This window comes from bacterium, assembly GCA_035380285.1.
Lineage (GTDB): Bacteria > Auribacterota > Erginobacteria > Erginobacterales > DAOSXE01 > DAOSXE01.
The window spans coordinates 57,672-109,092 of sequence record DAOSXE010000007.1 but is presented as its reverse complement, the minus strand read 5'-3'; the positions used below and the strand labels follow the sequence as shown (position 1 = coordinate 109,092).

The window sequence follows — 51,421 nt, the reverse complement described above, 5'->3', positions numbered from 1 at the left end:
GATCCTTTACAGGGGGGGGGGGTGAAGGAGGTCGCCGCCCTGTTTTGGAGGAATACCCGAGAATACGTGGCCTCGGGTCAGACCGTTGCCTGGTCGGCCCTGATTGAGGCGCTTCAGGTACTGCTGGGGCCGGGGGTCTGGAAGGTCCGTGTCCTGGCCGCGCTGGGGGGAGCCTTCGGCACGGGCACCGTATTCCTGGTGGCCCGCCGCCGTCTGCAGAGCACGGTAGCGGCCACGTCGGCCGCCCTGATGAGCGCCTTCAGCGTGGTCGGGATTATCTTCGGCCAGTTCGCGGACGTGTATGCGTCGGCTGTGTTCGCCACGTCGGTGCAACTTCTGGCCTGGGTGCGGCTCGATGATCACCGGGAATCACGAACGGCTTGGAGCGGCTTCGCCGCCGCCGCCCTGGTTGCCCAACTCCTGATGTATACCCAGGTCTGGATAACGGCGGCCTGTTTCCTGACCACGGTCTTCGGGAGCCGCCGCCGCTGGAAATATATGCTGCGTTCGATGGCCGTCCCCGCCGGCGCCTATTTCGTATTTTCCCTGGCTCATTTCTACGGGATGCTGAGGATCATTCCCTGGAGCGAATCCTATCGCTGGTATATGTCCTCATATTATCCGGCACCCGCCGCCGGCCCGGCGCCGGGACTAGGTGCTCTCCTGTCGTATTTTCCCCTGAGGGTTTACGATCTGCTGGCCTACCACTGGGCGGCGGTCTTTAATCCGGGGATGTATCAGCCCCTGGGCCTCAATCCCGTCGTTTTCCCGTTTCTGGCGGTGCTGGTGACGGCGGGGTTGCTGTTTCTGTTCGGGAAAAAACGCGCCGACGGGGCCCTCGCCTTTTTAAGCCTGGCCGCCGTGGGCGCCGCCCTGGCAGCCAACGCCGTACGCTTGCTGCCTTTCGGGGGAATCAGACAGACTCTTTTCCTGCACCCGGTCCTCGTCCTTTTCTACGGGTGGGCGACGGCGCAGGTCCTCGTTGCCCTTCCGTCGCGGCGGTGGTACCGCCGGTGGGCGGGGGGAATCTGCTGTTTGCTGCCGCTGGTGCCATTTTCCCTCTCGCTGCCCGGAATTTACCGCGATCGCCTGCCCCGTCTCGATCTGGATATTCTGGCCGGGCTGATGCGGGAAAACGGGGTCAGGGACCTCTGCGCCTCCGAGCAGAACATCCAGATCCTCGAGCTGGCGATGCGGGAAAACCCGAGTTTTTCCGAAGTTACGTGGCCCGGGTATCCTCATCCCGCCGACGCCCTCGACGCCGATTTCCGGAGCGCCCGCCCCATCCTCCGGTTCAAGTTGGAGGGAACCACCGGGCGGGTTCATTGGGTGACTCGGGATTATTTCCCCTCCGTCGCCGTTCCCCTGATCTGGATCGACATGCATATTTCCCGGGGAAGCCGTTTCGAGGGGGAGGGGATGAAAAATTTCTACCCCGAGCCCGGGGAAACGGTCGGGGACAAGGGGGAAATCAGGGTTCTCCTGGAAAGGCCGGGCAATTCCCCGGCTTCGATTCATCAGTCCCTGTACTGGCCCCCGAACTCGTATTACCTGTATCTCATCGAGCCGCGCCCGGGACGGGGGCGGGAACCCGGCAGAACGCTCCGTCCTTGACCCGGGCCTCTCCCGCGCATATTATTTCCCAATCGCCGTCGGGGCCGCTCCGGGAAGGGGAGCTTTGGTTGGAGGCAGCCACGGATTCGGGAAAAACGGACGGAGCATGAAGCCAGCTCAATATATGCGATTCGGCGCCAGCGCCTTGAGGATGAAATTTTCACCATCCTACCGGGTGCCCCTGACCATCAATATCCTGCTTCTCAACCGCTGCTCGTTTTCGTGCCTGTACTGCCAGCAGGACCACCAGGATCCGACGATGGTCCCCCTGGATAAACTGTTGTCCGTCCTGAGGGAAGCCAAAACGCTGGGGACCCAGAGAATCCACCTGACCGGCGGCGAACCGTTGCTGCACCCCGATATCGGGGAAATCATCCGGGTCGGCAAGGAGATGGGATTTTTCGTCAGCCTGACTTCCAACGGCCTCCTGGTCGATGCCTTCATCGAGGACGTCAAACGGTTGGATCAGCTTCAGATCTCGCTGGACGGCCCTCCTCAGGTCCGGGAATACCTGTGCGGCCCCCTGGCCGTGCCGGCCATCGATCGTGCGTTCGCCGCCCTGAAACAAGAGGGAATAAGGTTCTGGACCAATACCGTCCTGACCAAGGCCACCATTCCCCATATCGAATGGATCGTCGAGCAGGCCCGGGAGAATAAGGCGCAAGCCAATTTCGTGGTGATGGAAGCCCACCCCGAGGCCTGGACTCCGGACCGCCCGATGCCCGAGGCCATGAAGAACCTCTTTCCCACGGAAGAAGAGAACCGGGAGGCCTTGCGCACCCTGATCCGGCTGAAAAAACAGGGTCGGCCGATCGGCTCGTCCCTGTCGTACCTCCGGGAACTGCTGGAATGGGAGGACTACGCGAAGAACTACAGTTCCAAGAAATCCCGGCGCTATCGCTGCATGGCCTGGCAGAGCCAGTGCGAGCTGTTCCCGGACGGGAACATCCATCTCTGCCCCCACACCTGGGAGACCGACCGGGGCATTTCCATCTATACCCACAGTTTCCGCGAGGCCTGGGAACGACTCCCCCGGCCCGAAAACTGCAACAGCTGCTATCTCTCCTGTTACCTTGAATCCAACCTCATCTTCAGCCTCAATATCCCCACCCTCTGGAACTGGGTGAAAAAACTGATCTGACCCGCCGGCACCGCACGGGCTCCGAACCGGAGCCGGGCGCTGCTCCCGGTCTCCGAGCTTTATCTTTTATTTTCGATGTCGTTCCATTAATGTTGCTCGATACAAGCGGTGCGCCCGCGGGGGCGGATACGATGTCGGCAGATGAAAAAGAAAATCTGGCAGTTCCACGTCCGGACGGTCTCGAACTGAGCCTGGTAATTCCGGTCTACAACGGGGAGGCCGGGATCGAGGCGACCCTGCGCCAGTGGGGAGAAGTACTGTCCGGACTCCGTAGAGAGATAATCGTTCTCGACGACGGTTCCACCGACGGCACCGGGGAAGTCCTGGACCGCTTGGCCGCCTCCGGTGCCCTTCCCGGTCTGAGCGTCGTACACAAACCCAATTCCGGCCACGGCCCTACGATATACCGGGGATACGCGACGGCCCGTGGGGACTGGGTGTTTCAGGCCGACAGCGACAACGAAGTCGATCCCGCATATTTTCCCCGCCTGTGGGGAATCCGGGAGCGCGCCGACCTGGTGCTCGGGCGGCGTCGATCGAGGCAGGAGAATTGGGTCCGCCGCGCCGCCACGGGCCTTATCCCCTTCGCCACCTGGCCCTGGTCGCGGCGCCTCCTGCGGGACATCAACGTACCCTTCCGGCTTTATCGGAGAGATAAGCTGGTTACGGGGCTGAAGAAGGTTCGTCCGGACGCTTTCGCCCCCAACGCCCTGCTCAGCATCGTCTTCGCTCGGGGGGGGGAACGGATCGTTTCGGTGCCGGTTCCGCACCGGCATGACGGGGCGAGCGGGAAATCCCTGGCCGGCGCGCGTTTTTTCCGGGCCCTCCGCCGCGCCTGGAAGGACCTACGGCACACGCCCGCGGAAGGGTGAAGGCTGGGATATGCCCGGTCTGACGAAAGAGGGCTTCAACCCCGCGGCCGTTGTCCGGGCGTCCCGGCTGTTGCTCCTGGCGGCCATGGTCAATGCGGTTCTTTTCATCGTTTTCCATCCCCTGGACTGGCAACAGCCGGAAACGATCCGGCTCCGCTTTTACGGTCTCCAGGAAGGCTTGACCGAAGGCCCTCTGGCTTCCCGCGTCTCCGGCGTGGATTTTCTCAAGCCCTTTGCCAACCGCGCGCAGGGAGGGGGGTACGAATCGAGGTACCCTACGGTCCTGCTCGACGGCCTGCTGGCCAAGTTCTATCAACCTCTCTATCGAAGTTGTGGACCGTTCCTCAAAGAACCGGTCAACATCCTGATCGTGGCAGTGACGGGTCTGGCGGTATTCGCGGCCGTCAAAGCTTTTTTCGACTCCGTTTCGGCGGCCTGCCTGGGGACGGCTTTCTGGCTGACCTCGTCGCAGGTCCTGCTGGATCTGTGTTATCCGGTCAGGATGAACATGGTCCTGGCTGCGCTGATGACGGCTTTCATATTCTGGCGCCTGGCCCTTTTACCTCGGCGCCAGCCGGCGTGGCGCCCGCTCATCCCGATGGTTCTGGCTTTTCTCCTCGGGTTTCATTCCCACGAGTCCATCCTTTGCCTGCTTCCGGGTTGTTTTCTCGTCGTGGCGACGCGCCGTCATCGCTATAAGGGTTGGGGGGGCAAATTGGCGGTTGGGGGCCTCGCCGTTGTCGGTATCGCCTTCTTCAATATGTTCGTCCTTGTCCCCCGTCTGGTCGCGGAAGTGACGGGTGCCCCCCCGCCCTGGGCGTGGGTGGAAGAGTCTTTGGCCGGATCTGTCTTGAATCCGGGCGTTCTGGAACGACGGGTGTCGGACTTTCTTCTCGCCGGCTTGGAGCACCTGGCCAGGCAGGAAGGGGGGATGAGCGCGCTCCTCCCCCTCCCCGTGCAGCTCCTGGGTGCCGGCGCCTCCGCCGGGCTGCTGCTCATGGCCGGCCGCCGGGGTTGGCGGGCCGCCTGGCCGTTTTGCCTGGGGGCGTTTCTCTTTTTCGCGCTCACCGCTCTTTTCCTTTTCCCCACCGTGCCGGCGTCGGTCGAGACCGAGGCCTACTACTATGCGCCCATCGTGGTCGTTCTCTCCATAGCCGCCGGCGGGCTCTTCAGCGGTTTTGCCCGGGCCGCCGTCCCGCTCCGCGGATTCCTCCCTGCGCTCCTGATCGCCGTGACGGGTACGCTCAACACTCTTAACGCCGGCGCGGTGATGCAAGCCTTCCCCTACTGGTTCGGTTTCCGGGGGCCGGCGCAGGAGTACGTCCGAGACGTTTTGCACCTGGAAGAAAGGTTTGCAGAAAACGGGGTCCGTCCCCCCGTCTATCTTTCGTATCCTCGCCCCCGACGGTTCGATATCTCCACCAAGTGGGACATCATGCTCCGGATCTGGAACGTGGATCCTTCCCTTATTTTCGCGATGATGGTGCCCACCCTGCACCTCGGCTCGTTCGAGGCAGGGGATTTTTTGGGCGATCCCGGAGGTTTTTCCCGGTTCTCCGCACTGCCGGAAGCCCGGTACGAATCCGCGGCCCTTTCCCTGGCCGACTTGCCCCGGCGGGGCTGGTACGATCTGGCCAGAATCCGGGCTGATTTCCTGAAACCGGTTCCGGAAGCGGAATGGTTCGATGCGGGCAACGGTGAGCGGGTAACCGCGCTCCCGGAGCCGGGACTGCTGGGGACGGTTCCCCGCGCGCGGCTTGATCCCGGGCGTTGGGTATTGGAACTTCCCCCGCGCAGCGAGGGGGGTGTCTGCCTCTTCGCCCTGCGCGCCGATCTCCAGGCCTCCGGCGAAGAAGAGGTTTATTACCGGGAACGGCCGTTGGCGGAGAAAGGGTTCCGCCTCTCGGCCTTCTCCGGCGCCCGCGAATTCAGCTTGGGCCCGCAGTACGGCTGGAGTTTCCGTATCTACGAGTTCCGACTTGCGCCCGATGCGCCCGCGCGGTTGGAGATAGAGACGGAAGGGGTTTGCGAGGTGCTGGGACCGGTAGTCCTCCCGGTTTCCGGGGGCTATTTCCAGGCATGGGGACGACCGGCCCGGTGAAGGTGGCCATGGTCATCAATAAGCTTGAACTGTCCATCCCCCTGGGACCGGCCTATTGTCTCTCCTCCCTGAAGAAAGCCGGTTTCGAGTGCGAAATATTCGAGATATCGACTTCCTCTTTGGGAGAATTGGTCCGTTACCGGCCCTCCGCGGTTCTCTTCAGCGTCTATTCCGGCGCTCAAGGGCCAGCCTTGGCTTTCAACCGCGCGATCCGCAACCGCGTAAAAACAATCAGCGTTTTCGGAGGTCCGCATCCCACCTTTTTCCCGGAACTGATCCGGGAGGAGGGAGTCGACGCCGTTTGCCGCGGCGAAGGCGAACTGGCCTTGACCGAGTTCCTCGAGCGTTTCCGCGGCGAAGGCGTTGTTCCCGAGGGGGTGGCCAACTTCGTCGTTCGACACGGGGAGAGGCTCGACGAGACTCCGCCCCGCCCGCTGGTGGAAGATCTCGACTCCCTTCCCTGGCCCGACCGGAGCGCCTTTATTCGTCGTTTCCCCCTGCTCGGCGTCCATAAGGTAAAGAGCTTCGTGGCTCACCGCGGATGCCCCTATCGTTGCTCGTATTGCTTCAATGCCTCCTTCAATCGCTTGTATGCCCCCCATGAAGGAAGCATCTACCGAAGCCGCGACCCCGAGAATATCTGCGACGAGATCGATTACGAGCGTCGATCCATGTCGATCCGGATGGTCTGCTTCATCGACGATGTCTTCACTCTCGATTCCGCCTGGACCCTGAAGTTCTGTGAACTGTACGGACGGAGGATCGGCCTCCCTTTCCAGGCCAATGTCCGTCTCGACAACCTGGACGACGCCAGGATTGAGGCACTGGTCTCGGCGGGCTGTCATCTGCTCCATGTCGGTGTCGAGAGCGGCGACGAAGATCTGAGGAGGGACCTCCTGGGAAGGAAGATGCCCGACAATTTTATCGTCGATGCCATACGCAAGTTGCGTCGCCGGGGGATCAAGGTCCTGACCGAGAACATCGTCGGTTATCCCGGGGAAAGATTCGACCAGGCCTGGAAAACTCTCGAGCTTAACCTGCGCGCTGGACCTGATTACGGAAACGCGTCCGTGTTCATACCCTACCCCCGTTTGGAGTTGACCGAGCGAGCCCGGAGGGAGGGATACTACGACGGGGATGCGCGCACCCTACCCGTTGGCTATCATCACCGGTCGCCGCTCAAGTTCGGGAGCAGGACCGAGCGGAATATGATCCACAACCTCTCCTGCTTTTTTTCCCTTCTGGTCCGCCACCCCGGCCTGATACCCTTTTCCAAAGCCGTGCTGCGCCTGCCCCCCAACCGGCTCTTCTACTTTCTCGGGGGGGCACTGGATGGCTATTACCTGCGAAAGCTCTTGCCTTACCGGTTGACGCTGGGAGAATATGCAAAATTAGTCGCCGTATTTTTCCGCGGATACCGGAAGCTCTTCAGGGGCAAACTGAACATTCATGAATGAAGTGAACCGGGAATTCATCTATCGCGAAATGGTTGCCCTGGCGGATCGGCACTGGTGGTTCCGCACGCACTACCGGTCTCTTTTTCATTTTGTTCGTGGTTTCGTAGGTCGGAGCGGTAAGCTCCTGGACGTGGGTTGCGGCCCCGGGGGCGCGAGTCGTCTCTATGGACCCGGCTGGGGAAAGGTTCTGTTGGATTACGAATTCAGCGCTCTTTCCCATTACCTGATGGAACGGGGTGAAAAGGTTCAGGCTCGGGCCGGGGAAATCCCGTTGGGCGCCGGGATATTCGATCTTGTCATCTGCTCGGATACCCTGCACCAGGCATCGGTCGAAGACCCCCGCGACGCGGTGGACGAGATGGCCAGGGTCTGCCGTCCCGGGGGGAAAATCCTGCTGGCGGAGCCGGCGTTCGAGTGTCTGTTCGGAGCCCACGACGACGTGGAAGGGGGCTGCCGCCGGTTTACCTGCGCTTCCCTGGCCGCCCTAAGCCGCGGGCTGCCGGTCAGGGTTGTCCGTTCAACCTACATCCACCTCACGGCTTTTTTTCCCGCGCTCCTGGTCCGCAGTTTCCAGAGATTGCCCGGTATGAGGAAAAAATTCCAAAGATCGGGCCGTACCGATCTGACGAGGTCCAACCCCATCGTCAACGCCACCTGGACCCTGCTGGGACGGTTGGAGGGAAGGTGCCTGCAGCATGTGGTTTTTCCCCTGGGCACGACCGCGGCGGTGTTGCTGGAGAAGGAGCGTTGAGAAGGCCTCGTCCGGCGCAACCGCTTCGTGGGGGCCGCCAATGACGTCGCCGCCGCGGAGGTTTTCCTGGTTCTGGGCGTGGTTATGCCTGGGCCTGGCGGCATCGGTCCCGGCCCTCGTTCTCAACGGTTTGGCCGGGGACATGGTTCTTTTCGGTGTGACCTCCGCCGCGCCCGCCCTGGCGCTGCCCGCCGGCGCGCTCGGCGAACTCGCGGTCTGCTGCGCGGTTTTTCTGGGGGCAGGCCTGCTGGTGGAAATAATTCGCAAAGTTTTCGGGATCCCCCCATCTCTTCACCCCGGAATACAACTGGCGGCGGTTCTGATCCTGGAAATATTCATCGTTTATAATTGTGCCGCCGTCGGGATGCGGCAGCATGGCCTTGCCCGGAATTACGGCCTTCCGGAGATGAAGGATGCCTTCGCCATCCGGCTGTTGGTGTCGGTCTCCATCCTCACCGGTCTCCTCTGGGCCTGGCGCCTGCGCCGTGCTCCGGCATCCGAACTGGCCGGGGCCGTGCGCGATGTTGCCTTTTTCCTCTGCTTTCTCGTCGGCGGTTTCGCCGTGGTCTACCAGCGCTGGATCCGCGCCGACAGCTACCCGCTCCCGGGAATCGTGCTTCCCCTTCTGCTCTGGGGGGGGATCTGCGCTCTCCTCTGCTGGCCTTTGCGAAAGCCCTCCTTTTCCCCGGCCCGTATTTCGCTCTGGCTGCTGGGCGCTTGCGGATTATCCATAGTCGCCCAAACCGCGTACTATGCCTGGCCGGTATCGGGCGATCTCCCCAACATAGTGGTCGATGTCTGGGATGCCGCCCGTGCGGACCGCCTCTCGGTTTACGGGGGGCAGCCCGGAACCACCCCCCACCTGCGGAAGCTGGCCGAAGACGGAATCGTCTTCGACAACGCTTTTTCCGTGACCAACTACACCTATCCCAGCCACGTGACTTACCTGACCGGTAAGGACTACCGGGAACACGGTTACCACATCGGCGACGGGAAGGACTGGAAGAGGTATAAGAAAGAAAGGACCCTGCCCGAATACCTGAGGGGAAAAGGGTATTACTCGGTGCTGGTCACGGAGAACACCTGGGTTCTGGCCGCGGACAAGGGATTCGACCAGGTCCGGTGGTTCGCCCGTCCGACCACATACTTCGGCCCTCAGCCCCATCAGTGCGAATTTTCAGTCACCACCGAGTACTGGAATTACCGCCTGCCTTACCTGGGACGTTGGCTCGTCAACCGCCTGGGCAGTTTTCTGGATCGCTATTACCCGGAGACACTCGATGAAATCCAGTACCGGTACTTTCAGAAAGTTCTTATCCAAAGCCGCCGCGCCGGCCCCCTCTTTCTTTTTATCAACTGGATGAACGTGCATGACCGCCTGCACCCCTTTTCGGATTGGAAACCGGAGGAAGAGGTCTTTAATTACGATTTCCCCGCCGAGTACGACCTCTCCCTCCGCCAGATCGACCTGCGCCTGGCCGAGCTGGTTTCGCTCCTGCGGACCTCGCCCCGCGGCTATTACCTGATCGTGACCTCCGACCACGGAGAACTGCTGGGGGAATACGGACTCTACGGCCATAATATGACCCTCTTTGAGGAAGTCCTGCACGTGCCCCTGATCGTGACGGGCCGGGAGTTGGGAAGGTCCCGGTGGCATCCTCTGGTCTCGATGAACGGCCTCTTCCGCCTGGTCGGACTGTTGGCGGCCGGCGGTGAAATCGATTCCGAAACGGTGGCCGCGGCTATGGCCTCGAAGGGCCCGGTGATCGCGGAGTACGGGTACCCGCCCGAGAAATACACACAACGGTTCGAGTGGTGCTACACGCTCCTCACTCCCGAATTCCGGTACATAAACTATCCTTTCGAAGACGGGAAGCATGGTTCCTGGCCGTCCGGCCCCCTGGAGATACTTTTCCGGGAGGGTGGGGACCGATCCCCGGCGGGCAACCTGATCGGTGATTTTCCCCAAGCCGCCGCCGCCCTGCGGGACTCCTACCTCGGGCGTTGCCGGGATTTGGAAAAAGCGCAGTCGTCTCCCGACATTACGCCCGATGCCCGGGACCGGCGGTAGCGGCAGCTGCGCGCCCTGGGGTACCTGAACTGAGAAGGGATCGGCTCGGAACTTTGGCCGCGTTCGGACAAGAACAATTCCAGTCCCGACCACGGGTTCGGTTCATGGCGGTTTTTTTTGCCGCGGCCTGTATCGCCTTGTTCATAGCCACGGTTCTCGCCGTGCCCGTGCGCTTACGTACCCCGGAGCCGCTGCGCCTGCGCTATTGTTCCCTTCAGACCGGCGTCCGCTACGGGGCCCTTTCTTCTTCGTGGGCGGATTTCAACTGGCGCAAGGTCTTCGACTGGGAAGCGGGCGACACCGAGTACCGTCCCCGGCCGGTGGCCCAGTTGTTCGAGGTGCTGACCCCGCGGATCCATGTCCGGCTTTGGGAATGGTTCGGGCCTTTTCTCTGGTATCCCTTCGATCTGCTTCTCACGGTTTTGATCGGCGCCGCGATCGCGGCGTCCGTACGGGCCTGGACCGGCAACGCCTGGGCCGGCTTGATCGCGGGGGCCTTCTGGATGACGACCGTGGAAGCCATAGTCGGATTTTATTCTCCGGTCCGCCCGACCAAGAGCCTGGCTACGCTCGAATTTCTGTTGGGCGTGCTGGCCCTGCTCCGGCTCCGGGACTGCTCGCCCCGTACCCGGCCCGGCCGGGTCGCCTGGTTCGGGTTTGTCGTGTTGCTGGGGTTGTTCACCGACGAATACGGCTATCTGGCGGTGGGAATGTATCTTTTCCTCCTGGCCTTCTATCCGCGGCTGCGGCGCTCCCGCCTGCCGCTGGGGGCCCTGAGCCTGATTCTCCTCCTCCTGGCCGTCACCGTGATTCTTTATGTACTTCCCGGCCTGGGCTACAACCAGGACCACCCTCCTTTTGCCCTTACCAAGACCAGGGAGACGGTTGCCGGCCTGATTTCCCGCAATCTCGATTACGGTCTGAAGAACAGTCTTCATGTGCTGAAATGCTTCACGGGGTGGATCGGAGCCTTCGAACCGTGGGCCAAAGGCGTGCTGCTTGCCGGTATGGCGGTCTTGGTCTGGATGTCGGCGCGAGCCCGAGTTTGGCGGGGATTGCTCTGGCCGGCCCTGACCACCCTGGTCATGGGGTTTTTCGCCGGGTGTGTCCTCCTCCCCGCGGGAACCGACATCCTCTACCAGTTTACTTACTACAACCGGCCCCTGACCGCGCTCCTATGCGTGCTCACCGGCTGCGCCGCCGCCCGGGTTCTTGTCTCCGCCCCCCGTCGGAGCGAGGTCTGGCTTGCGGTCTTGTTGATTCCGGCGCTGTTTTCGGTCCGCTACAGCAGGTTCGAGGTCACCCAGGTCGAGGAAAACGACCTGGCTCCCTACGGCATGGACAATATCCTCGAACTGTCGCGTCGACTTCGTGCCGGCGACCTGCGGACCCCGGTCTACCTGGCGTATCCCCGGCCCCGCGACCCTTCGAGGGGAGCCTGGGACGAGCTGCGCTTCCGGGGCTGGTGGACCAAGGAAGAGAGCCCGTCGTGGCTTCTCTGCCGTTATCTGACGCCGATGCTCTACCTCAAAGACTTCGAGAAAGGAACACTCCTGGGCGATCCCCGGGAATTCCAGGTTTGGGCGTCGACTCCGGAGGAAGTTTACCTGGATCGGGCCCGTTCCTACTTCGACCTGCTTCGGGATGAGGCCCGGGACCTCGCCCCCCTTCGCGCCGCCGGCGCATCCCCGTCGGGGGTTTGGCCGGAGGGAGTGACAGGCCGCCGGCCCGGTTTCTGGGGTTTCCCGGAGAAAGTCGTCCTGGCCCCCGGAAGACGGCGGGCCACCGTCTCCGCAGCCGAAGACGGAGTCGCGGTTCTGGCCGCGGTTGTGCGGGGGAACGGACGGTACCGGGTCATCCGCAAAGACCAGGTTGTCGTTTCGTGGCGGCCGCTCGTCTACGAGCATGCTTTCGAGCTGATCGCCGAAGACATCGGAACAACCGCTCCCGGCGAGGAAATCTCGTTCGAGATCGAGTCCCCATCACCCGTAGAGGTGTTGGGACCGATCCTGCTCTCGGGAGGCCCGGTTCCCTAGAATTTTTTCCGGTATTGGCGGATGGCCTTCACCCCCTGGACGATCAGGCGGGTCGAAGGCTTGCTCCCGAAAAGACCGATGCTGTTCCAGTAGCCGTACCAGGCGAAGTGCAGAAACTGGTAAAGAGGCGTCAGCGGCAGCCGGATCAGGAGTTTTACCAGGGGCAGGAGGATCGGGAATTTAACGGTGATGCTGGCCAGCTTGTGCAGGTTGTTGACTCTTCTGGTTATGTTCGGGTTGTGATAGTCGAGCACGGTGTTGGTGAACACCGAAGGCAGTTTCTCCGGATTGTCGAAGGCATCGGCGGCCAGATATCCGTTCCTCACGGCATAGTCGTGAATCTCGGTTTTGGGCAGGGGCAGGAGCATGGTGAAGCTGGCCCACGTCGGCCGGCAGCGGATATTCAGCTTGATGGTCTCCAGATCGTTCTTGAGGGGATCCCGGACCGGGAAGGCGGCCATGTTCTGGGAGAAGTTGAGTATCTTGTGCCGATTGAAGATGTCGAAAGCCGCTTTGACCGCCGTATTGGTGACGTTCCCCCGTTTGAGCAGGTTCCATGCTTCGCCCTCGTCGCTGCATTCGACCCCGATGGCGGCCACCTTCATCCCGGCTTTCTTGAGCTCCAGGACCAAGTCCTCGGTGACCATCTCCGCCCGGAACTGGGCCAGGAAGGGGATCCCGATCTCCTCCCGGTAGCGTCGGCAGAATTCATCCAAGACGGATCGGGGGATGAGCGCCATATTATCGTCGTGGAAATAGATGAAATCCGGGTTATACCGCTCTTTGAGCTGGCGGAGTTCCCGAAGCACGTTGTCCGCCGAGCGCCAGCGGCAGATTCGATGTCCCGAGTGCAGTTTGTTCCAGCGGGCGTTGAAGCAGTAGGTGCATCGGTTCGGGCATCCCCTCCCGAAGAGAACGGCCAGGCAGTTTCCGAAGATCCGGCTCCCCGGCTCTTCCGGGATCAGCTCCCGGTCGGGGAAGGGTAGCCGATCCAGGTCGGGAACCGGGGCCCCCACCGGGTTTCGGAAGATCTCGCCGCCGAGCCGCACCCAGCATTTGGGGAGGCTTCGGTAGTCGGAGCCTTCCTCGATCGCCTGCAGCAGGATCGGGAAAGGTATTTCGCCTTCTCCCCGACAGACGATATCGATAGCCTCGTCGTGTTCCATCTCCTCCGGGTTGAAGGTATAGTGCGGCCCCCCGAAAATGGAAATCGCGTCCGGCAGAACCTTTTTCAAATTCCGGTTGAAAGCCTGTAGATCGTATTGCTCGAAGGTCATGGCGCTGTAGGCGATCAGATCCGGGTTCCAGGCCGCTGCCGCCTCGATTTGCCGGGGCAGGGGAAGCGAGGAAACGGAAATCAGCTTCCGTTCCCACCCCCGTTCCCCGGCGATGGCGGAGAGGATCTGAATTCCCAGGCGCTCGGTTTTGAAGGTATCAAAGACGACAAAAAGAACCCGGGGCTTTTTCTGCATATCGTTGGTTGTTTCCTGCACGATTTCCCCTCAGTGTTGCTTGTGCGGCAGTCTCAAGCATTGCTACCTGCAAGGTCCGTAAAACCAATAATACCGTTTCTTCCGTCTCTCCGCAGGTTTTGTTCTTGCCGGTGCCGCTTTATCGTATCCGGGGGATAAGGTATCATAGCAACGATAAAGCGAGGTCATCGGAGTTGGGGTTAAGGAATATCAGGCCGATCGTGTTGGTGGTGCTGTTGGTCGGGGGTTTTTGCCTCCCTCTTCTGGCGGGGTGGGAGAAACTTTTTTATGACGACATCGCCTGTTTCTTCTACCCCCAGCAGGCATTCGTCTCCCGATCCCTCCAGCAGGGAACGATCCCCTGGTGGGATCCGCATACCTTCTGCGGAGCCAAGCCGTATTACGCCGGGTTTTATCAATGCTCGCTGTATCCCCTCCAGTGGCCGTTTTTGCTGGCGGCCCCTTCCGGAGCCGGGGGGTTGTATCTGTGGACGGTTAAAATCCCCCTGGCCCTCCATTTTCTGATGGCCGCCCTGGGCGGGTATTTGTTGGGCCGGATCGCATTCGGATTCAGCCGTTGGGGAGCGACGGTGTTCACGTCGGCGTATTCGTTCAGCCCGACCATGACGTATATGGCCGCCACCCCCACCGATCTGTTCACCCAGAGTTGGCTTCCTTTAATCGGTCTGGGGTGGCTCGGCTACGCCCGGTCGGGTAAACCCGTTTGGTTGGTGGCCGGTAGTTGTTTCTTCGCGCTGGCCTCCCCCTCGGGAGACATGCCTTTCATCGTGCAGAACCTGATCAATCTGGGCTTGATCGCCGCCGGATGGACGGTGGTGGCAGTCAGGGGGCGACGATGGAGTATCGTTAAGCGCCTTCTGGGAGGCGGAATCTGCATATTCGTGACCGGGGGATTGCTTTCCGCCGTTTACTGGTTGAACATGGCCGACGGTTTCGCCCTGCTTTCGCAGGGCCCGGAGATGATCAGCGGCTTCACCGGAATCGATCAGAGCCTGCCGCCGGCTTATCTGGCCACCATCCTCTTCCCCGATCTTTTCGGTGGACTCACCAGTCTCCACTCCTGGGGAGCTGCTTACGGCATATCCTGCAGCCTCAACGACGCCAATCTCTCGGGCGGTCTGGCGGTAGCTTTTCTGGCCTTGCTGAGTTTTCGAGTATTGAGGAGCAACCGTGCGGTTTCGATTGCCCGGAAGTTCCCCAGCCCCCAGGCGCACCTGGCGGTTTTTGGAGGAATGTTCGTGCTTTCTCTCCTGATAGTGCTCGGGCGGTATACACCGGCTTACGGGTTGTTGGCCCGGGTGCCGATTTTCGGCATGCCGTACCCTGTCCGCTACCGGTTCATCCAATGCTTGGCGCTGGCCGGCCTGCTGGGGACGTCCGTCTCCTTCTTCGACGAGATTTTTCGATCGGGGATCCGCAGGCTCACCGCCGGTTATCTCCTGGCTGCCTCCGGTGTTTTCGGATTGGCGTTGATGCTTTCCTACGCCCGCTGGACGGGAGTAGCGGGGCCCGGGTTCCGTCACTTGACCTCTCTCGACGATTGGTCCTGGTTCGTGACGTCGCCTTTTCTGAGCGCGTTGGCGGTCGGGACAATCCTGGGCATCGGAAGCCGGCTGCGGCCGCGGAATTTCGGGAGGCTGGTCGTAGTGTTGGTCCTGGTCGAAATTTTTTCCTTCGGTTACTTGGCCTTCTACCGGAACTGCATACTGAACTTCAGGAACCGGGACCTTTCCGGGCAGAGGTACTCGGGCCCGTCGACGCACCCGTTTTACCGGGAGATCGCCCGCTGGAGCCGGTCGCAAGCGTGGGACGGGGAGTTGTATCGTCGGGGTTGTTACCGGTCCATTCTTTCCAATATTTCGTGGTTCGACGGCAGTTTAAGCGCTCTGGGGTTCGACAGTAAGCCCCTGATTCCTCGCTATGAGGCGGTGGTGGCTTCCCTGGTCGAAGGTTTTCCCTACGAACTGCGCATCAAGGACGAAAAATCCCGATTTTGGCCCAACCAAAGCGTCAAGGAACTGCTTCTGCCCCCCCCACCCGGAGGCGAGGAAACGTTACGGTCCTGGTCGCCGGAAGGTGTGCTGCCCCGGGTATATTTCCAGAACCGTTGGCGTCCGGCTTCCGCCGGCGACCAGGCCTGCGCCTTGCGCGAAAACGACCTCCGCCTCCTCGGCTTCCGGGAAGAGGAGGGGGGCGTTCCCCGTTCCTGGGTTTCGGAGCCGGGCAGCGTGGAAGACTTCAATCGCCTGCAGGAGATCGACCGACTGCTGGCCCACGATTTTTCCTCCCCCAACCGGATTTGGCTGGAAACCGAATGCGCGGTCCCGGCCATGCTTGTAATCACGGATGTATGGCACCCCGCCTGGCGGGCTTTCCTTGACGGGAAGGAAACGCCCGTTCGCCGGGTAAACTATTGCCAGCGGGGTATCGCAATGGAAACCGGGGACCATACGGTGGAATTTGTCTTCCGACCTCCCCGGGCGGATCTCGGTCTGGTTCTGGGAGCCGTGGGCTTGGCGGGACTGTTCTTGATATCCTTCTATGCTTACAAAAAACGCGCCGGACGCGGGCGGCATCAAGTATGATTTCGGAAAACTTGAAACTTCAACCGCCCGTTCCGGTTCGGTGCCCCCTTGCCGTCGTCTCCGCGCGGCCCGGCGAAGGCTCACGAGGCGGTTTTGCAGAGAGCGGGCAGGGATCATGCAGCTTTTTCTAGGAAGTATTGCCGTTGCGGGCGTAGTAGCGTCGTCTTGGATGTGGGGCGCGGTATTCCGTCCCGTCCGCTTCGTCACCCGGATCGCCTGGATGTTCCTGGTCGGCTGCATCGAAATCGTCATCGTCGCCCAGGTTCTTTCCTGGCGGGACCTGCTGGCCGACTCGTGGTGCTGGGCGGTCGCGCTGCTGCTGGCGGCGGCGGTTCCCGCCGCGATCGCTTGGACGAAGCATATTCCCCTGGGATGGGGCTTGCCGTCGAACCGCGGGCTCGGGAAAAATCCGGCCGGGCAGCCGCTCCCGGACCGGGCGATCCTATCATTTCTGGGTGTGACGGTTATCGGTACGAGTCTTCTGACCTTGATCGTCATCGTCGGGGTCGCTCCCTATATATGGGACAATCTGGTCACGCGCTTACCGCGGGTCGCCTACTGGCTCCAGCGCGGGAACATGGGCTATTACGACGCCAACATGTACACCCAGGTGCTGGCCCAGAAAAATTTCGAAATCCTGCTGCTGTTCACCTTTCTGGCCTCCGGTCTACGCGAAAACCTGGTCGGCCTGGTCCAATTCGTGTCCTACTGGACCGCGTTGGTCATGGTTTACGGGATCACCTGGGAACTGGGCCGAACCCGGGCCTCAGCGCTCTTCTCCGCCCTGGTCTTCGGTCTGCTTCCCCAGGTCCTGCTCCAGTCCGGCACCGCCAACAGCGATCTGTTTCTGGCCGCGCTCCTGGCCATCCTGGTTTACTCGCTGCTGGTTTACGGGCGGACAGGCCGGTCGGCCCACCTGGTCGCGGCGGCCGCGGCCGTGGGCTTGGGAGCGGGGACGAAAGCCTCGATCGTACTGGCCGCGCCCTCCCTGGCGGTGGTCGCGGCGTATGCCCTCCTGGTCCGTCCGGCGGTGCAGTCGCACCGCCGCCGGGCGGGTTTGCTCAGATTCGGAGCGTTGACGCTCGTGGCGCTGGCCGTGTTGGCGCTGCCCTCGGGGTACCTGGAGAACTGGGAAATGTTCGGGCACCCGATGGGGGACGAGGCCTTCCGCAAGATCAACAGCGTCGAGGGTAAGACCGCGCCCGCGGCGCTCGAACAGGGTCTGAGCCACCTGGCGGCGACCGGCCTCGACTTTCTTTCCCTCGACGGATTTCTTCCCGTCTTCCCGGTGCCGGCGGCGCAGCGAGCCATCCGCTATATCCCCCGGCTCCTGATCGAACGGACCGGCCTTCCGCTGGAATCCCGCGAAGGCGACAACTGGTACTACGACAAGGCCTGGTATTTCGATAAACCCCCCGTCAGCCACCCCGACTATTCCTACTGGGGGATACTGGGTTTCGCCCTGGTCTGGCCGGCCGTGTTTTTATCTCTGTTCGGCGTCGTCGGGGGCCCCGGGGCCCGGGTGCTGGCGGCGGCGGCCCTGATCGACGTCGCCGTGTTCGCCTTCAGCGGAGCTTCCTGGGGCCATTACGTCATCTACGCGGCGGTTTTCGCGGTACCGACCGTCGGATGTCTCTTCCCTCCGCGTCGGTGGGCCGGGAAAGCTTACGTCGGCGGCGCGGCGCTGCTCGGCTGTCTCGCCGCGTTCATGGCGGTGCTTTTTCAATACCGCAATCCGATCTGGTTCGATCAGGCCCGCTACCTGAAACCGCTCCTGGATCGCAACTGGGCGGAACTGATGCCCCTCCCGACCCGGACGGATTCCGTTTTCCGTCGGGATCGTCTGGGCCAGATGCTCCGGGATGCCCCGCTCTTCGAACCGCCGGTACGCAAGTTCGAGGAACTGGTGCCGCCCGGGGCGACCGTGGCGGTCTGTCTCAATCCCCACAGCTTCGAATATCCGTTGTTCGGGGAAAAACTCTCCCGTCGGCTGATTCCCATCAACTCGTTTCGCCGCGGCTTGCAGCCGATTCCCGGTCAGGCCGACTATCTGCTCTGGGCCGACGATTTCGACGAGATCTTCCACCGAACCGGCGCCGATATCCACCTGGGCAAGGACTGGTGGTTGAGAAAACTGAAATGAAGGTTCCGAACGCCAGGAAGCCGCTCTCCTACCTGGCGCTGGCCCGCGCGGCAGCGCTCTCCAACGTTCGGCGCCCGAAGCTGCCCTATAAGCTGACGTTCTCCCTGACCTCCCGCTGCAACCTCCGTTGCCGGTTCTGCCGGACCTGGCGGAGCGTTCGCGAAGACGAGCTGAGCCCGGAGGAGATCCGGGAATTTTTCCGGCGTCAGCCCGGGTTTAACTGGATCGATTTCACCGGCGGCGAGATCAGCCTGCGCCCGGATCTGGAGGAGATCCTGGCCGATACCTGCCGGCTGCCCCGCCTGGCCCTCTTGCATTTCCCCACCAACGGTTTCCTGGTCGAGCGCATCGTCGACGTCTGCGTTTTCGCGAAAGCCCGCGCTCCCGGAAGATTCATCGTCAGCGTCAGTCTCGACGGTCCCCCGGAACTGCACGACCGGCTTCGGGGCAGGGAAGGGAGCTGGGAAAACGCGGTGGCCACCTACGCGGCCTTGCGGCGCCGGGGGGTCGAGGTGTTTTTCGGTATGACCCTCCACGGGGAAAATTTTTTCTTGCCGGGCGCCACCCGCGCCGCCGTGGAGTCTCGGCTGGGAAAGCTCCCGGAGGGTTGTTTTCATTTCAACCTGGCCCACGAGTCCTTTTTCTACAATAACCGGGGAGCGGAGATTCCCTTGCCGGCCGGTTTGAACGATATCTTCGCCGATCTGGCCCGGCCCACGCGAAGCCATGTAAACCCGCGCCGCTATCTCGAATACCGGTATCTTTCCCTGGTGCCCCGCTATCTCGCCGACCGGCGCAGCCCATTGCCCTGTCTCTCGTTTTCCGGTTCCTGCTATATCGGGCCGACCGGGACGGTCTACCCCTGTTCGATGTACGATCGGCCCCTGGGAGAATTGAGGGAAACGGGGTTCGATCTGTCGGCGATATGGGACTCTCCCGCCGGTGTCTCCGCCCGCGAAGCCGTGGCCGCCGGCGCTTGCCCCCACTGTTGGACTCCCTGCGAAGCCTATCAGACGATTTTGGGCAATTTCCTCCGTCGGCCGCGGATCGGGAGACGGTTGTGATCGTGGCGGCGACAGCCGGTCGGGGTCGATGGTTGGCGGTGCTGGCGGTTTCGCTGCTGGTATTTTTAAATTTCTACGGTCCGGCTTATTTTTCGGAGGGGTTCGCGGGGATGCTGGGGCATGAGATCAAGGACACCTTCGCCCAGCTCGCCGGATATTCCCGGGCTCTCGAGGAGGGCGGCACGGTTTACTGGGATCCCGATTACTTCCAATACACCCCCCGCCTGCCCCAGGCCCCCATCCAGTCCCCGGTGACGTGGCTCCTGCTGGGGGTTCGGAGCTGGTTCGGCCTCTCCTTCGATCGGGCGTTTCTCGGGGTGCTCCTGGCGGTGCTGGCGTTGCTGCAGCTCGGCGTCGTCTGGGCGATGTACGGCTTCCTTCGGGTCGTGACGCCGGGGTTGCTGCCGGCTTTGGCCGGGAGCCTGGCGTATGCCTTCAACCATCAGACCCTGGCCTTCGGCATCCGCCACGGGTACGAACGCGTCTGCGGGTTCGCCCTGTTCCCCCTGGCCGCCGGGGCGTTTCTGCGCTTTCTGGACGCGAAGGAAAAATACCGCCGTCTCCGCCTGGGAGCGCTTACGGCCCTGCTGCTGGGCCTCGGTTTCCTGACGAACGCCGACGTCAAGCCCGGCGTCTATTTCTGCGTTTTCCTTTTTTTCGCCGCGCTCTTCAGCGGGCGCTGCAGGTTCAGGAACCTGCTGGCCCTGGCCGTGATCGCGCTGGTGGCGGTCGGCATCTTCATGGCTCAGGCGCTTCCCACATATTACGCCTACCAGGCCATGGCCAGGGGCGAAGAAGACGCGTCGGCCCGGCTGGAATTCTCGCTGGCCCCGGCGGCTTTCGTCTCGACTCACGTCTCCACCGAATTCTCCCCCCGGCCCGATTATCCCTGGGAGAACACCGCGGAATTTTCGATGGCGCTTTTCCCGCTTGTTCTCCTGGGGCTTGTCCATCTCCGCGGGTTCCGCTACCGCGGTCCGGTTCTGGCGACCCTGGTTTTCGCGGTGCTCTGGATGTTCGGCCGGTTTACGCCGCTGGGCGCCGCGATCGGTTCCGTGATGGAATTGACCGGCCTTCGCCACCCGGTTCGGGCCGGCGTTGTTTTATATTTCATATATGCCGTTCTCATCGCCCGGGCGCTGGAGTCGGTGGGGACATCGAAAAAAGACCGAACCGCGGTAACGCTGCTGGCCCTGATCCCGGTCGTCCTTTTTTGTCTGAGAACCTGGGGTCCGGTGCCTTTCCCCTGGCGGACGGTGGCGGGGGCCGCGGCGGCATGGGCGGTCCTGGCCCTGGTGGCGTTCCGGGGCGTTTCCAGAACCTGGCTCTGGCTGGTCATCCCCGTTTTCTGTTTCGAAAAAACCGCCTGGTGGGGAGCCTTGGAGGAAAACAATCCCATCGACCCCACCGCCTACTACGGTTTCGAGGAGATTTACCGCCCCCACATCCGGGAAGAAAGTCTTATCCGCCGGCCCGATGCCGCCGAGTACAGGACGTTTTTCGGGTCGCGCGACATCGCGGGATATTTTTCCCACAACTACTGCCTCCCCGGGGTGGTCGACGCCCGCATCCGGCCGATCTGGCCGTATTTCTGTCTGGACGAAGAGTTCATCCGGGCCAACGACATCAAGGCCGTCGCGCTCGAAGATTGGTCGAACCCGATATGGGACCTCCTGCGGGTAAAATATTTCGTCGACCTGGACCGGTATTTTTCGGATTGGGACGAGGAGGACACCAGCAGGAGAGGGCTCGATCACCTGGTGGGCTCCGAACCGCGTTTGCGGATCAATCCCGGCTGCGAACCCGCGGAGATCATGCTGAGGGAGAGGGCCGAGGAACTGCCCCCGGAAGCGTTTCTGGCCCGTTTAAAGGAGAAAAGTCTCGATCTGGCCGGGGCGGCCTATCTGGAGCCGGGGTTTGCCGTTTCCGGGTTGGAAGCCCCCCCGGGCCCCCCCCGGGGCCGGGTCGACGTCGTGGCCCGGACCAACTCCTCCATCGCCGCGGAAATAGAGACCCCGGCGCCGGCGGTGGCGGTGTTTTCGGAGTACTGGTTTTTCCCCTGGGAAGCCAGGGTCGACGGGTCCGCGGCGGCGACGTTTCCCGTCGACCGGATATTCGTCGGCGCCCTGGTCCCCCCGGGGTCGCACCGGCTCGAATTCTTCTTCAACAGCCGCCGGGCGGAGTTTCTGCTCCCGGTGCTCTTTTCCTGGGGAATCGTCGCCGTTCTCCTGGGTCTGATCGCATATGCGTTCTTCAGAGCCCGCGGTCCCGGGTCGGGACGTTCGCCCCCCGCCCGATGAGGCTGGCGTTTCTGCAAAAGTACCCCTTCGCCTACTTCGGCGTCATGAGCCTGAGCGCGGCGCTGCCTCGCCGCCACCCGCGCGAGGTTTTTATCGGCGACCTGGAGAAGGACGTGATCGAGAGCGTAGTCGGGTACGCTCCCGACGTTCTCGCCCTTCCCGTCATGACTCTGGAATACCGATGGTTTTCCCGGACCGCCGCCGAAATCCGCCGCCGGCTCCCGAAAGTGAGGGTTATCGCCGGTTCCATTCACCCGACGTCCTCTCCGGAGATGCTGGCCGATGACTGGGTCGACGCCGTCTGTATCGGGGAAGGGGACTATTCCCTCCCGTCGTACCTGGAAAATCTGGAGAGCGGCAGGGGGGGGGTGCCCGTGCCCGGTTTCCGGATCAAAACGGCGAAGGGGGCGGTCGCTTCTCCCGAACCGAACCTGGTCCCGGACCTGGATGCCCTGGCGGAGGAAGACCGGGAGCTGTATTACGGAAAATACCGCTCCCTGGCCACGGAAAAGCTCAAGCATTTCATGGCTTCGCGGGGCTGTCCTTTCTCCTGCAGTTTTTGCTGTCATCAGGTTTATAGAAACATTTACGCGGGGCGATCGCCGTACGTGCGCCGGAAATCTCCGGCCCGCACGGTTCGGGAGATCAAGAACGTCCGCGACCGGTGGGGTTTGGCCAGCGTCTGCTTCCTCGACGATGTTTTCGTCATGGATACGGCCTGGCTGAAGGAGTTCGCTTCCCTCTACCGGCGCGAGGTCGGGCTCCCCTATTTCTGCGCCGTGACTCCCCAGTCGGCGAACGAGGAGATTATCCGGCTGCTGGCCGAATCGGGCTGCCATACGGTCAACTTCGGGGTGGAGACGGCCGGCGAGAAAAAACGGTTCGAAATCCTGAACAAACGGGTGACGGACGAACAGATGTCGGCATGCGCCCGGTTGGTGAAGAGATACGGGATGGAGCTGCAAACCACGGTTCTGTTCGGGCTGCCGGGAGAGACCGTGGAAGAAGCTTTCACAAACATAATCTTCAACCAGGAATTGGGGGCCGATTATATGGGCTCCAACCTGCTGTTGCCTTTTCCCAATACCGGCATCGAGAAGATCGCCCTGGGAATGGGAGTACTTGATCCAAGCTACCTGAAGGCTCGGGACTATCTCGGAATCCATCTGAAAAGCGTCTTCAAGTTCAAGGACATCGAAATTATCGAACGGGTTCAGAAGATATCCCACTTGGCTCTGAAGTTTCCCCGCCTTCTTCCCTTCTTCCGGTGGTTGGTCAAAATCCCCAGCCCCCGGTTGTTTTTCTTTCTTTACGTGATTTCCTCGATGTGGCGCTATAAGAAGGAGAAACCTATTTCCTGGCCGGAGGTGGTCAGGGTATTCTGGCGGGCGCGAAAAAACTACCTGAACTACGTGTCCGGATAGGGGCAATTGAAAGATATCCGACCGATCAAATGGCTCATCGTCGGCGCCGGCCCGGCCGGGTTGAGCGCCGCCGCGAGCTTGGAAGCACGAGGGGAACGGGATCTGTTGATCCTGGAGGCCTCCGACCGCCCCGGGGGGCTCTCCGCCTCGTTCGTCGACGACCGCGGTTTCACCTGGGACGTGGGGGGGCACGTGATGTTTTCGCATTACCGCGAGTACGACCGGCTCCTGGATTCGCTGCTTTCCCCGGAGGAGTGGGTCCCGCACCGCCAGGAAGCCTGGATCAGGTTCTCCGACGCCCTGGTCCCGTATCCCTTCCAGCTCCACCTCAACTGGCTCCCCCCGGGCCCGCGCGAAGAGTGCCTGCGGGGGCTGGCGGCCGCGCGGGAGGTTTCTCCGCCGACGGCCTCCGATTTCCGGGAATGGATCCGTTCCCGGTTCGGGACCGGCATCGCCCGCCTTTTCATGGAACCCTACAACCGGAACCTCTGGAGCTGCCCCCTGGAGGAGATGGGGATTTACTGGCTCGGCGATCGGGTGGCCCTCCCTTCCGCGGAGATGCTTCAGGCCGGAACCCGCCGGCAGTGGGGCCCCAACGCCGCCTTCCGGTTCCCGGTCCGGGGCGGCACCGGCGCCGTCTGGAAAGCTCTGGCCGACCGCATCGGTCCCGAGCGGATCGCCTACGGCGCGGAGGCGGAGCGGATCGATCTTTCCAACCGCTGTCTGACCCTGGCCGACGGACGCCGTTTCCGCTGGGAGAAACTTTTTTCGTCCATGCCCCTCGACGAATTTATTCTCCGCGCCGCCCCGGGAGTTCGAGCGCCGGATTCGTGGAGCGCGGATTTGCGCAGCGCTCCCATCGCCGTGGTGGGGCTCGGCTTCGAAGGCCCACGGCAGGACCTCCTGGGCGACTTCACCTGGATGTATTTCCCGGAAGCGAAAACCAGGATTTACCGGGTGACCAACTTCAGCCGTTATTCTCCGGCCAACGTGCCCGATCCGGACCGCAACTGGTCCTTGATGGCGGAAGTCGCCAGTATCGGCGCGGCTCCCGATCCGGCCGGGATCGTCAAGGAAGTCGAAACCGATCTGGCCGGTTACGGTCTTATTCCCGGCAAAGCCAGGGTCGTTTCCCGCTGGAGCCGGATCGTGACCCGGGGGTATCCGGTGCCGACCGTAACCCGGGAACGCACCCGGCTGCGCCTTCTGGAACAACTTGAATCTCGCGGCGTTTACTCCCGGGGTAGATTCGGAGCCTGGAGGTACGAAGTGGGGAATATGGACCACTGCGCCATGCAGGGGGTGGAATGGGCGGAGCGCATGATCTCCGGCTTCCCGGAAGTCACCGCCGTCGATCCCGATTCGGTCAATTCGGGGAAGTTCAAGCAATGAGCCGGCTCATGACGATCTCCACGGCGGCGGTGGCGCTCGCCGCGGTTTGTTCAGCCCCGCTTCGGGGGGGAGATGGGCCCGATCCCTCCGGGTGGTCCCCCCTGATGACGGCCGTGGAGCGGGGGGACGCCGCCCGGGTCCGGGAACTGCTGGCCGCCGGCGCGGACGTCGATTATTCCACTCCCACGTATGGATTCACCGCCTTGATGGAGGCGGTATACCGCGGCGACGCCGGAATCGCCGCGCTCCTGATCGAGGCTGGAGCCGACCCGGACGCCCGTACCCGAAGAGGTTACGCCGTCAGCGAGGATTCCCCGCTGCTGCTGGCGGTTAAAACCGGTTCGCCCGGTCTTGCCCGGATGCTGTTGTCCGCCGGCGCGGCGGTCAATCGGCGCTATCAGGGAGGCAGGACCGCGCTTCTGTATGCGGTAAGTTACGGCAACCCGGAAGTGGTGGAAGTCCTGTTGGCGCATGGAGCCGATCCCTCGGCGCGCGACGACGAGGGGTTGGGGGTGGAAGAGTGGAACGCCCTGGGCCCGGGCTCCCGCGAAGGCGGGGTATCGACCGGGCTGCCGGCCGGGCACCGGCCGCCGACGGCGGAAAAGCGGGAGGCGCGGGAATGAAGATTCTGCTGCTCTACCCCCAGTGGACCATAAACTACGGCATCCCCGGGCATTTCGCCCGCAAGGCCTCGACCTGGCCCCCGCTTAATCTGGCCTACCTGGCCGCGATCGCGGAAAAGGCCGGACACGCGGTCAGGATCATCGACGGCCAGGTGGAGGGCAAGACTCCCGAAGACATCATCCGGGAGACCGAAGAATTCTCGCCCGACCTGATCGGCATGACGGCCACCACTACCTTCTTTCACATCGTGGCCGATCTGGCTTCCCAACTGAAAAAACGTTTTCCGGAGATCCCCCTGGTCGTGGGGGGGCCCCACATCACCATGCTCAAGGATGAGGCGTTTCTTCCCTGTTTCGATTATGGATTCGTGGGGGAAGCGGACGCGTCCTGGCCCGAGTTTCTCCGGAGCTACCAGGAGGGGGGCGACCTTTCCCGGGTGAAGGGAATCCTTTGCCGGACTCCGGAGGGGATCGCCTACACCGGCCCGGCGTCTCCGGTCGAGGACGTCGACAGCATTCCTTTTCCGGCCCGCCATCTCCTGCGTTCGGATCTTTACCGGATCGGAACCCTGCAGGGGACGAAGCCGTTCGCGACCGTCATGACCACCAGGGGTTGCCCGTTCAAGTGTATTTTCTGCAGCACCGAGGTCTTCGGGGCGCGGGTCAGGAAACGCTCCCCGGCCGCGGTCGTGGCGGAAATGCGCGCGATCATGGAAGAGTTCGGAATCACCCACTTCATCTTTCTCGACGACACCCTCACCCTCGACCGGGAGCACATCTTGGAGATATGCCGGCTCATCACCGAGCAGGGCCTGAAGGTAACCCTGGACGGAAGTACCCGCGCCAACCTGGTGGACGAGGAACTGGTAGCCGCCCTGGCCCGGGCCGGAATGATCAGGATTTCTTTCGGCCTGGAATCGGTGAACCCCCGCATACGACGGATCATGAGGAAAGAAGTGCCCCTGGAGAGCTATACCGTCGCCAATCGATTGACCAACAAGTATGGAATCGAAACCCTCAACTCCTGCATGATCGGACTGCCCGGGGAAACCGTGGAAACCATTCGGGAGACCATGAGATTTCTGCGCGAATCCCGCGAGATCAAACAGGCCAACCTCAGTATCGCCGTCCCCTATCCGGGAACCGAACTCTATCGGATGGCAAAAGAGGGAGAGCATGGGCTCAAGCTCGTCACCGGGGATTTCTCGAAGTTCAAGCGCTACGGTTCCGCGGTGATGCAGGTCGGAGATCTTTCCCCCGAAGATCTGATCAGCCTCCAGAACGACGCCTTCGTCAGCATCTACCTGGCCCCCTGGAGGATCGTTCCCATGATCAGGAAATCGGGGTGGTTCGGGTTGGTGCTGATGTTCCTGAGGTTGTACCGGAGCGCGAAAAGACGTATATTTCAACGATCGGCCCCGTCATTGTTCAGGGGAAATGCCGTTACGGCGCCCGGGGGCGATTAGGGAGCCGGCAACCGACAGGAATCCGCCAGTGGGTCAAGGACCGGAAATTTCGATCGTACTTTCCTTCCGCAACGAAGAAGCCGTTATCCCGGAACTGGTGCGCCGGCTGACCGGAACCCTGGAAGGCATTCCGGCGAAATTCGAGCTGATCTTCGTCAACGACGCTTCGAGCGACGGCTCTCTGAAGCTGCTCGAGGAATACCGCGGGACCGACCCCAGGGTCAAGATCGTCACCATGTCGCGGGTTTACGGCGTGGCCGAGGGCATTCTCGCCGGCATCGCCCGCGCTTCCGGGGACGCGGTCGTCTACATGGATTCCGACCTGCAGGACCCCCCCGAGGTCATCCCCGAAATGGTGGCGCGCTGGCGGGAAGGAGCGGATGTGGTGTATACCGTGCGCACCCGCCGCCAGGGCGAAAATCCTCTGCGCCGCGCGGCCACGAAAGTCGCCTATAAAATCATCAGAGGGTTCACGACCGAGATCGACCTGACCGTCGAAGCCGGGGATTTCAAACTCCTCTCCCGGCGGGTGGCCGACAAGCTGCTCGAACTGAGGGAATCGGACCCGTATATCCGCGGGCTCGTGCCCTGGCTGGGATTTCGGCAGGTCCCGGTCTATTACGAGCGGCAGCCCCGCCTGGCCGGGCGGTCCCACTTCCCGGTATTTCGGAACTTTTTCCGGGACATGCTCACGTTCCGGGGCGGGGTGGGTACGTTTATCGCCGGGGTGACCTCGTTTTCTATTTTGCCCTTGGCTCTTTTCTTTCTGGCCGGGGCCGCGATCCTCGCGCTCTCGATCCTGGCGGGGATACTCCTGGTTATTCTCGGGTGTTTCGGCCGCGCCCCCTCGTCTCCCGCGGTCATCGTCACGGCGGCGGCGTTTTTTTCGGGGATTCAGCTGCTGGGCCTGGGGACCGTCGGGTTTTACCTGGCCCGGGTCTACCGGGACGTCCGCGGCCGCCCCCGGTACGTGGTGCGCGAGGAGCGGGGTTTCGAGGATCCCCCGTCCGGGGGGGGCGGCAGCGGTTCCGGGCGCGGCGCCGGATAACTCCGGCCGCGTCTCCGAAGCGCGCTCCGCGGAGGAGGGTCCTTATGTCGATAGATGTTCTGTTTATCCATCCCGGCGCGCAGGGGAAAACCTACCAGGGCCTGGCGGTCGAATTCACCGCCGTCGCCCCCCCCATCTGGACGGGGATGCTGGCCGCCCACGCGCAGGCGGCAGGCCGCTCCGCGGCAGTCTTCGACGCCAACCTCCTGGGGTGGGGGGAGAACAGCGCCGAGGAGCTTCTTCGGCGCTACGGGCCGGCCCTGGTGGCGATCCCGGTCTACGGGCACCACCCCTCGGCCTCGACCCAGACGATGCCCGCCGCGTCCCGGATCGCCCGGGACCTTAAAAACGCCGACCCCGGTTTGCCGGTGGCGATGGGAGGTCTGCATCCCACCGCCCTCCCGGAGCGGACCCTGCGGGAAGAGGCGATCGACTACGTCATCCGGGGCGAAGGCTGCCTGACGATTCCCGCCCTCCTGGAAGCGCTCCGGAGCCGGACGGGGAAGAGCCGCGTGCCCGGCCTGGCCTGGCTGGAGGGGGGGCGCGCGGTCTTGACTCCTCCCGCGCCTACGGTCGCCGACCTGGACGCGGAACTGGGGAGGGATTACTGGGATTTTCTTCCCCCTCCCTCCTCGTATCGGTCCCACAACATGCATTGTTTTCAGGATTTTTCCCGCAGTCGGCAACCCGATTTTTCCGATGTCCGCTCTCCCTACGCCACGCTCCAGACCTCGCTGGGTTGCCCCTTCGACTGCTCGTATTGCTGCACCAACTCCCTCTTCGGGGGGCCCGGGATCCGTTATTGGTCGCTGGAGACCGTCATGGCCTGGATCGATCGGCTGGCGGGGGAGTTCGGGGTCCGCAACATCAGGCTCGACGACGAGCTGTTTCTGCTCGACGAACGCCGCGTCGAGCGGTTCTGCGATCTGCTCCTCGATCGCGGCCTCGACCTCAACCTGTGGGCGTACGGACGGGTGGACACGGTCAGGCCGCGTCTTTTGGAAAAAATGAAGCGGGCCGGGTTCAACTGGCTCTGCCTGGGGATCGAGTCGGCGGTGGAACGCGTGCGGGCCGGGGCGGGGAAACGCTATGGCGGCAGTGTAAGGGAGGTGGTCGGGCAGGTACAGGCGGCGGGGATCAACGTGTTGGGCAATTTCATGTTCGGCCTTCCCGACGACGATCTCGACACCATGAACCGGACCCTGGAACTGGCTCTGGAGCTCAACTGCGAGTTCGTCAATTTTTACTCGGTGATGGCGTATCCCGGATCGCGCCTTTACCGAGAACCGCGCGGAGGAGACGGGGGACGGCCCCCCGCGGATTGGGAAGAATTTTCCCAGCACGGTCCGCGCTCCCGGCCCCTCGGGACCAGGCATCTGGACGGCCGGGAGGTGCTCTCCTTTCGCGACCGCGCCTTCGAGACCTATTTCCGCGCCCCCCGATATTTAGCCTTGATCGAGCGGAAGTTTGGAAATAAAGTTACCGAACATATCCGGCGTATGCTCGATATCAAGCTGGCGCGCGACCCCTGGGAACCGGGGAAGGAGCGGAAGGAGAAGCTATCGTGACCGTTTCGATCAGGGAACTCGAGGATAAAGCCCTCCATATCAGGAATCTGGTTCTGGACATGTGTTCCCGGGGGGGGACCGGCCATGTCACTTCGTCGTTTTCCTGCACGGAGATACTGGTTACGCTTTTTTACGGCGGGTTGGTCCGGTTCGATCCGAACGATCCCCACTGGGCCGGCCGCGACCGGTTCATTCTGAGCAAGGGCCAGGCCAGCGTTATTCTTTACCCGATTCTGGCCGATCTGGGGTTCATCCCCAAGGATTACCTGGACAGTTTCATTCAGGCTGACGGCAAGTTCGGGGTTCACCTCCAGCACGATATTCCCGGCGCCGAGATTACGGCCGGGTCCCTGGGCGACGGTTTCGGCATAGCCGCGGGGATGGCCCTGGCGGCCAAGCACGACCGGCGCCGGAATCTGGTGTTTACCCTTCTGGGCGACGGCGAGAACTACGAAGGATCGATCTGGGAAACGGCCATGTTCGCCGCCCACAACCGGCTCAACAACCTAATCGCGATCATCGACCGCAACTACATCTGCGCCACCGATTTCACCGAGGACATGGTCGCGCTCGAACCGTTGGACGAAAAATGGCGCGCCTTCGGCTGGACGGTTAAGCGGGTCGACGGCCACTCCTTCCGGGAGCTGCTCGAGGCTCTGGACGGGGTGCGGTCCCGGCGCACCAGCAAGCCGCTCATGATCGTGGCCGACACCGTCAAGGGCAAGGGCGTTTCCTTCATATCCGACGATCCCATGTGGCATTCCTGCGCTCCCAAACCCGAGGAGGCCGAAATCGCCCGCAGGGAATTGAACCAGGAGCGCGGACAATGACGACGCCGACTCAGAGAGACGCTTTTTGGGACGGGATTTACGAAGAAGCCCTGAAAGACGGGGACGTGGTCATTGTTTCCGCCGATATGGCGGCTCCGGCCCTGGACAAGTTCCGCCGCCGCCTCCCCCATCAGTTCGTCAACGTCGGCATCGCCGAACAGAACGCGATTCTGGTGGCCGCCGGAATGGCGCTGGAAGGGAAAAAGCCCTACGCCTACGCCATCGCGCCCTTCATCACCTACCGCTGTTACGAACAGATCCGGCTCTACTGTGCGGGGATGAATCTGCCGATCACGGTGGTCGGCGTGGGCGCCGGTTTCAGTTACGACGATTCCGGGCCGACCCACCACACCCTGGAAGATATCTCTTTCATGAGGGTCCTGCCGAACCTGCGCGTCTATAACATGACCGACAGCGTCATGGCCCGCGCCTTCGCCGCCATCACCCGCGGGCAGGATCATTCATCCTATATCCGTCTCGACCGCCAAGTGCTGCCCACGCTCTACGCCCCCGGCGACGATTTTTCTTCCGGGATGCGGCGTTTTCGCTCCGGATCCGATCTGCTCCTCGTCGCCACCGGCAACATGGTCCACTGCGCCCTGAAGCTGGCGGAGGAGCTGGAAAGCAAAGGCGTCGCCGCCGGAGTCCTCGATGTTTACCGTTTCCCCATCGACCCCGATCTCCTGGGCCGCGAAGTCGGGGAGGCCCCCCGGGTGGCGACCCTGGCGGAACATACGCTTCCGGGAGGGTTGGGCTCGGCGGTGCTGGAAACCCTGGAGACGGCCGGCATCGTCATGCCCGTAAAACGGCTGGGGCTGGACCTTTCCCAGGGGTACTGCTACCAATACGGCGGCCGGGAAAATATCCAGCGCCTGCACGATCTGGACCACCCCACCAACCTGGAGACGATACTTTCCTGGGTCGGGGAGTAAGACCATGGCCGGGATGGAAGTGAGGGATACGAGCCTCCCCGGGGTCAAGCTCATCCGCCCCCCGACGGTCTCCGAGGATTTCCGCGGAGGTTACACCGAAACCTATAACCGGGAACTCTACCACCGGGCGGGAATTGCGGTGGAATTCGTTCAGGACGATTATTCGTTCTCCTACCGTCACGTCCTGCGGGGGATCCACGCCGACGACGTAACCTGGAAACTGGTGTACTGCCCTTTCGGAAGGTTCTATCTGGTCATCGTCGATTGCTGTGAGGGGTCGGCATCTTTCGGGCGGTGGGAGAGTTTCACCCTTTCCTCCGAGAACCGTCTTCAGGTGCTCTCTCCTCCGGGCCACGGGGTGGCGCATCTGGTGACCAGCCCGGAAGCGGTGTTCGGGTATAAGCAGTCGACGTATTACGACCGCAAATCCCAGCGAACGTACCGCTGGGACGATCCCGCTTTCGGCATCTATTGGCCGGTGGACAAGCCCATTCTATCTCCCCGCGACGCCCTGGCCCGCGATTAGCGATGGGACGGGCGCCGAGAAATCCTCGGGGGAGGGGCCCCGGCGGAGTCCGGTTCGGGGGCATCCTGGTGCTGGCGGCCGCGGCGGTCCTTGGTGCCGCCGGTTGCGGGCGCCGGGGGGAACGTCCCGATATCGTCCTGATCAGCATCGACACGCTCCGCCCCGATCACCTTTCCGCCTACGGTTACGGGCGCCCGACTTCCCCCTTTCTCTCTTCCCTGGCCGCTTCCGGGGTGCGGTTCGACAACTGTTATTCCGTAACTTCATGGACACGGCCGTCGATGGCGTCGCTCTTCACCGGTCTCTATCCCCGCAGCCACGGGGTTTACACCACCGACCTGATCGATCCCGACGGCACCCGCTGGCCCATGAAGATAGACCCTTCCTTCACCACCCTGGCCGAATCTTTGAAGGCGGCGGGCTACCATACCTTCGGAGTAACCGCCAATCCCCAGGCCGGAGTCTGGGCGGGGGGGGATCAGGGTTTCGATACGTTCGTCGAAACCGGAGACAGCGTCACCGCGGATCGGGTCCATGAGCTGGCCCTTTCCCTGCGGGAGAAGCTCGCCGCCGGCCGGCCCTATTTTCTCTGGGTTTTCTACTACGATCCCCACGCCCCGTACCATGCCCGCCGGCCCTGGGCGGAGGAGTACGAGAAGGACGAAGCTCTGTTGAACGACCCCCTCCTGGCCGAGAATCACATGGACGAAGACTGGACCGGGGCCAAATCAGTCCACGGCGACCCCCGCCGCCTGGAGGCCCTGCAGGCCCTCTACGACAGCGAGATCAACTATGTCGACGACTACATCCGGCGCCTGTTCGATGAAGTCGTCCCCGCGGGCAGCGACCCCCTGGTGATCGTTCACGCTGACCACGGCGAGGAATTTCTCGAACACGGCCTGCTCGGACACGGCCGCTCGCTCTTCGCTCCGTCGGTGCGCATCCCCCTGATTATGAAGGACCCCGGAGGCCGGTGGGGGGGTAAGGCGGTGCCGCAACCGGCCTGCATCATCGATATCTATCCGACCATCCTCGATTACCTGGGATTGGAGATACCCGACTCTCTCCAGGGGGCCAGCCTGCTGCCCTGGCTGGAAGGCGAGGAGGCCGATCGCCCCCGGGAATTGATCTCCGAATTGGAAGAGGAGGAGAGCCCCCATCTTCAGGGGATGATGGTCTGGCCCTGGAGGTTCATCCGCCGGGTCGGGGAGAAGCAACGCCCGGAGTTGTATAATCTTAAAGATGACCCGCGGGAGAGCGAGAATCAGGCCCTTTCCCAGGGGCCGCGAGCGGCCCGGATGGAAGACAAACTGGGAAAATGGCTGAAGAAAATCCCCCGTTTCGAATATTCGCGGCGAGAAGAGCGTTGGACCGACGAGGCCCGGGATCGGCTCAGGGCCTTAGGATACCTCCAGTAATGCAACTCCGGTCACGCCCCTGGTACTGGCTTCTCTCCTTTTCGGAAAATACGCGGCAACTTCTGAGGAAAATGATCGGCATCGGGGTTATTGGTTGCGAATGATGGCCGGTTTCCGGGAAGCGCATAATCCCGAGTTGGCATAAGGCCTTAAATTCCATCGGGCGGCATAATGGTGAATATTGTCATTCAGAACGGCTTGACGGGCACGGTTTTTCAAGGACATTGACGGTGAATTTCGAACCGGTATCTGTCGTTCTTGTCGCCCATAACGAGGTCCTATCCATCCGTCGTGACGTGGAGGGATATTATTGGGAAGTGGTCGCGAAGATTCCCGGTTCGGAACTGATCGTCAGCGAGGATGGAAGCACCGACGGCACCAGCGAGCTCCTGCGGGAACTGGCAAGCGCCATGCCGATCCGCCTGGTCCAGGGGACGGAACGCAAGGGGTATATCCAGGCTCTGCTCGATGCTTTGGAGCTCCCGGAAAACGAGTGGATTCTTTTCAGCGACACGGGGGGGAAATTCTCCCCCGATAATTTCTGGCGGATGGAAAGGCTCCGTTCGGATGCCGATCTGATCATCGGGATCAAGCTGGACCGCCGCGACCAGCTTTACCGGAGATGGATAACAAAAGTCTTCAACCTGTTGGTGAGACGGTATTTCACGGTTGAAACCACCGACATCGACAGTGGCCTGCGGCTCTTCCGCCGGGAAGTTTTTTTCCGGGCCGCCGCCTCTCCGCTGATTTTCAAGGATTTAATAGCCACCGAGCTGACGCTACGCATGCTCGCCGCAGGTTCCAGATTCCGGGAAGTGCCGGTGGTTTATCATCTGCGCGAGGGGAAGTCCAAGGGAATGCCTCCACAAAAGATTCCCCGGGTGGTCTGCCAGACCCTGAAAAGATTCCCCGTGCTTCGACAGGAGTTGGTTCGTCTTCGCCGGGGTAGGGGTTTTTAAAATCGGCAGTCGATCGAAGGCTTTTCTCCCAGCCAGAAACGATTGAAGATCCCGCTCAATTCCCGATGACATAGGTGGTTGCAGCGCCCGCACATCGCCAGTCCGGCCCTGATCCGGCGCATTTCTTCCGAATACCAGATCTCCCGCAGGCTGCTCTGCTCCAAGTTTCCCATCGGTTGGTCCATCCAGAGGAACCAGTTGCAGGGATAGAGCCGCCCGCGCGGGTCCACAAAAAGATCGGTATACGGCGCAAAGCATTTGAACCTCACAGATTCCCCTTCCAGAAGCGCCCGGGCCAGCCGCAGATAACCCTCGGAATTGTCTATATATTTGGGGTATCGCATTTTTAGTTTCTCGATCGACCGTAAGGCGTTTTTCAATCTCAGGATATCTTTCGGGGCGAAGGAGTTATCCAAGCCCGCGGCCGGCTGGACTTCAAGGAGGGTATGACTGTCCGCTTTCAGGGTTCGGCCCAACTCCACCATGGCCTCAACCTGGTTAAGATTGTCGCGGGTAAGTGTGGTGGTCAGGGCCACGCGGGGCCTTGCACCCGATTCGGCTCTGGCCCCGATCAGGTTTTTAACCGCCCTTTTCGCCGCCGAAAAAGCGCCCTCGACACCGCGCTGCCGGTCGTTGGTCTCCGGATCGGCTCCATCCAGCGAGATGCTGACCAGGTCGATGCCTGCCCCCACAAGGCTCTTGGCCCGGGCCTCATCCAGAAGGAACCCGTTGGTGGTCAGGTGGGTCAACATGCCCCGGCGGCGGGCATGAGCGATCAACTCCGGCAGGTCGGGGCGGAGGAGGGGCTCGCCACCATAGAAGGAAATACCCGTGGTTCCGATCTCGGCAAAGCCGTCGATCAGTTTCCCAATTTTTTCGGTACTCATTTCTTCGTCGGGAACCGCTCTTTCCGGGAAGTTGCACATCCGGCAGCGGTGGTTGCAGCGGTAGGTGAGCAGGATTACGCCCGAGATCGGCCCGGTGAGGGCTCGGCCGAGGTTGGCCCCAGCCAGCACTCCGACGAATTTCGACGCCTTTCCCAGCGCTCGTCGCAAGCCTCGCCGGGCAATGTCGTCCTTGAGTACTTGAAGGTATTTAGATCGCATGGGCTACCCGAACGCTGTTAAGAGGCGCGTATGCCTGTTTAATATTGATATTCGTGCGGTGCGCCACCAATTCTTTGATGACGCAGCTCCCGTGCGCGCCTCGTTCCCGACTCATCGCCGTAGAGACGGATTTTTTCCCACATCAGCTTTTCCATTTCCTCCGGGATGTATTCGTGGCTGTTGACCAACTCCACCGCGCAATGGTCCACTATCCATATCCCGTTCGGGTAGAGAAGGTCAATAGTGGCCTGGTAAGCGAAAAGATTCGCTCCCCAATAAACCGCCAGCCCGGCGATGGCGGTCCACCCCAGCACTTTGTCGGTCGCCCTGTTCCCGGGCTCGGTCGACCGGAAGGCGGCCGCCGCCGCTAACCCGAGAAATGCGGTTAATCCGATCGAGGCGATAAAGAAACGGTTGGTTCGATACCAGAGAGCGGTCAGCGTCGAGGCCAGCAAGAACACGGTAACGGCCCACGCCGCCAGTATCCGCTTCCCCCTGTTCTCCTTGCACACAAGGAAGAATCCGGAGGAAAGCAGGAGCGCCACCCCGGCCCACCCGAACCAGGAACAGGACGACCAGCCATAGAATTCGTCATCGGAGGGCATTACGTCATAACCCCTCGACCCCTGCGCCTGAACCAGGCTGCCCGCCAAGCTCCGTCCGTATTCCCGCAAAAGCCAAACCGCGTTCATCGGTATGGGCGGGGGGCTCTCGCTCACCCGGCTGGCTTCCCTGATGGCAAAATAGCGGACGCCGAGATAAACGAGGATGATGACGAACGTCGGGACAAGGGGTTTGATGACCAAGAGGATTTTCTTCTTTTTAACCATCGTTCCCGCCGCCAGGCAGAAAGCGGGGAAAAGAACGGCCGGCTCCTTGATCATGAGTCCTCCCAGGAAAAAAAGGTATGAAGCCAGGAGAAATCCCCGCCGTGCCCGGTCCAGGAAAAGAGAAAAAAAGTAGATCATGCCCACGCAGGAGAGTAGCAAGAGCAGGTGCTGGCGGTTGTTGATGCAAGCCACCTGCCAGGCCGTATTTCCCAGGCTGGCATAGAGCAGAACGGACCAAAACGCCGCGGAGACGGTTCCCCCCAGGTTGAGTAGGAGGAGAAAGAATATTCCCGCCGCGATTTCCTCCACCAGCAGCTGGATCACGTGATTTGCGGCGGCTGAGTTTCCCGCCACCTGGTAGAAAAGCCAGTAGTGGAGCATATGGCCCGGGCGATATCCCACCGATTCGGTCAGAGACGGTTCCCAGTGCGACCGGAATCCCTTGAGGACTTCCCCGGGGGAATAGTAGTGGAGATAACGGAACTCTTCGTGCCCGAAACCGAAATAAAAAGTCGGGAGCCAGAGCAGGAAGATGGCGCAGGCAAGACAGGCAAAGTGAAAGGATTTGGAAGTAGGCACGGCTTGAAATATTTTCATGGGTATTGGCTAAGCAATGGCCGTATCATTAATCATCAAGGTTCATGGTTGGATGAATAACTTATAGTATACACGATTCGAAGGCGAAATCCGGGGTACGTTTCTTCCAGTGGACAGTTATGGTGTCGCCCGGAGCGCCGCTTGAGACGATAACGAAAACGGATTCGGAGAGGAATCGGTCCAGACGGTCAGAATGACGGTCTTCATTGTTATTGACAAGGTATGTCCGGCACATATTCCAGGAAACGCCCCGGTTTGTCTCGAGTCGGTCCGGCCGAGCATGCTGCAACGTTCGTTTGCTTGACAGGATGGATATTTGTTTCGTGCAAAGACAGAAGTTCGCACTGCCCGGCGTGGCTTCGATGGCGGCGGCGGCGATCAAGGCGGGCTACGGTGCGGATATCCTGATCGAAAACGCCGAACCGGCCTTTGAGAAAAAACTCGCGGAAATCGCGCCCGGGGTAGTTGGAGTCACCCTTACCTCCAGCGATGTGGCCTGGTTGAACGATGTGCTCCCTCGTATTCGCCGGACCTGCCCGGGATCCTTCATTATCGCCGGGGGCATTCACCCCACCATTCACCCCGCTCTGCTTGAAGAATACCCGGTTCTGGACGCAATCTGCCGGGGGGAAGGGGAGGAAGCGATGGTGGAACTCCTGGAAGCGAGGGAGGAGAACCGGCCGCCGACCGGGATCGGTAATCTGGTTGTTCGTTTCCGAGGCGAGGTTTACCGCAATCCCCTGCGACCGCTGATCGTGGATCTCGACGCCTTCCCCGAGGACCGGGGCGTTTATTTCAGGCGCTATCCCGATCTGGCATCCGACAGCCTTCTGCAGTACATCACCTCGCGGGGCTGCCCGTACCCTTGTTCATTCTGCGTCAACCATGAACTCAACCGAATCTTCCGGGGACTGGGCCCGGTCCAGCGCCGCAAATCGGTCGATTTCGCTCTCCGAGAGCTTCAGGAACTGCGGAGACAGTATCGGCGCGCCGAGACGGTTTTTTTCATCGACGATCTTTTTCTGCAGGACCGGGAATGGATCAAGAGATTTTTACCCCGTTACCGCCGCGAGATCGGGCTGCCCTTTATCTGTTCGGCGGGTCCTCGCACCATCGACGGTGAAATCGCGGATCTGCTCGCTTCCTCCGGGTGCGCCAGCGTGGAGTTCGGGATCGAAACCGGGAACGAAAGTAAGCGCCGGGAGCTCTTTAACAAGAAGGCTTTCACGGACGCAGAATTCCGCCGCCAGATCGGCCTGGTCAAGGAGAGGGGGATCGAAGTGTACGCTCCCTCCATGTTCTGTTTCCCCACCGAAACTCCCGCCGATTCCTTCCGAACGGTCGAATTCTATCATGAGCTGGGAGTCGACCACCCCTTCAGCAGCTTTCTTTTCCCGTATCCCCATACCCGCATCCATGAAATCGCGATCCGGGAGGGCTGTATCGCTCCCGATCTTCAGGCTGAAGACCTTCCCAGTAACTATTTTACCAAATCCATCTGCCGTATCCCCCGGCGCCGCGTGATCGAAAACATTCAGTACCTGTTTTATTTTTTTGCTAAACACCCCCGGTTTTACAGATACTTCAAATGGCTGGTGTACCTCCCCGTTCCGCTTAAGCCATTCCGTTATCTGGGGCTCTTCTTCTGGTTTAAAAACTGGAAGCGGATGGGATACATGGAAACGATCCGTTATTTTTGGCGGTTCAGGAAGGCGGCGTAATGGAGAAACGACAGACGGTGATTCTCGGCGGCGGCCTGGCCGGTCTTGCCGCCGCCGGTTTTAGTCCCGGGGACGTGGTGGTCCTGGAGGCGGCTTCGCGGCCCGGCGGCCTATGTCGCAGTTTCGAATGCAGAGGATTCGTCTACGATATCGGCGGCCATATCTTATTCTCCCACGACTCGGAGTTGCTTAAAGATATCCTGGAATGGTTGGAGGGGAATCTGGTCTCCGGGAGGAGAAACAACCAGATTTGGTACCGGGAGCGTTTCGTCAAATACCCGTTCGAAAACGGGATTTTCTCGCTGGCTCCGGCCGAGCGCCTGGAGATACTCCTTTCCTTTCTCGGGCGCCGGCGGACGGAGGCCGCCAACCTCGACGAATGGTTCCGGTCCCGGTTCGGGGATGCCCTGGCGGAAAAGTACCTGCTTCCCTACAATAAGAAAATCTGGAAACGATCCCCCGACCGTTTATCGCTGCTTTGGGTGGCGCGGGTACCCGACCCTCCACTGGAAGACATAGCCCGGGCCGCGGTAGGGATCGAGACCGAGGGGTATCTGCACCAGTTGAATTTTGCCTACCCCGCCCGGGGGGGAATCGAGGCCTTGATCGCTTCCCTCGCTTCCGGAGTCGAGGATCTGCGGATGGAGTTCCCGGTCGAGTCCCTGGTCGAGGAAGACGGGGGATGGAGAATCGTTTCCAGGGCGGGTGAGCTCTGGGGGAAAACGGTGATATCCACTATCCCGGTTTTCAATCTTCTCGAGGTCTTGGAGGATGTCCCCGGCGAGGTTCGTTCCGCCGCCGCGGCGCTTCAATACAATTCCCTGATCACCGTCATGGTCGGCATAGGAACGGAAGCTTTGAAGGGTAAGACCGCGATCTATATCCCCGATCCCCGGGTTTTCCCTCACCGGGTCTGTTATATGAGCCAGTTCTCCGCCGCCAACGCTCCGCCTGGATGTTCGCACCTGGTGGCGGAGATTACCGTTCCCCCCGACCACCCGCTACTGAAGGCGAGCGACTCCTTTCTGGCTGAAACGGTCGTCGCCCAGACCGGTGATATCTGCGGTTACACCCCCGACGAGGTGGTCGCGACGGAGGTCAGGCGCTTCCCGCATGCCTATGTCGTTTACGACCTCGAGTATGAGGCTAACCGCAATATCGTTTTCGACCATCTGGCCGCTCGGGGGATCCGGACGGCCGGAAGGTTCGGAAGTTTCCGCTATCTTAATATGGACGCCTGCGTGGCGGACGGCCGCCGGGTCGCGTCCGGCCGAGGAGCGGAGTCATGAGAAGCTTTATCGCCGGCGGCGCCGGGTTCATCGGCAGCCATATGGCCGCCGCCTTGATGGAACGCGGTCCGGTCACCGTCTACGACAATCTCAGTTCTGGGAGCCTGGAACACCTGAAAGCCGTCCGTTCCCGTGAAGGTTTCCGATTCCTGAAGGGAGAAGTCGGCGACCTCGAGTCGCTGCGGCGGGCGATGGCCGGGCACGATCTTGTCGTTCATCTGGCCTCCAATCCCGATATCGCCCGGAGCATGGTGGAGACGGATCTGGACCTGCGCGAAGGAACGCTCCTCACCTACAATATCCTCGAGGCTATGCGCCTGACCGGGGTGCCGGTCATCTTATATGCATCCGGATCGGGAGTTTACGGCGATGTGGGCCTCGTTCCGACCCCCGAGGATTTCGGTCCTCTTCTGCCCATTTCGCTCTATGGAGCGAGCAAGCTCGCCGGCGAGGGAATGATCAGCGCTTTTTCCCATATGTTCGGGCTCCGGGGATTTATCTTCCGTTTCGCCAACGTGGTCGGGGCGCGTCAGACCCACGGAGTGGGTTATGATTTCATTCGAAAGCTGGACAAGAACCCCAAGGCTCTCGAAATACTCGGAGACGGCAGTCAGAGTAAGTCCTATATACACGTTTCCGATGTGGTGAGAGCGATGCTTCACGTTCTCGACCGGTCCCGGGAGAGGTTGGATGTTTTCAACATCGCCACCGGGGACTACATCGACGTCGGCGGTATCGCCGCCATCGTGATCGAGGAAATGGGGCTTGCCGAGGTTGAACTTGATTACACGGGCGGAGACCGCGGTTGGAAGGGGGACGTTCCCAAGGTACGGTTCGTTCTCGACAAGATATTCTCGCTCGGTTGGCGTCCTTGCCTGAATTCGGCCGAGGCGATCAGGAACTCGGTTCGGGAGATGCTGGAGGAGGAGGAGGAGAATGGCCGCCCCTGATTCCATGCCCCAGGCGGTGATTCTGGCGGGGGGCATGGGGACACGCTTGGGAGCGGAAGCGGCGGGCATCCCCAAGTCCCTGGTTGACGTTGACGGGGCCCCGTTCATACTCAGACAGCTGCGTCTCCTGGTTTCTCGAGGGTTTCGCCGGGCGGTTCTCTGCGTCGGCTACCGGGGAGATATGATCGAAGATCGTCTCGGTGACGGCGCCGGCTTGGGCATGGAACTTATCTACAGCCGCGAGAAGGAAGATGCCTTGCTCGGTACCGCCGGGGCGTTGAAGAAGGCGGAGAAACTGCTTGAAAACGAGTTTCTGCTGCTGTACGGAGATTCCTACCTCGATTTCGACTACCGGGCCTTTATTGCCGCTTTCCGGGAAATGGACTATGATATTTTCTTATCCGTGTTCCGAAACGCGGGATTATACGACGCGAGCAATGTGCGGCTTGAGGGAGAGAGAGTTATTTACGATAAAACGGACCCGGATCCGGCAATGGAATACATCGATTACGGAGCGGCCCTTTTCCGGCGCCGGGTGCTGAACGAGTTCGTGCCGGGTGCACCCGAAGACTTGTCACGTATATACGCCAGGTTGAGCCGGGAGGACCGGATAGGGGGGTATGTAACCGATCGGCGTTTCTACGAGATAGGTTCTCTCGATGGATTACGGGAATTCAGGGAGTATATGCGTACCCGGGGCGGGCAGGAACAATGATCATCACCCGGACACCTTTTCGAGTGACCCTGGGCGGGGGGGGCACCGATCTTCCCGCCTACTACGAGCGTCACGGTGGGCTCATCATCGCGGCCGGTATCGCCAAGTACATGTATATCAACGTCAACCAACCGTTCGATCGAATGGTAAGAGTCAAGTATTCGGAATCGGAGACGGTGAAAACGGTTACCGAAGTGAGGCACAATATCGCCCGGGAGGCCTTGAAAATCAATGGATTCCAACGCGGCATCGAAGTGGCTTCGATCGCCGATATTCCGGCCGGCACCGGATTGGGTTCTTCCAGCTGTTATACGGTCGGCCTCCTCAACGCTCTACATACCTTGAAGATGGAATATATGGACCTTTACCGTCTGGCCGAAGAAGCGTGCCGCCTGGAGATTGATATTCTCGGGTACCCGATAGGCAAACAGGATCAATACATGGCCGCCTTCGGGGGCATCACCGTCTTGGAGATCGACAGGACCGGCCAGGTGGAGGTAAAGAAACTTCATCTCGATCCTGACCTGATCGAAAATCTTAACCGCAATTTGATGATGTTTTTCACTCACACTTTTCATCGGGCCAACGACATCCTGGCCGAACAGAGTTCCTCGGCCCGAGCCGCCCGGCCGGAAGTACTTTCCAACATGCACAGGATCAAGGAGATCGGCTATTTGGTCTTGGCCGCATTGGAGGAGGGGAACCTGACGGAAATCGGCCGGCTTTTCGATGAGCACTGGCGTTGCAAGCGGGCGATCTCCCCAAAAATGTCGAATCCCCGTTTTGACGAGATATACGAATCGGCCTTAGAGGCGGGAGCTCTGGGAGGAAAAATCTCCGGCGCCGGCGGCGGCGGTTTTTTTGTCTTTTATGTCGAGCAGGACCACGCGAAATTTCGGGAAAAAATGGCGGCCCGGGGGCTGCGCCCAATGCGGTACCGCTTCGATTTCGAGGGGACCAAGGTACTCGCCAACCTGCGGGATATCTGTATCTGATGGCCGTCCGGGCGGTTTTTCTCGATCGGGACGGGGTTGTCAACGAAGTAGTCCGCCGTAACGGAGTGCCGGTTTCGCCCGTGGATTTTCGGGAACTGCGGATAAGGCCCGGAATCCGCGAATGTATCCGGGAACTGAAAAACAACGGCTGGATGGTGCTGATAGTCACCAACCAACCCGACATCGCCCGGGGGGGGCTTGACCCGGATGAGCTGGAGAAGATGCATGGATATATCCGGGCTTCTCTCGAGGTCGACGATATTATCGTCTGCCCTCACGACACCGCTGACGGTTGCCGCTGCCGAAAGCCGCGGCCGGGAATGCTGGAAGACGGCGCGGCCCGTTACGGAATCGATCTGAGCGGGTCGTTTATGGCGGGGGACCAGCAAAAGGACATGGCAGCCGGCCGCGCGGCCGGCTGCCGGACCATCTTGGTTGACGCCCCCTACAATCGGGGAGTACAGTCCGACTTCACCGTAGCCGACCCGGGGAATATTTCCCGGGTCGTCCTCGGAAAGGACCGGCGAGCATGAACCATGTCGAGAGATACCTGGAAGAATTGATCGCCATCGCCCGGCAACTCGATCGGTCCGCGATCTTGAACCTGGTGGAAGAACTGGTATCGCTCCGGGAACGGGGAGGGCGGCTTTTCGTGATCGGAGTGGGGGGCAGCGCCGCCGCGGCTGCTCACGCGGTCAACGATTTCCGAAAACTGGCCGGTATCGAGGCCTACGCACCGACGGATAATGTTTCCGAACTGACGGCTCGTACCAACGATCATGGCTGGGAGACCGTATTCTCGGGGTGGCTGTCGGAGAGCCGGTTGACTCCTCAGGACGCGATTTTAATATTCTCCGTCGGCGGCGGTGACCGGGAACGGGGGATAAGCGCCAATATCGTCTCGGCTTTGGAATACGCCCGGAAACGAGGCAGCCGGGTTCTGGGCATCGTGGGCCGGGACGGCGGGGCCACTTTGAAAGCAGCCGATGTCTGCGTGCTCATTCCTCCCGTAGACCCGGAATTGGTCACTCCCCATACCGAGGCCTTCCACGCCGTGATTCATCACCTGCTGGTCTCCCACCCCCGGCTTCAGCGATCTCGGGCGAAGTGGGAGTCGGCGGAATGACCGGACCGCGCCCGCGGGTTCTTTTCATCAACCCCCCCCAGGCGGTGACCGAGCAGCTCTACTCCGCCCGGGTCGCCCGCCGGTATTCGCGCCGGGCCTATGTCCTGCCCAACACCTCGCTTGCCTACCTGGCCGCATATCTGGAAAAGAACGGTTTCGAGGTCCGCATTCTCGATGCTTCGGCTTTGGGGATTGGCCCCGCCGCCGCCGCCGCCCCAGTCAGGGAATTCGATCCGATCGCGATCTGCTACAGTCTCTGTACTCAGAATTTTCTGCCCACGCTCTCTTGGATACAGGGCCTCAAGGAACTGGTCCCGATCCCGGTAGTGGTCGGCGGCGTGCAGATGGGGATCTACCCCGGCGAGGTCATGACTCATTCCGCCATCGACTACGGCGTTATCGGAGAGGGTTGGGACATCTTGGGTCAGCTGGTCCGGGCGATCGCCGGCAACGGGGGCGTCGGAGGAATCAAGGGAGTGTGTTACCGCGAGGGTGGGGAGGTCGTTTTTACCGAACCCAACCCGGAACCGGCCCGATCCCTGGACGAAGTCCCATTCCCGGCCCGCCATCTCCTGCCCAACGACAGTTACACCACGGTTATGACCCAGAGTTGGCCGATTACGGTGATGCTTTCTTCGCGGGGATGTCCTTATGGCTGTACGTACTGCGACGTGCCTCGGGATCGTTATCAAAGCCGTTTGCCCGAACAAACCGTCGAGGAGATGGGCGAATGCGCGGGCCGGTACGGGATCAAGGAAATTCTTTTTCAGGACGAGACGTTTACTTTGGGCCGGGATAGGGTGATGGAACTGTGCGACCGTATTCTCGCCCGGGGCATCAAGGTGGATTGGTCTATCCGCGCCCGCGCCGACCTGCTGGACCGGGAAATGATCGGGATGATGAAACGAGCCGGCCTAACCAAGGTCAATCTTGGGGTGGAGTCGGGCCGACAGGAGATACTGGAGCGCTTCAACCGCAATATCCCCTTGGAGAGCATCCGGGAGGCAGTGGCCTGGACCAGGGAGTTCAATATCATCACGCTGGGATTTTTTATCATCGGTTGGCCCGGAGAAACCCGTGCCGATGTGGAAGCGACCATCCGTTTTGCTCTGGAACTTGAGTGCGACTTTATCCAGGTCAATAAGATGATGCCGCAACCGCCTTCCCGGGTTTACCAGGAACTCGTGAAGGAAACGGGGAAAGATCCCTGGCGCGATTATACCCTCGGCGACGCTTCCGGATTGCCCGGGCTGTCGGGAATCGGCTCTTCTTTCAGCCCGGCTGAATTGGATTCCATCCAGATGGAATTCTTCCGGCGTTTCTATTATCGGCCCGCTTATATCTGGCGTCGAATACGCGGCATCCGGTCGGCTCGGGAGCTTGTCAATCTGGCCGGCTCGGCTCTGGCCATTCGATAGTCTTGTTTCCATCTCCCTGCGGTTGATCTATACTGCTATGAAAAATCAATCTGAATCTCAGGAGCGTTCGATGGCTATATTCTTGGATTCCGGAGATATCGCCGAAATAAAGCGGTTCAAGAGGATGGGCGTTATCCGTGGCGTGACCACCAACCCCACCATCCTGAAAAAAGATGGCCTCGGCCGAGGTAAAACCGCCTTGCGGGAACTGGAAAAGACCATTGCGGACATAATCAGTCCGCTCCCCCTCTCGGTGGAGGTGACCGGGAATCGGAAGAAGCAGATGCTTGAACAGGCACGGGAGTTTGCCGCCTGGGCTGAGAACATCAACGTCAAGGTTCCGATCCATGGGCCTGAAGGTGAGCTGTTCAATCTCGAAGTGGTGTACGAACTGGAAAACCGGTACGACATCCGCGTCAACGTCACTGCTTGCATGAGTGCTCAACAAGGATTGCTGGCGGCTTTGGCCGGAGCCACCTACGTGAGTATCTTCGGGGGACGCATCAATAATATGGGCCATAGCAGTATCGATGAGCTGACCCGCCTTCGGGATTTAATCGACGATCAGGGCCTGAAAACCAAGATCATCGCCGGGTCCACCCGGGAGATCCTTAATGTGGTCGAATGGCTCGAGGCGGGCGCCCATATAGTTACCGTAACGCCGGCAATTCTGGAGGGAATGATCCGACATCCCTACACGGCGGAAACGGTGAAAATGTTCCTGAGGGATGCCGGGTAAGGTGCCCACCGGCCCCACGGCATAATGACCAGGCCGGATCCGTAAAGGCATCGATCGGTTTCACGGGCGAGGAAAAGGCGGGTGGCGACGAGCGCGGGGATATGCCGGGCCGGGAGAAGATATGACCAACGCCCGGAGAGTTTTCGCGGGACACGGGATCTTGTCGGGGAATAGACCCGCAGCGTCTCCGGCTCCCGCCGTCGGAAGGGGGGGGCGACTCCCCCGGTTGATTTTTCCGGTGCTGTTTGCCCTTCTTCTATCCGTGTATTATCCGTCTTTTAAGAACCCGCCGCGCAGCGACTATTGGTCGGCTTATTACGTTTTCCAGAATGTCGGCGCCGATCCGGACAGGAACTGGACCGAAATCCTGACCTTCGATCTCTGGCGGCACGGAACCTTCCGGCCGCTCTCCCACCTGGTCCCCTACCTCGAGCACCGTTTTTTCAGCCCCGTGTTCGCCTGGAATCATATCCTCAATTTCGCCGGGTATTTCCTGAGCATCGTGCTGCTGTATCTGCTGGCGCGCCGCCTCCGACTGGACCGGGCGGTGGCGTTGATTTTTTTGACCCTGTTCGCGTTTCTTTTTTCCCATTCCGATATCGTGACCTGGACCTTCCAGCTTTTCGGCATCATGGGCTTCAACGCCATGGCGGCCGGATTTATTCTATACCTCGGCTACCTGGACAGCGGCCGCCGGTCCCTCCTGGTCGGCACGGGAGCTTTATTTCTCTTCGGCATGCTCTGTTCCGAAGCGTACGCCGCCTGGCCGCTGGGCGTCGTGGTGCTCCTCATGGAAAAGAAATTTTCAGGGCATGAAGCCGGTAACTGCCGCAAGAGCAGTACGATCATGCTCATGGTTATATATATGCTTTACTCGGGCGCTTTCGCCCTCCACCGATCCGGATCGACTACGACCGGCCCCGTCCCCCTTCCCGGTCCGGGGTTGATCGTCGAGGGTTTGGCCCTCACGTTTTTCAACCTGCTCTATAACGGGGTGCTGGTCAATCTATGGCCCTGGCTGAGTCTTCCCCTGTATTACAACGACAACGTCAACCTGGGCGGAATTCTGCTCGTTTTGGGGCCGCGTTTGGAAGGGGTCGCTTTCTGGGCCGGAATCGGCGCGGCCGTGTTGACCGCGACCGGACTGTGGTTGACGGTGCGAGAGGGGAAAAGACGAGTGTTTTTTCTGCTTCTGTTCCTCCTCTATCTGTACGTCTCGAATTTCCTGATCGTAGCCGTGGCCCGCCTTCATACCAACGGTCCCCTCTATCCGCTCTCGCAGTTCCGGTACCAGTACGTCCCCAATGCGTTGCTGGCTCTGGCCGCGGCCGCGATTTTCGGGGGACTGTTCCGTCTGAAAAAACGGGGCAAGATCGTGTTGGGGGCGGTACTGCTTTCGGTGCTGGCGGCGAACATGGCGGTTTCCTCCGGCCAGATCCGGGAGCTGAACCGTCGCCTGGCCCCGATGGGGATCGTCCTGGCCAACATCCGTCAAGGTCTGGAGGAAGGCTGGATTTCCGAAGAGCGCCCCCTTTTCATCGCCGAAGAAGTTCCGGAACTGTTGCCCTCTCCCAGTTGGAACCGGGGCATGGCCCGGTTCATGGAAGGGAATCTGCAGTGGTTTTTCCCGGCGGAAACGATGGGAAAATTCACCCTCGATCGTTCGGCCGCGGCGTGGGAGATCGTCGGGGAGAGTTTCCCGGGCATCCGTCCCGCCTCCGACGACTAGGGCAGCGAGCTGCTTTTACGCTCTTTGTTCCTCTCCCATGAAGGACATGAAGAGGGGGGAATGAGAGGGTTCAGGGTTCGGGGTTCAGGGGAAAACCCACCACCTCGGCCCCGGAAGCAGTCCACAGACCTGCCTGCCGGCAGGCAGGTTTCACAGATAAGAGAAAGAGGATTCAAAATTGCTCCATGCTCTGCCCTATGCTTCTCACCACAGAGAGTTTTCGGGTTGAAGTCGGGATGAAGATGCCGCCCGGCCGACAGTGGGAGCCATGCTCTTTTCCCATTCGTGGGATCGTTGGACCATGAAGGACATGAAGTGCATGAAGGGGGGAAAGAAGAGGGTTCAGGAAGGGAGGGAGTCGGACCTGCCTGCGGCAGGCAGGTTTATACGGATAGGGGGGACCAATGGGGGGGGTACGCTACGCGCCCTGCGCCTTGTGCTGTGCTCTTCCTTCAATCTGTGTAATCCGTGGACTGCTCCAGGGGGTGCGGCGGGGGTCTTTTCTGAACCCCGAACCCTGAACCCTGAACCCTGAACCCCCTCCCCCAATCAGAGCAATCGGGTGCAAAGATCCCCCCCCCTCCCCACTCTGCGTGATCGTAGTTTTCAGTTGAGGTACCCCAGCGCCTTCAACTGCTGGAGCAGGGTCTCGTCGGGAACGAAATCGCCCGGGGTTTCTTCTCCGATCCCGGCCCGGAAACGTTCCGTCTCCCGGCGCACGTCGTCTCCGACCGCGCGCAGGGAACGGATCAGGTCATCTCTGACGAACAGGTTATGCTGTTCTTCGGGATCGCTCCCCACGTCGAAAAGAGAGGCGCCTTCGAAGCGTAATCGCAGGGAGGGTTGAAGAGCTATCGCCTTGTCGCGGTAAGCGGCCGATCTTTTTAAATCCCCGGCTCGATGGTAGAGTCTCGCCAGCTCGATATAAGCGCGGACGTTGTTCCCGTCCGCGTCGAGGATCTGCATAAACGACCGTTCGGCTTTCGTCGGTTTGCCGGATTTTGCCTGGAGCCGTCCCTGAGCGAGGAGTATGCCCGGATTGTCCCGATCGAGGGATTCGGCTCTTCGGTATATGGCCGCCGCCCGGTCGTATCGGCGCTGGGCCGCGTAGAGGTTCCCCAGGAGCAGGTAACCGGAAGGGGAATTTCGGCTATGGCCGATGAATTCTTTGTACAGTTCCTCGGCCAGATCCCGTCGGCCGTGTTTTTCGTAATAGACGCCCAGCGCCCGGCAAAGCCAGCCTTGGTCGGGATTGTCCCTTACGAATCCCCGGGCCGTCCGCAACGCTGCTTCCAACCTGCCCGAGTCCCGGCACATCTCGGTCAGCTCCTTGAAAATCCGGCCGGACTGGCGGGGATATCTTTCCAGAATATTTCTGTATTCGGCTACCGCCAGGTCGTAATCCTCCCGGTGTTTATACAGTCGAGCCAAGGTCAGATCGTAGTCGATATGGCCGGGATTTTTCTCCAGGGCTTTCCGGTAGGCTTGTTCCGCTTTCGGATAGTCCCCCTGAAATTCATGGACGCGCCCGGATTCAAAATAGGCGCGGGGATCGTCGGGCTTCAATGCTTGAGCTTTGCCCAGCATGTTGTTCGCTTTCTTGAAGTCGTCCGACTCGATGCTGCTCCGTCCCCACTCGAGGTAGATCCGGTAATCATCGGGAGCGATCTCAGAAGCTTGGGCAAGAAGCTTCTCGGCTTCGTCCGCCCGTCCCATTTCCCGGCAGCAGGCCGCAAGCTGCACGTAAATTCCGGTATCGCCGGGAGAAACCGCCAAAGCTTTTTCGTACATCTGCGCCGCTTTTTCGAAATCGTCCGTTTCGAAACAACGGTCGCCCCGGGCAAGTTCGTCGAACGGTCGACCTTCGTCCGTCTCCGGGGTCGGTTTCGGAGACACTTCCTCCGCCTGGAGAGGTGCGTCGGTCAAGAGGTCGTCGAGGGCCACATCGTGGTCTATGAAGACATATCCGTCCTTAAAGATCCGCACCGAGTAGTTTTCGATGACCTCGTGGTGCGACTTGGTTTTGTAGGTGACTATGAGCGGGCTGTAATTCCCCCGTTTGGTCAGGAGAGGCAAAAAGGATGTTCCCTGAATCGCTTCCGCGACAGGAATCCGGAGCAGGTCAAGAACGGTCGGCATGACGTCCATGGTCCGAATCGGATCCGCGACCACGCTCCCGGCGAACCTTCCTTTCGGAAACTTGACGATCAGGGGGACGTGAACGTGTTCGATCCAGAGCCGGCCGTGAGTTTTTCCCCCATGCTCGTTGAACTCCTCGCCGTGGTCGGAGAGAAGTACGATCAGGGAATCGTCGTACAGGTTGTTCGTCTTGAGGGTGTCGATAACCTGCTTGAAGACGTAATCGGAATAGTACACCCCTCCGTCGTAGAGAGAGACGATCAGTTCCCGTTGCCGGGGATCGTTCAGGTCCACGTTCTTCCAAAACTCATCGGCGTCGGGAACGCCGCCCGGGGCCCGACTTTGGGCTTCACCTTGTAAAAATCGAGCTCGGAATTCCCGGGGGCCCTTGACGTAGGGGTCGTGGCAGAGGTAGTGGTGAAGGAACAGAAAGAGCGGTCGCTCGTTGTTCCGTGATTCTTGAATCCACTCCCGGATGCGCCCGGTGATCGTGCCGAGGCGCTCCGGTAAAGCCCCCGAATTTTCCCAGGCGTTGAATGCCGGAGAATACTCGTCGAACCCCCGCGCGAACCCCATCTCCCCGGCGATCTGTCCGCGGCCGTGCAGGCCCGCGGTGATATAGCCGTTCGCTCGCAGTATCTGGGGCATCGTCGTGATTTTTTCGTTCAGCACGTGCTTGACGCCTTCAGGGGAGATGTTGTTCACCCCGTGTACCGGGGGCGCCAGCGCCGTGAAGATCGACATGTGGGCGGGGGCGGTAATGGGAGCCTGGCTGTAGGCGTTGGCGAATAGTACCGCCTCTCGCGCGAATTCGTCGATAAACGGCGAGGTTTTTCGGCTGTATCCGTAGCAGCCCAGGTGGTCCGCCCGCAGGGTGTCGATCGAGAACAGAATAATCGGCGGTCGGTCGGACGGAGCGGGCTTCCCGGAGCGGCAAATCGGGGCCGTCACCGCACCCAAAGCGCCGAACAAGATCAGGGTGTTACGAACATTCATCTGATTCGGTTCCCCGGCGCCGGGCACTTTTTTTTGCCGCCGCCGTGGTCAGGACCGCGACGGTCGCCAACAGTCCCAGCCCTCCCATCCAGAAGACGGCCCGGGTCAGTGGGGAGATATAGGTCAAAAGGAGTTCACGTTGGTTCGGGTCTCCCGGAACGGGAACGGCCATGAAGGGACCGTTGGCCTTTAAAATAGGCACTTCTCGGTCTCCGAGATAGGCCCGGAGCAAGTTGGTGTACGCCCGGTTGACGACCAGGTAACCGGGTTGCTCGGAGCGGAACCGTATCCTGATCAGGTTCGGATCGGGGCTGGGAACGATCTCCGCGCTATCCGTGGGCGTCGCGGGGCTTTCCGGGACCGGCTCCGGGGGAGGTTCTTCCAGGAGCACCAGTTCTCCCCGGAGGACCTCCGGGCGTTCCCTGACGGCTTTTCCCCAGGTATCGGTTTGGCTCAGCATCGACATGGTCTCCGCCCGGTGGGCGATGAAAACCGGGGGCAGAGCCGGGATCTCCCAGATGTCGACTTCCCAGCGGTAGATGCGCCGCATGGTTTCGGAGTTTCGTGCTCCGATGGAATCGAGAAATCCCAAGGGGGAGAGCAGATAGCGCGCCCCCGCCAGGCGGTAGTAGGGCAGCGCCGCCTCCAGGGCGTCCCGCTGTTCCCGGCTGGAGCTTTGATAGGGGTTTGCCGTGGCGGGTTCGATCGGGTTTTCTCCCGTGAACCAGAGGGAATAGCTGCTGTCGGGAGGGACGGCGCCGAGAATATCGCCGAGGAAGAACTGGTATGAGCCGGTGTTCATGGAAACGCAGCCGCGCAGATCCATCAGTTCCTGGGCGGAGGCGAAGTTGGGGGCCAGGACCCTCCCGATCCCGACCGCGGCCGCCGGCTGCCGGGCCCGGAGAAATTCGACGAACCGCATCGGCTCCCTCGGCGAGCAGCGGGCAGGGAGACGGGACGGCGAAAGCCGATCGGCCAGGACCAGGGCTCCTCCGCAGAGGAGCAGGGTAATCGCCGTTATTCCGGTTTGGGCGGAGATCGAGAGCCGACGGCGCCGCGAGAAAAATACGGTGCCGGCGGCGGTGCCGGCGGCGAGCAGGAAGGGCAGAATGTCGAAGAAGAAGGCGTGCCCGAAATGATTTTTGGGAACATAGGCGGCCAGTTCCGCCCAGACGGGGAACAGGAACAGCCACCCGGGAACGGTGGGGTATCGGGCCGCAGCCCGTCCCAGGAAGGAGTAGAACCCCAGCATCGCGA

The 51,421-nt window shown here is 61.1% G+C and carries 38 protein-coding genes (1 of these 38 running past the window's edge); 33 read left to right on the top strand and 5 right to left on the bottom strand.

Annotated elements, in window-relative coordinates; translation table 11 throughout:
• From PLZ73_04200 to PLZ73_04165, 8 genes are all read left to right on the top strand, one after another.
• Nucleotides 1-1,614: hypothetical protein (locus PLZ73_04200; protein ID HOO77070.1), on the top strand; the 1,614-nt coding region annotated here is incomplete at its 5' end.
• A 106-nt stretch (nt 1,615-1,720) separates the two neighbouring features.
• Nucleotides 1,721-2,755, top strand: coding sequence for a radical SAM protein (locus PLZ73_04195; protein ID HOO77069.1), 1,035 nt, complete (start codon nt 1,721-1,723; stop codon nt 2,753-2,755).
• A 131-nt stretch (nt 2,756-2,886) separates the two neighbouring features.
• A complete protein-coding gene (locus PLZ73_04190; protein HOO77068.1) occupies nt 2,887-3,627 on the top strand; it encodes a glycosyltransferase family 2 protein in 741 nt (246 codons plus the stop codon).
• 10 nt (nt 3,628-3,637) lie between these two features.
• The gene (locus PLZ73_04185; protein HOO77067.1) at nt 3,638-5,728 is read left to right on the top strand and encodes a hypothetical protein; all 2,091 of its coding nucleotides are present in this window, start codon (nt 3,638-3,640) and stop codon (nt 5,726-5,728) included.
• On the top strand, nt 5,707-7,185 hold the full coding sequence (locus tag PLZ73_04180; GenBank protein HOO77066.1) for a radical SAM protein: 1,479 nt from the start codon (nt 5,707-5,709) through the stop codon (nt 7,183-7,185). Before PLZ73_04185 ends, PLZ73_04180 begins: the two co-directional genes overlap by 22 nt.
• Nucleotides 7,178-7,936: a class I SAM-dependent methyltransferase gene (locus tag PLZ73_04175; GenBank protein ID HOO77065.1), complete on the top strand. Its 759-nt coding sequence runs from the start codon at nt 7,178-7,180 to the stop codon at nt 7,934-7,936. The genes PLZ73_04180 and PLZ73_04175 overlap by 8 nt, the downstream gene beginning before the upstream one ends.
• A 40-nt stretch (nt 7,937-7,976) precedes the next feature.
• Nucleotides 7,977-10,007: a sulfatase-like hydrolase/transferase gene (locus PLZ73_04170; GenBank protein HOO77064.1), complete on the top strand. Its 2,031-nt coding sequence runs from the start codon at nt 7,977-7,979 to the stop codon at nt 10,005-10,007.
• Between the two features lie 104 nt (nt 10,008-10,111).
• Nucleotides 10,112-12,043, top strand: a complete 1,932-nt coding sequence (locus tag PLZ73_04165) for a hypothetical protein (GenBank protein ID HOO77063.1) — start codon at nt 10,112-10,114, stop codon at nt 12,041-12,043.
• Here the strand turns inward: PLZ73_04165 and PLZ73_04160 are convergent.
• Nucleotides 12,040-13,515, bottom strand: a complete 1,476-nt coding sequence (locus PLZ73_04160; protein HOO77062.1) for a radical SAM protein — start codon at nt 13,513-13,515, stop codon at nt 12,040-12,042. The genes PLZ73_04165 and PLZ73_04160 overlap by 4 nt on opposite strands.
• A 221-nt stretch (nt 13,516-13,736) precedes the next feature.
• Here PLZ73_04160 and PLZ73_04155 point away from each other — a divergent pair, with 221 nt between their 5' ends.
• The 15 genes from PLZ73_04155 (at nt 13,737) to PLZ73_04085 (ending at nt 33,814) form a co-directional block, all read left to right on the top strand.
• The gene (locus PLZ73_04155; GenBank protein HOO77061.1) at nt 13,737-16,121 is read left to right on the top strand and encodes a hypothetical protein; all 2,385 of its coding nucleotides are present in this window, start codon (nt 13,737-13,739) and stop codon (nt 16,119-16,121) included.
• Nucleotides 16,122-16,290: 169 nt separating this feature from the next.
• Nucleotides 16,291-18,264: a hypothetical protein gene (locus PLZ73_04150; protein HOO77060.1), complete on the top strand. Its 1,974-nt coding sequence runs from the start codon at nt 16,291-16,293 to the stop codon at nt 18,262-18,264.
• A complete protein-coding gene (locus tag PLZ73_04145) occupies nt 18,261-19,328 on the top strand; it encodes a radical SAM/SPASM domain-containing protein (protein HOO77059.1) in 1,068 nt (355 codons plus the stop codon). Before PLZ73_04150 ends, PLZ73_04145 begins: the two co-directional genes overlap by 4 nt.
• The gene (locus PLZ73_04140; protein HOO77058.1) at nt 19,325-21,628 is read left to right on the top strand and encodes a hypothetical protein; all 2,304 of its coding nucleotides are present in this window, start codon (nt 19,325-19,327) and stop codon (nt 21,626-21,628) included. Before PLZ73_04145 ends, PLZ73_04140 begins: the two co-directional genes overlap by 4 nt.
• Complete coding sequence (locus tag PLZ73_04135; GenBank protein HOO77057.1) at nt 21,625-23,052, top strand: radical SAM protein; 1,428 nt, start codon at nt 21,625-21,627, stop codon at nt 23,050-23,052. The genes PLZ73_04140 and PLZ73_04135 overlap by 4 nt, the downstream gene beginning before the upstream one ends.
• 6 nt (nt 23,053-23,058) lie before the next feature.
• Complete coding sequence (locus PLZ73_04130) at nt 23,059-24,444, top strand: FAD-dependent oxidoreductase (GenBank protein HOO77056.1); 1,386 nt, start codon at nt 23,059-23,061, stop codon at nt 24,442-24,444.
• Complete coding sequence (locus tag PLZ73_04125; protein ID HOO77055.1) at nt 24,441-25,067, top strand: ankyrin repeat domain-containing protein; 627 nt, start codon at nt 24,441-24,443, stop codon at nt 25,065-25,067. The genes PLZ73_04130 and PLZ73_04125 overlap by 4 nt, the downstream gene beginning before the upstream one ends.
• Nucleotides 25,064-26,533 carry a radical SAM protein gene (locus PLZ73_04120; protein ID HOO77054.1) on the top strand — a complete coding sequence of 490 codons (1,470 nt, stop codon included), beginning with the start codon at nt 25,064-25,066 and terminating at the stop codon, nt 26,531-26,533. Before PLZ73_04125 ends, PLZ73_04120 begins: the two co-directional genes overlap by 4 nt.
• Before the next feature lie 28 nt (nt 26,534-26,561).
• Nucleotides 26,562-27,581 carry a glycosyltransferase family 2 protein gene (locus tag PLZ73_04115; protein ID HOO77053.1) on the top strand — a complete coding sequence of 340 codons (1,020 nt, stop codon included), beginning with the start codon at nt 26,562-26,564 and terminating at the stop codon, nt 27,579-27,581.
• Between the two features lie 44 nt (nt 27,582-27,625).
• Nucleotides 27,626-29,149 carry a cobalamin-dependent protein gene (locus PLZ73_04110; GenBank protein HOO77052.1) on the top strand — a complete coding sequence of 508 codons (1,524 nt, stop codon included), beginning with the start codon at nt 27,626-27,628 and terminating at the stop codon, nt 29,147-29,149.
• Entirely contained in the window at nt 29,146-29,979 is an 834-nt protein-coding gene (locus PLZ73_04105) for a transketolase (protein ID HOO77051.1), read from the top strand. The genes PLZ73_04110 and PLZ73_04105 overlap by 4 nt, the downstream gene beginning before the upstream one ends.
• Entirely contained in the window at nt 29,976-30,911 is a 936-nt protein-coding gene (locus tag PLZ73_04100) for a transketolase C-terminal domain-containing protein (GenBank protein HOO77050.1), read from the top strand. Before PLZ73_04105 ends, PLZ73_04100 begins: the two co-directional genes overlap by 4 nt.
• 4 nt (nt 30,912-30,915) lie before the next feature.
• Complete coding sequence (locus PLZ73_04095; protein ID HOO77049.1) at nt 30,916-31,437, top strand: dTDP-4-dehydrorhamnose 3,5-epimerase family protein; 522 nt, start codon at nt 30,916-30,918, stop codon at nt 31,435-31,437.
• Between the two features lie 2 nt (nt 31,438-31,439).
• The gene (locus PLZ73_04090) at nt 31,440-32,855 is read left to right on the top strand and encodes a sulfatase (GenBank protein ID HOO77048.1); all 1,416 of its coding nucleotides are present in this window, start codon (nt 31,440-31,442) and stop codon (nt 32,853-32,855) included.
• A gap of 230 nt (nt 32,856-33,085) precedes the next feature.
• Nucleotides 33,086-33,814, top strand: coding sequence for a glycosyltransferase family 2 protein (locus tag PLZ73_04085; protein HOO77047.1), 729 nt, complete (start codon nt 33,086-33,088; stop codon nt 33,812-33,814).
• Here the strand turns inward: PLZ73_04085 and PLZ73_04080 are convergent.
• Together PLZ73_04080 and PLZ73_04075 are read right to left on the bottom strand one after the other, a co-directional pair.
• Nucleotides 33,811-34,920: a radical SAM protein gene (locus PLZ73_04080; GenBank protein ID HOO77046.1), complete on the bottom strand. Its 1,110-nt coding sequence runs from the start codon at nt 34,918-34,920 to the stop codon at nt 33,811-33,813. The two genes, PLZ73_04085 and PLZ73_04080, sit on opposite strands and share 4 nt — an antisense overlap.
• 38 nt (nt 34,921-34,958) lie before the next feature.
• On the bottom strand, nt 34,959-36,347 hold the full coding sequence (locus tag PLZ73_04075; GenBank protein ID HOO77045.1) for a hypothetical protein: 1,389 nt from the start codon (nt 36,345-36,347) through the stop codon (nt 34,959-34,961).
• 323 nt (nt 36,348-36,670) lie between these two features.
• Between PLZ73_04075 and PLZ73_04070 the strand changes: the two genes are divergently transcribed.
• The 10 genes from PLZ73_04070 (at nt 36,671) to PLZ73_04025 (ending at nt 47,029) form a co-directional block, all read left to right on the top strand.
• On the top strand, nt 36,671-38,068 hold the full coding sequence (locus PLZ73_04070) for a radical SAM protein (GenBank protein ID HOO77044.1): 1,398 nt from the start codon (nt 36,671-36,673) through the stop codon (nt 38,066-38,068).
• Complete coding sequence (locus PLZ73_04065) at nt 38,068-39,357, top strand: FAD-dependent oxidoreductase (GenBank protein ID HOO77043.1); 1,290 nt, start codon at nt 38,068-38,070, stop codon at nt 39,355-39,357. The genes PLZ73_04070 and PLZ73_04065 overlap by 1 nt, the downstream gene beginning before the upstream one ends.
• Nucleotides 39,354-40,307: an NAD-dependent epimerase/dehydratase family protein gene (locus PLZ73_04060; protein HOO77042.1), complete on the top strand. Its 954-nt coding sequence runs from the start codon at nt 39,354-39,356 to the stop codon at nt 40,305-40,307. Before PLZ73_04065 ends, PLZ73_04060 begins: the two co-directional genes overlap by 4 nt.
• Nucleotides 40,308-40,311: 4 nt before the next feature.
• The gene (locus PLZ73_04055; GenBank protein HOO77041.1) at nt 40,312-41,022 is read left to right on the top strand and encodes a sugar phosphate nucleotidyltransferase; all 711 of its coding nucleotides are present in this window, start codon (nt 40,312-40,314) and stop codon (nt 41,020-41,022) included.
• On the top strand, nt 41,019-42,017 hold the full coding sequence (locus PLZ73_04050) for a galactokinase (protein ID HOO77040.1): 999 nt from the start codon (nt 41,019-41,021) through the stop codon (nt 42,015-42,017). The genes PLZ73_04055 and PLZ73_04050 overlap by 4 nt, the downstream gene beginning before the upstream one ends.
• On the top strand, nt 42,017-42,550 hold the full coding sequence (locus PLZ73_04045) for an HAD family hydrolase (GenBank protein ID HOO77039.1): 534 nt from the start codon (nt 42,017-42,019) through the stop codon (nt 42,548-42,550). Before PLZ73_04050 ends, PLZ73_04045 begins: the two co-directional genes overlap by 1 nt.
• The gene (locus tag PLZ73_04040; GenBank protein ID HOO77038.1) at nt 42,547-43,143 is read left to right on the top strand and encodes an SIS domain-containing protein; all 597 of its coding nucleotides are present in this window, start codon (nt 42,547-42,549) and stop codon (nt 43,141-43,143) included. Before PLZ73_04045 ends, PLZ73_04040 begins: the two co-directional genes overlap by 4 nt.
• Nucleotides 43,140-44,561, top strand: a complete 1,422-nt coding sequence (locus PLZ73_04035; GenBank protein ID HOO77037.1) for a B12-binding domain-containing radical SAM protein — start codon at nt 43,140-43,142, stop codon at nt 44,559-44,561. Before PLZ73_04040 ends, PLZ73_04035 begins: the two co-directional genes overlap by 4 nt.
• 70 nt (nt 44,562-44,631) lie before the next feature.
• Entirely contained in the window at nt 44,632-45,300 is a 669-nt protein-coding gene (locus tag PLZ73_04030; protein HOO77036.1) for a transaldolase family protein, read from the top strand.
• A gap of 238 nt (nt 45,301-45,538) precedes the next feature.
• Entirely contained in the window at nt 45,539-47,029 is a 1,491-nt protein-coding gene (locus PLZ73_04025) for a hypothetical protein (protein ID HOO77035.1), read from the top strand.
• Nucleotides 47,030-47,635: 606 nt separating this feature from the next.
• On the opposite strand, the gene PLZ73_04020 is transcribed toward PLZ73_04025, so the two are convergent.
• A complete protein-coding gene (locus PLZ73_04020; GenBank protein ID HOO77034.1) occupies nt 47,636-50,164 on the bottom strand; it encodes a tetratricopeptide repeat protein in 2,529 nt (842 codons plus the stop codon).
• Nucleotides 50,151-51,421 carry the end of a hypothetical protein gene (locus tag PLZ73_04015; GenBank protein HOO77033.1) on the bottom strand. It continues 2,041 nt past the right edge of the window, so only the last 1,271 of its 3,312 coding nucleotides appear in the window; its start codon lies beyond the right edge, outside the window; the stop codon is at nt 50,151-50,153. Before PLZ73_04015 ends, PLZ73_04020 begins: the two co-directional genes overlap by 14 nt.

Excerpts from the sequence above, each read along its gene's own strand:
- PLZ73_04195 (HOO77069.1), top strand. The coding sequence starts at position 1,721 with ATGAAGCCAGCTCAATATATGCGATTCGGCGCCAGCGCCTTGAGGATG.
- PLZ73_04190 (HOO77068.1), top strand. The coding sequence starts at position 2,887 with ATGTCGGCAGATGAAAAAGAAAATCTGGCAGTTCCACGTCCGGACGGT.
- PLZ73_04185 (HOO77067.1), top strand. The coding sequence starts at position 3,638 with ATGCCCGGTCTGACGAAAGAGGGCTTCAACCCCGCGGCCGTTGTCCGG.
- PLZ73_04180 (HOO77066.1), top strand. The coding sequence starts at position 5,707 with ATGGGGACGACCGGCCCGGTGAAGGTGGCCATGGTCATCAATAAGCTT.
- PLZ73_04175 (HOO77065.1), top strand. The coding sequence starts at position 7,178 with ATGAATGAAGTGAACCGGGAATTCATCTATCGCGAAATGGTTGCCCTG.
- PLZ73_04170 (HOO77064.1), top strand. The coding sequence starts at position 7,977 with ATGACGTCGCCGCCGCGGAGGTTTTCCTGGTTCTGGGCGTGGTTATGC.
- PLZ73_04165 (HOO77063.1), top strand. The coding sequence starts at position 10,112 with ATGGCGGTTTTTTTTGCCGCGGCCTGTATCGCCTTGTTCATAGCCACG.
- PLZ73_04160 (HOO77062.1), bottom strand. The coding sequence starts at position 13,515 with ATGCAGAAAAAGCCCCGGGTTCTTTTTGTCGTCTTTGATACCTTCAAA.
- PLZ73_04150 (HOO77060.1), top strand. The coding sequence starts at position 16,291 with ATGTGGGGCGCGGTATTCCGTCCCGTCCGCTTCGTCACCCGGATCGCC.
- PLZ73_04145 (HOO77059.1), top strand. The coding sequence starts at position 18,261 with ATGAAGGTTCCGAACGCCAGGAAGCCGCTCTCCTACCTGGCGCTGGCC.
- PLZ73_04135 (HOO77057.1), top strand. The coding sequence starts at position 21,625 with ATGAGGCTGGCGTTTCTGCAAAAGTACCCCTTCGCCTACTTCGGCGTC.
- PLZ73_04125 (HOO77055.1), top strand. The coding sequence starts at position 24,441 with ATGAGCCGGCTCATGACGATCTCCACGGCGGCGGTGGCGCTCGCCGCG.
- PLZ73_04120 (HOO77054.1), top strand. The coding sequence starts at position 25,064 with ATGAAGATTCTGCTGCTCTACCCCCAGTGGACCATAAACTACGGCATC.
- PLZ73_04110 (HOO77052.1), top strand. The coding sequence starts at position 27,626 with ATGTCGATAGATGTTCTGTTTATCCATCCCGGCGCGCAGGGGAAAACC.
- PLZ73_04100 (HOO77050.1), top strand. The coding sequence starts at position 29,976 with ATGACGACGCCGACTCAGAGAGACGCTTTTTGGGACGGGATTTACGAA.
- PLZ73_04095 (HOO77049.1), top strand. The coding sequence starts at position 30,916 with ATGGCCGGGATGGAAGTGAGGGATACGAGCCTCCCCGGGGTCAAGCTC.
- PLZ73_04090 (HOO77048.1), top strand. The coding sequence starts at position 31,440 with ATGGGACGGGCGCCGAGAAATCCTCGGGGGAGGGGCCCCGGCGGAGTC.
- PLZ73_04080 (HOO77046.1), bottom strand. The coding sequence starts at position 34,920 with ATGCGATCTAAATACCTTCAAGTACTCAAGGACGACATTGCCCGGCGA.
- PLZ73_04075 (HOO77045.1), bottom strand. The coding sequence starts at position 36,347 with ATGAAAATATTTCAAGCCGTGCCTACTTCCAAATCCTTTCACTTTGCC.
- PLZ73_04065 (HOO77043.1), top strand. The coding sequence starts at position 38,068 with ATGGAGAAACGACAGACGGTGATTCTCGGCGGCGGCCTGGCCGGTCTT.
- PLZ73_04060 (HOO77042.1), top strand. The coding sequence starts at position 39,354 with ATGAGAAGCTTTATCGCCGGCGGCGCCGGGTTCATCGGCAGCCATATG.
- PLZ73_04055 (HOO77041.1), top strand. The coding sequence starts at position 40,312 with ATGCCCCAGGCGGTGATTCTGGCGGGGGGCATGGGGACACGCTTGGGA.
- PLZ73_04050 (HOO77040.1), top strand. The coding sequence starts at position 41,019 with ATGATCATCACCCGGACACCTTTTCGAGTGACCCTGGGCGGGGGGGGC.
- PLZ73_04045 (HOO77039.1), top strand. The coding sequence starts at position 42,017 with ATGGCCGTCCGGGCGGTTTTTCTCGATCGGGACGGGGTTGTCAACGAA.
- PLZ73_04040 (HOO77038.1), top strand. The coding sequence starts at position 42,547 with ATGAACCATGTCGAGAGATACCTGGAAGAATTGATCGCCATCGCCCGG.
- PLZ73_04035 (HOO77037.1), top strand. The coding sequence starts at position 43,140 with ATGACCGGACCGCGCCCGCGGGTTCTTTTCATCAACCCCCCCCAGGCG.
- PLZ73_04030 (HOO77036.1), top strand. The coding sequence starts at position 44,632 with ATGGCTATATTCTTGGATTCCGGAGATATCGCCGAAATAAAGCGGTTC.
- PLZ73_04020 (HOO77034.1), bottom strand. The coding sequence starts at position 50,164 with ATGAATGTTCGTAACACCCTGATCTTGTTCGGCGCTTTGGGTGCGGTG.